The sequence below is a fragment of the Rhodopirellula islandica genome (genome assembly GCF_001027925.1).
GTDB lineage: Bacteria > Planctomycetota > Planctomycetia > Pirellulales > Pirellulaceae > Rhodopirellula > Rhodopirellula islandica.
Genome location: NZ_LECT01000046.1, coordinates 1 through 57671, shown reverse-complemented (window position 1 = coordinate 57671; position 57671 = coordinate 1). Strand labels below are relative to the sequence as shown.

At 56.6% G+C, this 57671-nt stretch carries 40 protein-coding genes; 15 read left to right on the top strand and 25 right to left on the bottom strand.

Annotation, left to right across the window (positions count from 1 at the left end):
- The first annotated feature begins 292 nt into the window (after window positions 1–292).
- A complete protein-coding gene (locus tag RISK_RS23875) occupies window positions 293–3436 on the top strand; it encodes a sulfatase-like hydrolase/transferase (RefSeq protein ID WP_083435146.1) in 3144 nt (1047 codons plus the stop codon).
- Window positions 3437–3458: 22 nt separating this feature from the next.
- On the opposite strand, the gene RISK_RS23870 is transcribed toward RISK_RS23875, so the two are convergent.
- The 4 genes from RISK_RS23870 to RISK_RS23855 form a co-directional block, all read right to left on the bottom strand.
- Window positions 3459–4181, bottom strand: coding sequence for a phytanoyl-CoA dioxygenase family protein (locus RISK_RS23870; protein WP_047816840.1), 723 nt, complete (start codon window positions 4179–4181; stop codon window positions 3459–3461).
- Window positions 4182–4228: 47 nt separating this feature from the next.
- Window positions 4229–7108, bottom strand: coding sequence for a hypothetical protein (locus RISK_RS23865; protein WP_236696639.1), 2880 nt, complete (start codon window positions 7106–7108; stop codon window positions 4229–4231).
- Window positions 7109–7357: 249 nt separating this feature from the next.
- Entirely contained in the window at window positions 7358–8164 is an 807-nt protein-coding gene (locus RISK_RS23860) for an SDR family NAD(P)-dependent oxidoreductase (RefSeq protein WP_047816839.1), read from the bottom strand.
- A 179-nt stretch (window positions 8165–8343) separates the two neighbouring features.
- Window positions 8344–8730 carry a winged helix-turn-helix transcriptional regulator gene (locus RISK_RS23855; protein ID WP_047816838.1) on the bottom strand — a complete coding sequence of 129 codons (387 nt, stop codon included), beginning with the start codon at window positions 8728–8730 and terminating at the stop codon, window positions 8344–8346.
- A gap of 153 nt (window positions 8731–8883) precedes the next feature.
- Between RISK_RS23855 and RISK_RS23850 the strand changes: the two genes are divergently transcribed.
- Together RISK_RS23850 and RISK_RS23845 are read left to right on the top strand one after the other, a co-directional pair.
- A complete protein-coding gene (locus RISK_RS23850; protein WP_047816837.1) occupies window positions 8884–9870 on the top strand; it encodes a zinc-dependent alcohol dehydrogenase family protein in 987 nt (328 codons plus the stop codon).
- A 177-nt stretch (window positions 9871–10047) separates the two neighbouring features.
- The gene (locus RISK_RS23845; protein WP_047816886.1) at window positions 10048–10854 is read left to right on the top strand and encodes an SDR family NAD(P)-dependent oxidoreductase; all 807 of its coding nucleotides are present in this window, start codon (window positions 10048–10050) and stop codon (window positions 10852–10854) included.
- A gap of 205 nt (window positions 10855–11059) precedes the next feature.
- Here the strand turns inward: RISK_RS23845 and RISK_RS23840 are convergent, their stop codons facing one another.
- From RISK_RS23840 to RISK_RS23830, 3 genes are all read right to left on the bottom strand, one after another.
- Entirely contained in the window at window positions 11060–12079 is a 1020-nt protein-coding gene (locus RISK_RS23840; RefSeq protein WP_047816836.1) for an SDR family oxidoreductase, read from the bottom strand.
- Window positions 12080–12362: 283 nt separating this feature from the next.
- On the bottom strand, window positions 12363–13736 hold the full coding sequence (locus RISK_RS23835; protein WP_047816835.1) for an alkyl/aryl-sulfatase: 1374 nt from the start codon (window positions 13734–13736) through the stop codon (window positions 12363–12365).
- Window positions 13737–13781: 45 nt separating this feature from the next.
- Complete coding sequence (locus tag RISK_RS23830) at window positions 13782–14213, bottom strand: MarR family winged helix-turn-helix transcriptional regulator (RefSeq protein WP_047816834.1); 432 nt, start codon at window positions 14211–14213, stop codon at window positions 13782–13784.
- 422 nt (window positions 14214–14635) lie between these two features.
- Between RISK_RS23830 and RISK_RS33250 the strand changes: the two genes are divergently transcribed.
- The 6 genes from RISK_RS33250 (at window position 14636) to RISK_RS23800 (ending at window position 24765) form a co-directional block, all read left to right on the top strand.
- Window positions 14636–14971, top strand: a complete 336-nt coding sequence (locus RISK_RS33250) for a nucleotidyltransferase domain-containing protein (protein WP_236696638.1) — start codon at window positions 14636–14638, stop codon at window positions 14969–14971.
- Window positions 14972–15070: 99 nt separating this feature from the next.
- Complete coding sequence (locus tag RISK_RS23820) at window positions 15071–17431, top strand: DUF1549 and DUF1553 domain-containing protein (RefSeq protein ID WP_047816832.1); 2361 nt, start codon at window positions 15071–15073, stop codon at window positions 17429–17431.
- 6 nt (window positions 17432–17437) lie between these two features.
- Window positions 17438–18778, top strand: a complete 1341-nt coding sequence (locus tag RISK_RS23815; RefSeq protein WP_047816831.1) for a DUF1501 domain-containing protein — start codon at window positions 17438–17440, stop codon at window positions 18776–18778.
- Window positions 18779–18921: 143 nt separating this feature from the next.
- Window positions 18922–20487, top strand: a complete 1566-nt coding sequence (locus RISK_RS23810; protein WP_236696637.1) for a PPC domain-containing protein — start codon at window positions 18922–18924, stop codon at window positions 20485–20487.
- Entirely contained in the window at window positions 20484–23090 is a 2607-nt protein-coding gene (locus RISK_RS23805; protein ID WP_047816829.1) for a WD40 domain-containing protein, read from the top strand. Before RISK_RS23810 ends, RISK_RS23805 begins: the two co-directional genes overlap by 4 nt.
- A 199-nt stretch (window positions 23091–23289) precedes the next feature.
- Complete coding sequence (locus RISK_RS23800; RefSeq protein ID WP_236696636.1) at window positions 23290–24765, top strand: SDR family oxidoreductase; 1476 nt, start codon at window positions 23290–23292, stop codon at window positions 24763–24765.
- A 57-nt stretch (window positions 24766–24822) separates the two neighbouring features.
- Here the strand turns inward: RISK_RS23800 and RISK_RS23795 are convergent, their stop codons facing one another.
- From RISK_RS23795 to RISK_RS23755, 9 genes are all read right to left on the bottom strand, one after another.
- Complete coding sequence (locus tag RISK_RS23795; RefSeq protein ID WP_047816827.1) at window positions 24823–26877, bottom strand: ABC transporter permease; 2055 nt, start codon at window positions 26875–26877, stop codon at window positions 24823–24825.
- Window positions 26874–28517: a cyclic peptide export ABC transporter gene (locus RISK_RS23790; RefSeq protein ID WP_047816826.1), complete on the bottom strand. Its 1644-nt coding sequence runs from the start codon at window positions 28515–28517 to the stop codon at window positions 26874–26876. Before RISK_RS23790 ends, RISK_RS23795 begins: the two co-directional genes overlap by 4 nt.
- Window positions 28518–28712: 195 nt before the next feature.
- Window positions 28713–29498: a glycosyltransferase family 32 protein gene (locus RISK_RS23785; protein ID WP_047816825.1), complete on the bottom strand. Its 786-nt coding sequence runs from the start codon at window positions 29496–29498 to the stop codon at window positions 28713–28715.
- 22 nt (window positions 29499–29520) lie between these two features.
- Window positions 29521–30717, bottom strand: a complete 1197-nt coding sequence (locus RISK_RS23780; RefSeq protein WP_047816885.1) for a glycosyltransferase family 4 protein — start codon at window positions 30715–30717, stop codon at window positions 29521–29523.
- Window positions 30718–30810: 93 nt separating this feature from the next.
- A complete protein-coding gene (locus tag RISK_RS23775) occupies window positions 30811–31890 on the bottom strand; it encodes a hypothetical protein (RefSeq protein ID WP_236696635.1) in 1080 nt (359 codons plus the stop codon).
- A gap of 82 nt (window positions 31891–31972) precedes the next feature.
- Window positions 31973–33553, bottom strand: coding sequence for a nucleotidyltransferase family protein (locus RISK_RS23770; protein ID WP_236696634.1), 1581 nt, complete (start codon window positions 33551–33553; stop codon window positions 31973–31975).
- A 17-nt stretch (window positions 33554–33570) separates the two neighbouring features.
- Complete coding sequence (locus tag RISK_RS23765) at window positions 33571–34242, bottom strand: glycosyltransferase family 2 protein (RefSeq protein WP_047816824.1); 672 nt, start codon at window positions 34240–34242, stop codon at window positions 33571–33573.
- Window positions 34239–35285 carry a serine kinase gene (locus tag RISK_RS23760; protein WP_236696633.1) on the bottom strand — a complete coding sequence of 349 codons (1047 nt, stop codon included), beginning with the start codon at window positions 35283–35285 and terminating at the stop codon, window positions 34239–34241. Before RISK_RS23760 ends, RISK_RS23765 begins: the two co-directional genes overlap by 4 nt.
- Window positions 35286–35306: 21 nt before the next feature.
- Entirely contained in the window at window positions 35307–35732 is a 426-nt protein-coding gene (locus RISK_RS23755) for a PqqD family protein (RefSeq protein WP_236696632.1), read from the bottom strand.
- 221 nt (window positions 35733–35953) lie between these two features.
- Here RISK_RS23755 and RISK_RS23750 point away from each other — a divergent pair, with 221 nt between their 5' ends.
- Entirely contained in the window at window positions 35954–37411 is a 1458-nt protein-coding gene (locus RISK_RS23750) for a glycosyltransferase family 4 protein (RefSeq protein WP_047816882.1), read from the top strand.
- Between the two features lie 18 nt (window positions 37412–37429).
- On the opposite strand, the gene RISK_RS23745 is transcribed toward RISK_RS23750, so the two are convergent.
- The 3 genes from RISK_RS23745 to RISK_RS23735 all read right to left on the bottom strand — a co-directional run bounded on the left by RISK_RS23745 (window position 37430) and on the right by RISK_RS23735 (window position 41013).
- The gene (locus RISK_RS23745) at window positions 37430–38440 is read right to left on the bottom strand and encodes an acyl-CoA desaturase (protein ID WP_047816881.1); all 1011 of its coding nucleotides are present in this window, start codon (window positions 38438–38440) and stop codon (window positions 37430–37432) included.
- Between the two features lie 217 nt (window positions 38441–38657).
- Window positions 38658–39989, bottom strand: coding sequence for a chromosome condensation protein (locus tag RISK_RS23740; protein ID WP_047816821.1), 1332 nt, complete (start codon window positions 39987–39989; stop codon window positions 38658–38660).
- 52 nt (window positions 39990–40041) lie between these two features.
- The gene (locus RISK_RS23735) at window positions 40042–41013 is read right to left on the bottom strand and encodes a hypothetical protein (RefSeq protein WP_236696631.1); all 972 of its coding nucleotides are present in this window, start codon (window positions 41011–41013) and stop codon (window positions 40042–40044) included.
- Between the two features lie 369 nt (window positions 41014–41382).
- Here RISK_RS23735 and RISK_RS23730 point away from each other — a divergent pair, with 369 nt between their 5' ends.
- Window positions 41383–42804, top strand: coding sequence for a glycosyltransferase family 2 protein (locus RISK_RS23730; RefSeq protein WP_047816819.1), 1422 nt, complete (start codon window positions 41383–41385; stop codon window positions 42802–42804).
- 8 nt (window positions 42805–42812) lie between these two features.
- Here the strand turns inward: RISK_RS23730 and RISK_RS23725 are convergent, their stop codons facing one another.
- A complete protein-coding gene (locus RISK_RS23725; RefSeq protein ID WP_047816818.1) occupies window positions 42813–44087 on the bottom strand; it encodes a glycosyltransferase in 1275 nt (424 codons plus the stop codon).
- 341 nt (window positions 44088–44428) lie between these two features.
- Here RISK_RS23725 and RISK_RS23720 point away from each other — a divergent pair, with 341 nt between their 5' ends.
- On the top strand, window positions 44429–45691 hold the full coding sequence (locus RISK_RS23720) for an efflux RND transporter periplasmic adaptor subunit (protein ID WP_236696630.1): 1263 nt from the start codon (window positions 44429–44431) through the stop codon (window positions 45689–45691).
- Between the two features lie 147 nt (window positions 45692–45838).
- Here RISK_RS23720 and RISK_RS23715 read toward each other — a convergent pair whose 3' ends face one another.
- The 4 genes from RISK_RS23715 to RISK_RS23700 form a co-directional block, all read right to left on the bottom strand.
- A complete protein-coding gene (locus tag RISK_RS23715; RefSeq protein WP_047816816.1) occupies window positions 45839–47752 on the bottom strand; it encodes a TolC family protein in 1914 nt (637 codons plus the stop codon).
- Window positions 47753–47952: 200 nt separating this feature from the next.
- A complete protein-coding gene (locus RISK_RS23710) occupies window positions 47953–49185 on the bottom strand; it encodes a glycosyltransferase (RefSeq protein WP_047816815.1) in 1233 nt (410 codons plus the stop codon).
- A gap of 154 nt (window positions 49186–49339) precedes the next feature.
- Window positions 49340–50707 (bottom strand): sulfatase, encoded by a 1368-nt coding sequence (locus RISK_RS23705; protein WP_047816814.1) that lies wholly within the window; start codon window positions 50705–50707, stop codon window positions 49340–49342.
- A gap of 17 nt (window positions 50708–50724) precedes the next feature.
- Window positions 50725–52224, bottom strand: coding sequence for a sialate O-acetylesterase (locus RISK_RS23700; protein WP_047816813.1), 1500 nt, complete (start codon window positions 52222–52224; stop codon window positions 50725–50727).
- 24 nt (window positions 52225–52248) lie between these two features.
- On the opposite strand from RISK_RS23700, the gene RISK_RS33245 reads away from it, so the two are divergent.
- The 3 genes from RISK_RS33245 to RISK_RS23685 all read left to right on the top strand — a co-directional run bounded on the left by RISK_RS33245 (window position 52249) and on the right by RISK_RS23685 (window position 56236).
- Window positions 52249–52437, top strand: a complete 189-nt coding sequence (locus tag RISK_RS33245) for a hypothetical protein (RefSeq protein ID WP_047816812.1) — start codon at window positions 52249–52251, stop codon at window positions 52435–52437.
- Window positions 52438–52489: 52 nt separating this feature from the next.
- Window positions 52490–53911, top strand: a complete 1422-nt coding sequence (locus RISK_RS23690) for a sulfatase-like hydrolase/transferase (protein WP_047816811.1) — start codon at window positions 52490–52492, stop codon at window positions 53909–53911.
- A 102-nt stretch (window positions 53912–54013) separates the two neighbouring features.
- Window positions 54014–56236 (top strand): sulfatase-like hydrolase/transferase, encoded by a 2223-nt coding sequence (locus tag RISK_RS23685; protein WP_236696629.1) that lies wholly within the window; start codon window positions 54014–54016, stop codon window positions 56234–56236.
- A 38-nt stretch (window positions 56237–56274) separates the two neighbouring features.
- Here RISK_RS23685 and RISK_RS23680 read toward each other — a convergent pair.
- A partial coding sequence (locus RISK_RS23680) for a dockerin type I domain-containing protein (protein ID WP_047816810.1) occupies window positions 56275–57671 on the bottom strand: 1397 nt, incomplete at its 5' end.

Sequence of the window (57671 nt, the reverse complement as noted above, 5' to 3'; positions counted from 1 at the left end):
CTATCAGGCGTTGCGGTGAAACATCGCTGCCAAGCGCATTGTATCATCGACGCTCAACAGGCAGGCCGGATCGAGCCGCTTTGGCACTGCTCCGGCAGATGAGCGCCCCCTTCAGGCAAGTCATTGCCAGATGTGCGTCGCAAAGCCTCCTTCCTTCGCCCGATGGAGGCTAGCACGCTCCAATGAGTCACTCATTCAATCGACGTCCTCCGGGATAGCGTTCCAATCAGAGGAACGAATCGGGACTTTTTTTCACGCTGCCCATTCTCACTCGCACCTAGAAAATTCCGCGATGATGTATCGACCACTGTCGACCTTGCTGCTTTGGATGCTGCTCGCCATTCCGCATGCTTTCGCAGAGTCCCCCCAATCGCCTACAAAACCGAACGTTCTGTTCATCGCGATGGACGATCTGAACGATTGGATTGGTTGCTTGGGAGGACACCCACAAACCATCACGCCCAACTTGGATCGACTGGCGGCCAGCGGCGTGCTGTTTTCCAACGCTCATTGCCCGGCACCGGCTTGCAACCCCTGTCGCTCGGCCGTCTTCACGGGCCGAGCTCCCAATCAAACCGGGTTGTATGACAATCGCCAACAGATGCGAGAGATCATGCCGGACGAAGTCATCTTGCCACAGTACTTCCGCAATCATGGCTATCACGCCTCGGGTTCTGGCAAACTGCTTCACTACTTCATCGACGCCGATTCTTGGGACGAGTACTTTCCCAAAGCCGAATCGGAAAATCCCTTGCCACAAACGTTCTACCCCACCCAACGTCCCGTCAGTTTGAAACGAGGCGGTCCGTGGCAATACGTTGAAACCGACTGGGCCGCGCTCGACGTGACGGATGAAGAATTCGGTGGCGACTGGGCGGTCAGCCAGTGGATTGGCGACAAACTTCTCGCCGAACATGACCAACCGTTCTTCCTTGGTTGTGGAATCTACCGACCGCACGAACCCTGGTTTGTTCCCAAGAAATACTTCGAGCCATTTCCGCTCGAGAGCATCCAGCTTCCACCGGGATACCTTGAGAATGATTTGGACGACGTGCCCGCCGCCGGCCAACGCGCCGCTCGCAATCGCTACTTCGCTCACATTCAAGAACAAGACCAATGGAAGCAAGGCATCCAAGGCTACCTCGCGTCGATTCACTTTGCCGATGCCATGCTGGGCCGCGTCCTGGACGCCTTGGAATCCGGCCCCAACGCGGACAACACAATCGTGGTTCTCTGGTCGGACCACGGGTGGCAACTGGGCGAAAAAGAACACTGGCAAAAGTACACCCCATGGCGAGCGGTGACCCGCGTGCCCTTGATGGTTCGCGTGCCTAAATCGCTCAGCCCATCGCTGCCCGAAGGCACACCCTCCGGCGTCGTCTGCGATGCCCCCGTGAACACACTCAGTCTGTTCCCGACGCTCCTCGATTTGTGTGAACTGCCTTCGCGGCCGCAAAACGACGGACCAAGTCTACTGCCGTTGCTTCACGATCCGGACTCAAAGGACTGGACGCGTGATTCCGTCACGTATCTCTCCCAACCCGGAGCTTACGCGATCAGCGGACGGACTCATCGTTACGTTCATTACCCCGACGGCAGCGAAGAACTGTATGACATCCAATCCGATCCCTACGAATGGGAGAATCTCGCGAGCAAGCCCACTGCCCTCTCACAACTCACCCACTTTCGATCCATCGCACCCACCAAGTTTGCAAAACGGATCGAACCATCGGTGAAGTCACTCGCGAAACTTTCTTTCCATCCGATCGATGACGATGCCGCTCCGGCATCCAAACCCGCCGGGAACAAGTTCCCTGTGCACTTCCTCAACCAGCAACGTGACCCGGTCGAACTCTGCTGGATGGATGAAGAAGCGAACCCCAAACCCTACGGCACCATCCGCCCGGGCGAAACCCAAACCCAATCCACTCGCCCCGGCGCGGTGTGGATGGTCCGAGAACCTGCCACCGGCAAACCTCTGGGCTACTTCCGTGTCGGTGACCGCACCGCCCAAGCCGTCATTCCCGCCACCAAACCCAACGTCGTCATCATCCTCACCGATGACCAGGGCTGGGCCGACCTGAGTTGCCAAGACGTCGTCGACGACATCCAAACGCCGCACATCGATGCCCTGGCCGCTCGCGGGGTTCGCTGCACGAATGCTTACGTGACCTCGCCACAGTGCAGCCCATCGCGTGCCGGGCTGATCACCGGGCGTTACCAACAACGTCTCGGCATCGACACGATCCCAGACATGCCGTTGCCAACCGAAGCCGTGACCATTGCCGAGCACTTGCAACCACTTGGTTACCGCACTGGAATGGTCGGCAAATGGCACTTGGAACCCAACGTCACCTGCGCCGACTGGATCCGCCGCGAACTACCGGCGATGGCGAACAAACCACGACGACAAGTCCGAATCCCATGGCCAAAGATCCAACCGTATTCTCCCGCTCAACAAGGTTTCGACGAATACTACTGGGGAGCAATGACGAACTATCGCACCAACTTTGACCTCGCCTCAGATGATCTGCTTCCAAAGATGAAGCAACTTCACGACGAACGATTTCGCATCGATGTGCAAACCGATGCCGCCGTCAGCTTCATCGACCGCAATCATGACCAACCGTTTTACTTGCAGTTGAACTACTACGGACCACACACGCCTCTCGAGGCCACGGAGGAGTACCTCGATCGGTTCCCAAAATCGATGCCCAAGCGACGGCGATATGCACTCGCGATGCTCGCCGCGATCGACGACGGCGTCGGACGGATCGTTGACCAATTGAAGACCCACGGTTTGCTGGACAACACCTTGGTGGTCATGACCAGCGACAACGGCGCACCACTGAAGATGACCAAGGTCGACGCCCCGATCGATGGCGACGCAGGCGGTTGGGACGGATCCCTCAATGACCCTTGGGTCGGCGAAAAAGGGATGCTTTCCGAAGGCGGCATTCGCGTCCCAATGATCTGGAGTCTACCCAGCCAACTGCCCAGCGCCATCACTTACAACTGGCCCATCAGCACCCTCGACATCGCCCCCAGCGTCTTGCAGCTCGCCGGTGGAAAACTCGATCCAAAAAGCGAACCCTTCGATGGCATCAACCTGATCCCGCGATTGAACGACATCCAAATCCCCTCCACACGCACGTTGTACTTTCGCTTCTGGGACCAAGCCGCGGTCCGGCAAGGCAAATGGAAGTACATCTTCGTTGGCGACGGCCGACGTTACCTCTTCGACTTGGAAAGTGACCAACACGAGCATCGCAACCTGATCGCAAGCTACCCAGAACTTGGGAACAAATTGCACGCCTCCTTGCGAACCTGGACCTTGGAATTGGATCCGCCCGGCTTGCCCCAAGGCAAGAAAATGCGAGAGCGAGACTGGTACGACTTCTACTTTGACGATCACCCCAGCTCGAAGTCCAAGTGAACGTCACGCCATCCACCGCGACTCAAACACCCGGCGTGACAAAGTCATGCCACTGAACTCCATCGGGTAGCGTCGTCGAATTCGCGAATTCCAGATGCAAGATTCGGCGGTGACGACGCGTGCCGGGCTGGGATGATCCGCTGCTGTGACTGATCAACGGACGCATCGCCAACACGTCACCACCCGCGGCATAGACGGGAACCGCCGACTCCACACCGTCTCCTTCACAATCGCTCGAGTGATGCGAACCGGGGATGACTTGCAATGGCCCGTTCTCTGAGGTGACTTCGTCCAGGTGAATGCGAAGCGTCAGCATTCGCTGCAAGACATCGTCGCTTGCAATCAAGTGCGGCACGCCAGCCTTCCTCGTCGGCCGAGAAAAACATGCCGACTCCACCGAGTTGTCACGCACGGCGATGGAAGTGTCCTTGTGCCATGGCAACGCCCACGTTCGATCCGGCGGCTTGTCAAAGAACAACGCTCGCACCAATCCCAGACCGTCACCCAACTCAGCTCGCAAGAAAGACAGCAACGGATCCGACTGCCAAACGGTGGTCACCTCCGGGATGCTGGCGATCAAATTGCGTGCGGCGTAGACATGCCCGCGACTCGACCGAGCCCGCACGGACTCGGATTCCGCGACCAAAGTTTGCGTGCACACCTGCAACAGATGCTCGACCACGGAAGACGTCACCGCCCCACGAAGCACACAGAATCCATCTCGATCCAACGCCTCGTTCGCCATTCCATTCCCCGCCATCAAACACCCTCGTCAAACAAGACGCCATCGGATCATTGGTAATCCAACTGCACGGTTGCGGTTGTGTCAGCATCGCTGATCGCCCGCACCCAGCACGCTGAAAAGCCCTCGGGAAACTTGTACCGGACCGGCGATCCACTCGGAACCACCAGGTGCTTGGCGGGAACCCAGCGTCCTTCTCCATCGAAGTCGACTTCCAAGGTGAAACCAACCGGTTGCGAATGCTCGTGCGACAACGTCACCGACTTTTGGTCATAACCTCGCATCAAGTAGGCGTCCGAAGGTTTCCCATCCTGAACGGGCGAGTCCTTCCACGGTCCGCCATGCCCCACCGGTTTCCCAAACTTCCACAAATCATCCACGCCGCCGAACCACAGCCCCATCCCGGACTCCGCATCACGAAAGACATGCCCGTCCTCTTTCGCGTCGGATTTCACACCCGCCAAAACCAACAAGCCGTTCCAAGAACAAAAATCGGTGATCTGTTTGCGATGGCTGGCGATCGGACGAATCAAATTCCAAGCCGGCGGGGCTCCATTGATCACCAACGGGACCTCATAAAACGTCCCATGAATATTCGCGATGGTGCGTTCCGATTCCACTTCTCGCAACGCTCGAGGCCAACCCGACTCAAAGGGTTTGTCATAGATCGCATCACCCTTGGGCAGTCGATAACGTTTCCCCTGATACCGAACAATGACGGAGGCGTCATCCACCGTGAACTCCGGTTCCACTTGCAGCTTCTCCGCCAACTCCGGATCCAATTCGTCCGCCACAAACTGAAAGTCGCTCTTTGTGAATTCAAATGCCTTTCCATCATCCGTCAGCAGTCGCAAGTCACGACTGTGTTTAGCGGGATAGACCAATGCATTGATGGCTTGTGAATCATCCACCTCAGCCAAGCCAGCGAACAGCTCCTCGTGACGCTTCTGATTTGAATAAGCGGATGTTTGATGCAAGAACGCCGTCGCCATGCAATCGCGATCCGTTTTGAACCGTACCCAAACGGCGTCCATCTGTTCGGGAAGCATCTCGACAACCGAGTTCTCACCAGCCACCGAAAACTGACGAAAGTCAATCCACTCGTTCGTTCCATTTGGATCAAGTTGCATCGTGAACTGAACGGAAGCATCCGCAGGCACCACGATGTTTTTGGATTGCTGCGAAGCCTGCGATTGATTCAGCGTCGCTCCCTCACCACGAATCATCTTCACGGCTGCGTTGCCAGCAACGAACGCGGTGTGCGGCATCCCAAATGATCCAGGCGTGTGCTCGGTTTCATTGGCTGGAATCGAGATTTCCCCTGCCGGGAAGGAACGCTTGTAAACTCGATCGTGGTGTCCATTGCCCCACCGAACTTCCATCTGCGTCAACTGCCAGTCCGACGACATGGGCGGGTCGCCTCGATGATCCACGGCCAAGTAAACCGTGACAGGCTGATCGACCTGGAAGGCGTAGCCCGGTGCCGGTCGAGTCCAGTTGCCACGTCGTACCGTCACGGTCGGAAGCGCACTCAATTCCTCCGGCATCGATGTGATTTCTTGTTGGTCAGTCGCTCGCAACGTGACCACTGGCTTCGATTTCAATTGGCCAACCGCCAAGTACAAGGTTCGCGATTGGAAACCATCGACGAGAAACGGATCGGACCATTCGTTGGCCTTCACTTCATCATCAATCCACGGCCCACCATAAGCTGACGCAGGACCCCAAGTCTGCAAGTCTTGGTAGTCACCAAACCACAAATTGCTCTGCGGTTGGCCCGCCAAAGGATTGCCTTGGATGCTGGTCTCATCCGTTGCCAGCACCAATTGACCGTTCCAGGCACAGAAGTCCGGAACGTAGCGGAGGTGACTGCCAATCGGCCGAATTCCCTTGGACTGCTTCACTGAAAACGTCTTGGGAAAATCAAAGAACATCCCATGCATGTCCATCATCCAGCGTCCATCCGTGATCTCACGAATTCGCGGCCATTCGGTGTACCAACCATGACTGGCGTCGTTGCAATAAGCTGCCTTGGGTAGCAAATAGGTGTGCCACTTGCCGTCTTCCAACACCTTCAGCCGAACGGTTCGTCGATCCCAACCCATCGCCCAAATCGGATCGTCCCCGTCGCTGCCTCCGGTGATCCCATTGGGGCCGGTGACTTCCGTGTACTGCCGACGCTCGACGATCTTCCACGTCTCACCATCCCACTCCGCCAGCACGCCGCGTTCTTCCTCCGTCTTGGCTTCGCCACCCACCAAGACATCCTTGTAACTTCCCACATGCAATTCCCCGTTGTTGGAAATCACCAAACGTCCTTGCGAGGTGTAGCCACCCTTCCCGTGCCAACCCGGAACCGGCTTTTTGAACAAGCGTTGGACCTCCAAGGAGTGCACGTTGGCTTCCCAAATCGCGCCTTCCATGTCGATGTAGTACACCATGTTCTCCGGGTCTTTCAGATGCCGTGTGATCGCCGTCACTCGCATTGGCATGTCGCTCGGCGAGATCGTTCGCACGTTGCCTTTGGCATCGATCAAGTGATGACCAATCAGCAACTGCCGTGACTCTTCATGGATCATCCGTCCCGCAGGTGTCCCGCCAACGCTTTCAGGATGCACATTCAAAGGCTTCGTCAAATCGGGATCGACGGAGAACAGTTTATGCTCGCTGCCGCCCGGCATATGCGGTGCATAGTTGACCATCCAAAGCTTGCCGGCCCACGGCACGATCGCGCCGATCCCACACTCGTTGTGGCCTGTTTTCAAATGAGCCCCGTTCTGGCTGTAAATGCCATACGTCGTCAGGTGCGGGTAAACCCCACTGATGAACAGATCCGTCCGAATCGGTGGTTGCTGGCCGCCTGCAAACTTTGCATCCGACACCATCAACAGAAGCAAGAAGCATGGCATCAGACGCCGCAGGGTTTTCATTTTCCAGCTCAAAGAATTCGGTGGGAGAATGGTTTCAAGTTGACTGAACGGCCATGGAATGGCGGAACGCAACAGAATTGGACATGAATCGTGGGCAAGATTGTGATTGGTCCCGCCATTTTGTGCAAAACGACGCTCCATCCACGGTTTGCTTGGCTGAAGCAAGCATGCAGGAGTCTTCGGGTAGGTGAGCCGTTCGGCGTTCGCCACAGGTCACCTGGTTGTCCACAATCATTCCTGCCCGCCTGACTAACAATGCATCACGCAACCGCCATCCACGTTGATGGTTTGTCCCGTCACTTCTTTGGCTCGTTCTGACGAGAGGAACACGATCATCGCGGCGATGTCTTCGCTGGTTTGCCAACGGGCGAGCGGGATCACGTCCTTGATCTTTTGATCCGTCCAGTCTTCGTAGGAAAGTCGATCTTGTGGTGGGGCGCCGTCATACCAAGCCTGCCAAACCGAACGGTTCAGGGCCGTCTTCACCATCCCGGGACAAACCGTGTTCACCCGAACATTGTGCGGTGCCAAGTCTTTGGCCATGCACTGGGCAAAGTTGATGTTGGCTGCCTTGCTGGCACTGTAGGGCGGATCGGTCTGCGATCCCATCTGTCCCGCGATGGATGCCAGAAACACAAACGTGCCCGATCGTTGAGCAACCATAGGAGGAGCCAAAGCCGCAGCAACATTGGCCATTCCGATGACGTTGACCTCCAGAGTTCGTTTCCATTCACTCGGGGCGACACGGGTGAACGGGAAGCCAAACTTCCCCGACCCGATCGCGGCGCAGTGCACCACATGATCCAGACGCCCGTGCTGATCGAGGCAGCAACCGACCGCCTGTTCAACTTGTCGTTCATCGACGATATCGACCACTTGCGTGCTGACGTTCACGCCCAGCTCTCGCAACTCGCTGGCCGCATCTTCGACTTTGGGCGAGACATCCCAAAGCTGAATCGAACAACCTTCTTCCACAAACAGCCTCGCGGTCGCCAACCCTATCCCGCTGGCGCCACCCGTGACCAAAGCGGTGTTGCCGCTCAATTTTAAATCCATCTCTGTTGTCCTGGGAATGGTCGGGAGAAGAGTGCGGTGTTCAGGAAAGCGGAAGGATTCGTTGCCTCATCCACTACGGTTGCAACCGAAAGCGTCGTCGAGATACGAACATCGCCCGCATTCAACCTGAGTTCATGCCGTGATAAAACTCATGGAGATGCATTCTAGGAAAACGTCGGTCACGACGCTTCCACAGGTTTGCGATTTTCGCGTTCCTGCAGCAGTTGCAACGCGTGACTTTCGCCCCATTTCTTCAGCAACAGCAAAACGGGTTTGAGCGACTCGCCTTCTTCCGTCAATTCGTACTCCACTCGCGGTGGTACTTCCGCGTAGACGATTCGATTGACCAAACCGGCGCTCTCCAATTCGCGAAGTTGCTTGGTCAGCATTCTCTGTGTGACGCAGCCAACCTTGCGTTTCAGCTCGCTGAAGCGAACTCGTCCATCGACCAACAAATAGTAAAGCACGATCCCTTTCCACTTGCCGCCGATCAGCTCCAAGGTCGCTTCGACGGGACACGCCGGCAGCTCGTAGTTCAAATGCCGAGCTTTTCCATTGGTATCCATTTTGTGCCTATGTGTCTCAAAAGTGCGTTCTTGCCGGTTTGGCATCTACTCCTATTATCACACTGTACTGACAAACAAACAGTCACGGGACCGCGAAAACAACGAAATCGTGCGATTGCGTCCGAGCCACTTTCAATTCAAAGGAAACCAATCATGAAAGCCATGCTGATCAAGAACTACGGTGAAAACGCAGCCTTCGAAGCATCCGAAGTCGATCAACCTGCCGTCAAACCGGGCCACGTGTTGGTCAAGATTGCCGCCTCGAGCGTGAACACGGTCGACACGATGATTCGCAAAATGGGTGAGGAACTGCCTCTCTCGCCATCCGCCCCTGCCCTTCTCGGCATGGACTTCGCCGGAACCGTCGAAGCCGTTGGCGAAGGTGTGCAGAACTATTCCGTTGGCGACGAAGTCTATGGCTGCGCCGGCGGGCTGGCAGATCTGCCGGGCACCTTGGCTGATTACATCGTGGCCGATGCGGACTTGATCGCGCACAAGGCCAAGAACCTGTCGATGAAAGAAGCCGCGGCGTTGCCACTCGTTGCGATCACCGCCTACGAAGGCTTGGTGCGGGCCGGCATCCAAGCGGGCCAGAAAGTCCTCGTGCACGGTGGCTCAGGCGGCGTTGGACACATCGCGTTGCAATTGGCTAAGCACTTCGGAACCGACGTTTACTCCACGGGTGGCGGCGAGCCACAACTCGCCCTCATTGAAAAGCTGGGTGCGACGGGCATCAACTACAAAACCGAGTCGGTCGAGCAATACGTTGCCAAACACACCGATGGAGCCGGATTCGATGTGGTGTTTGATTCCGTCGGAGGAGCCAACCTGACCAACTCGTTCGAAGCCGCTGCACTCAACGGGCAAATTGCGACGACCGTTTCGATGTGCGAACTGGATCTCACGCCAGCTCACTTCAAAGGCTTGTCTCTTCACGTCGTCTTCATGTTGATCCCGATGCTGCACCACCACAACAGGGAACAGCATGGCGAAATCCTCCGCAAACTGACGGAGATCGCCGAGTCCGGTGACCTGAAACCCGTTCTCGATGAAACCAACTTTTCGCTGGAAGAAGCTGGCCAAGCCTACGCGAGGCTCGAGAGCGGCAAAACCATGGGCAAAGTCGTCATCGAGAATTAGATCAACGCGAAAAGACTCGCCAGCGGACCTGGAACGGCTTTTCGCGTGAACCGCAACACCGCGATGGGTGTCAATCAAGTCACCGAGGACCTAGGATTGCTCCCAACCGAAGTTGAACAACGGTGCCGCCAATCGCTTAAAAAGCCCTTCCAAAATTCGACACGAAATGAGTCACTGATGAAACGCATTCTGATCACCGGAGCCACCGACGGCATTGGACTGGCGACCGCCAAAATGCTGGCCCCCCTCGGCCACCATCTTTTGCTGCATGGCCGCGATGCCCAGAAACTCGAGCAATTGGAACACTCCTTGCGGGAACTTTCCAATGAGGCCGTGGTCGAATGCTACGTGGCCGACCTGTCCCGCATGAACGAAGTGAAATCGCTGGCCGAGGCCGTGTCCGCCAAGCACGATCATCTGGACGTGCTGATCAACAACGCGGGCGTCTTCTCGACCTCCGATCCGCTCTCGCCGGAGGGCCTCGATGTTCGGTTCGTGGTCAACGCGATCGCACCGTACCTGTTGACGCAGCGATTGTTGCCGCGAATGGATTCAACCAGCCGAGTCATCAACCTCTCCTCGTCCGCTCAATCTCCCGTGGCAATGGACGCGTTTCGTGGTGAGCGCCTGCTGAGTGACCTGGATGCCTATTCGCAAAGCAAACTTGCGCTCACCATGTGGTCCCGCGGTCTGGCAGATTCCCTCGGCACCGACGGCCCGGCGATCATCGCAGTGAACCCGGGATCCTTGCTCGCCAGCAAAATGGTCCAGCAAGCTTTCGGTGTTCCAGGCCAAGACATCAACATCGGAGCGAAGATTCTCACCCGTGCCACATTGGACGACGAATTCGCCACCGCATCGGGCCAATACTTCAACAACGACACCGGAGAGTTTGGACCACCCCACGCCGATGCACTGGACGCCGAAAAGAACGCCCAAATCATCCAGGCCATCGAAGAGACACTCGCCAAGCAACTCAACTAAGCAGGTTGGCAGGAGTCTTTCGGCATTTGAAATGTCTTGGCAAGCGTGGTTGCTTCCACGTCCAACCGGGGCTAACGCCCAAACGGCTCACATGGTGATGCCCGATCATTCCTGCCGACCTGCTTAAAAACGGGAACGCTTCGCCAAGGAACGGATGCTTCCACGCTGCAATGCGCCGCCATGCCCAATCAACCGTCAGACCAGATCACTTGCCAAATCGCTCGCCCCAAAGCTCGTCTCGGCTAGGTGGCACAATCCCGGGGCGAATTGGGTTGCAGTACAGCAGTCGATGCACCGCCGATTCGCTGCCGCCAAACTGCTTGGCCATCCGGTAGTGCCATTCTGGATCGGTCGGCACCAGTGCATCGTCGGCTGGCCAGGGATCGAATGGCTCACACCCGATCGCGTCCGCTAGCTTGGACGAATCCATCGTCACGTCACCGGCACGCGGTGGCATCGGCCCAGCTTCCATCCGCGGGCATCCTTGCAGGCAATCGGGATCGTAACCACCCACGACGCTAACAATTTGTGCGATCTGATACAGGCTCAACCGCCGCGTCCCACCAGCGTGAAACGTCCCCTCGATGGGGCGTGCCAACAGCCGAGCAAACAACCGGTTCATGCAGTCGGTGTAGGTGGGGGTGCGGGCTTCGTCGATGTACAACGTGGCCGGCTTGCCTTGCTTGAATCGCGATGAGATCCAATCAATGGCTCCAGCGTGACCGCTGAAGCTGATCCCCATCGGCAGCGAAATTCGCAGCAGGCACGCATCCGGCCTCGAGCGGCGCACGACCTGTTCCGCCTCGACCATCTTCGCCCCGTACACCGTGACTGGGTCGGGCGGATCATGTTCGTGGTACCCCCGGTCCTCACGACCAGCGTAGACCAAGTCGATGGACAAATGAATGACCTGCGCGTGGTAGCAAACCGCCGCTCGGATCATGTTTTCCGTGCTGGTAACGTTGACGCGATGAGCCATTTCCGGATCCAGCTCGCACGACTTCAACCGACAACTTCCGCCACAGTTCAACAAGCTTGCAAACCGGTACTTCGCCCACAATGCATTGACTTGATCCGCGTCCTCGACATCGCAAGCGACAATCCCCTCACCGACCAACGGCCACATCGATGGCTGACGAATGCCGATGACCTGATCACCGTACAACGACCGAAAGTAGTGCAACGCGTTGTACCCTGGCACACCAGCAATGCCGGTGATCAACATGGGAAGCGGTGGCGGCGGACTCACAAGATGCGGGCTCTCAGTGTAAAAAACAGGTCAGCGTAGAAGCAGGTCGGACAATCAAACGGATCAAACCTCGACGCCGAGGAACGATCCTCACGAAGACCGATTGATTGCCCCAAATCTCAATTCCTCCAGACCGAGAATTGTCTTGTGTCTTGGAGGGCCGAAAGCATAGCAAATCAACCGCGGGATCAAAGCGAAACGCAGCTTCGGCAATTGCGAAGTTGCCGAAACCGCGTCGCGTCGTGAAAACCTGGACCCTCTATTTCGCCGCGGCTTCTTCACGAAGTTCGCGAGCAACGGTGAGGTAGTAGTTTCTCGCAGTGGCGTTGACCATTCCGCCAGCGAGTTTGCTCAACGCATCGGCTTTCAACACTTTCGCATCGGCCGAATCACCGTCGATCGCCAACAGATGATCGGCAAGCTGTGCTGCCCATTGGTTGTCATCGTCAGCCAACGCAGCCTTCGCGACAGCGAACAGTTTGTCAGGCCCTCCGGCCAATTGGGCAACTCGCTCCGCTTCCGCTCGCGGTGACAAACGAAACAAGTTCGATGGGTTGCCGTCGTACCAGCCAAAGTATCCGTTGAAGACACTGCGGACGCCCCATTCAGGATGCCCGTAGAAGGGCTGCAAGTAATCTTTGCTGGCTAGGTTTTCCGGCAACTGGACATAGCCGACCAATTCGTCTGGCGTCATTCCTTGGTTCATTCCTTCGACGGTTTTGTCGTGAATGAACTGAACGGCATCGCGGTAGTCTTCCAAGACTTGCTTGACTTTGCTGGCTCCGAGGATCGGTTTGGTGTGACCACCAACCAACACATCCGCATCGTTGGCCGCTAACTTGCCAAGACTCTCCGCCCACAAACGCACGCTGCGATTGGGAGTCCCACGGATGGCATACAAGTTCGGAAACGATCGGTAGAAATTATCGCCGGCAAACAACGCCTTTCCAGCGGGATACCAGACGAACAACTGATCGTTGGTCTCGCCAGGAGACGAAACCAGTTCAAGTTCGACACCTGCAATCTCGATCGTTTGACGGTCCTCTTCCAGAAAGTGAGTCGGCTTGGTTTCCGCTCGCGATGCGAAAGCTTGACCACCTCGTTTGGGATACCGAACGGGTGCGACGCCGTTGTTGATACGCTGCTCGGGTGGCAGCTTGAAACCAGCCTGACGTGCACCTCGAACGCTTTGAAATGTCACGCCACCGGCAACCAACGGTTGGGCTTCACTGCCGAAGTTTTTGTGAGCCCAGATCTGTGGTCGCTCTTCCCCAAAGAACGCTGCCGCTCCGTTCGTGTGATCGCCGTGGGAGTGCGTGAAAACAATTCCCTTGACCGGCTTGTCACTGAGTTTGCGAAACTCTGCCACGATCCGGTTGGCATCGTCCAGCGAAATGCCTGTGTCGATGATCACGACTCCATCGTCGCCCTCGATCATCGTGACGTTCGAAACACTGTATCCCACCGCGATGTAGACGTTGTCGGAAACATGAACGATCTCTTCTTCAAACTGTTTGGATTGCTGCCTCAGCTTTGCCGTCGCTGCGTTCTCCTGCGCGACCACGGGTGCGGCCCCAAGCAAGACCACCGCTAACAACTTCGCAGCAAACAGTGCGTTTCGTGTTCGATTCATTGGGCTTTTCTCCAAAGGGGGTGATGGGTTCATCGACTCGCAACTTCATTCGATCAAGTTCTCTTGCATCCGCTGCATCGTCCGGATGGTGGTGCTCCATTGCTGGACACTGATTCCAGATTTCAATCGCTGCCGGAGAGCTTCCGCCAGCGGCATCAACTTTTCCATTTGCTTCGTCCCTTTGGCGGTCGGGCAAATCAGAACCGCTCGACCATCATTGGGATCACGTTCTCGCGAGACCAATCGTTTTTTGACCAAGCCATCCACCTGCCGGGTCACGGTGGTGATGTCACGCATCACCAGTTTCGCAAAGTCTCCCGTGCGAAGCGGCTCACCGGCTTCATGAAGCACCATCAAGATCGAGGATTCTTCGACCGACAAATCCAACCCCGCCTCTTTCAAAACGTCGGTGATTCGAATTCGAAACAGGTACGCCAATCGACTGAGTAGAAACCCAGGTCGTTCCTCATGGTCCATGTTCGTCCTCCCGCAAACTCGATCAATCGTTTCGTTCCGATCTGCGAATCGGTCGATCCGCCTCAGCCATTTACCTGCATTCCACAGCTACTTACTTGCACTATACAACCAAGTGCCTCTCAGACAATACCCTTTCTTTCAAACCGTCCGTCAGCCACGCCCCAAGCCCACGAAATCCTCGCTCCTTCGGCAAGATTTTTCTCGCGTAAAGGGGACGTGGCAAAGCAAAAACGTTGATACCCAGAGCATTCGCCTCCCATCTCCAAGGGAACATCCACCGAACCTTGGGCCCTTCCAAACTATCCACTCTCTACAATCAAGCCCTCCCCCTTTCATCGTGCCAGTCAAATCCAATGGCCCATTCACCCAACCCTTCTTTGATCCATTCGCCTGGTACCCAGGTCGTCGCGCAGAAAGAAATCATGACGTCGAACGATCGAATCGCTCATCCTGCGGGAGCGGTCGGCGTGGTCGTGCGGTCACCGGTGGATCGCACGCACGCCTATCGCGTCAAATTCAGCGACGGGTTTGAAGCGGCCATTCATCACGACCAATTGATCGTTCGCAAGCAAACCGGGCCCGAAAAAGGGACGCTCGATGCCGCCGATCTCGAATTCCACGCGCATGAATTTGAGCGATTGGTCAGGCAACTCGAGGAGGCCCACGTGCAGTCAGAACTGCCGGAAACCCCCTCCGCCCGCCCGGCTCTGAACGATCTGCTGGTTCGAATTCGGTTGAACGGTTGCGGCGAGCAATAGAGAGGCGATCTGGCACGGGCGAAAATTAGTCCCCAACGGAGTTCCGCAATCGGCTATGCTGAGGGTCCCTCCCCAGACCCCACCCACCTCCCGCCCGCCATGTCAGATCGCCTTTCTCGAAGGTTGTCGCCCATTCACGTTGCCATCGCCGCGACGTTGTTGGGGATTGTCTATCAAAGCACTGTCGGCCCCGGCAAAGTGTTCGCGGATCCGACCCAGCCAGCGACTGCGTCCAATACGACGCTGCCGAACCGCTCAGAATTGCCCGCCAGCGTGGAAACGCCGGTCAGTTTTGAACTGGACGTGCAACCGATCCTAGCCGCTCAAGGCTGCAACGCAGGTGCCTGCCACGGCAAACAACGCGGACAGAATGGGTTCCAACTTTCGCTGCTGGGGTTTGATTCCAACTTCGATTATGACGCGATTGCCCGACAGGCTCGCGGACGGCGGCTCACCATCCGGGCTCCTGAATCCAGTTTGTTGGTTCAAAAAGCGACGGCAGAATTGCCTCATGGTGGCGGGCGAAAAATCGAAGTCGGCTCGCCGGCCTACCAGACACTGACCGCTTGGATTCGCCAAGGAGCACCGCGTCGACTGGAAGACGAACCCACGTTGACTTCCGTCGAAATTGCTGAGACCGAGTTTCTACTCAAGCCATCCGAAACAGCTCAGCTTGCTGTCTTGGCTCGCTACAGCGACGGCAGCCAGCGAGATGTCACCTCGATGACCGGCTACCTTTCCAACGACACCGCAATCACATCGGTCGATGCCACGGGAAAACTCGTTGCCGGACCGATTCCTGGCGAGACCGCCGTGATGGCCCGCTACATGAATCACATTTGTGTGGCCAACGTCAGCATCCCACGAACGACGGAGTTGCCCGAAGGATTCTACGACCAACAACCGCGTGCCAACTTCATCGATGATTTGGTCCACGACAAACTGAATCAACTTCAGATCCAGGTTTCCGATCCGGCCAGCGAATCAACGTTCTTGCGACGTGTGTACACCGACGTGATCGGACGAGCACCGACGGCGGACGAGGCTCGCGAATTCATTGAGTCTCAAGATCCCGACAAACGCAAGAAGCTTGTCGACCAACTTCTCGATCAACCGGAATACATCGATCACTGGGCCAACCAATGGGCCGACCTGCTGCGTCCCAATCCCTATCGTGTCGGGATCAAAGCGGTCCTGAACTATGACAACTGGATCCGTCAGCAGTTCCGAGAAAACGTTCCCTACGACGAGTTTGCACGACGTCTGATCACGGCCAAAGGCAGCACGTGGCACAACGGCGCCGTGACTCTGTTCCGAGATCGACGCAGTCCCGATGAAGTCGCCACGCTGGTCAGCCAACTGTTTCTCGGCGTTCGTTTGGAATGTGCCAAGTGCCACCATCATCCATTCGAAAAATGGAGCCAACACGACTTCTATTCCTTCGCCGCCTACTTCGGCAGAGTCGGCCGCAAAGGCAAAGGATTGTCGCCACCGATCTCGGGTGGTGAAGAGATCGTTTACGTTTCCACCAAGGGCAGCGTCAAGCATCCCGTGACCGACGAAGTGCTGCCTCCCTCACCTCTGTTTGGCACCGCCGACGTGGCCGAGGGCTCGGATCCACGAGAGGCTCTCGCGGAATGGATGACGTCCCCGGACAACGACTACTTCGCTCAGGTTCAAGTCAATCGCGTGTGGGCACAGTTGATGGGTCGAGGCATCGTCGATCCGGTCGACGATCTTCGCAGCACCAATCCGCCCAGCAACCCAGCGCTGCTCGATGCCTTGGCCGAACACTTTCAACAATCCGGTTTTGATCAAAAGGACCTGATCAAAACCATCGTCCTGTCCAACGTTTACTCGCTCAGTTCCGTTCCCAACGAAACCAACGCGGCCGACCGACTGAACTACTCCCGTCACTACCGCCATCGGTTGCGAGCCGAAGTGCTGGCCCAAGCGGTCGCGGACGTGACCGAAACATCCGAATCGTTTTCCGCGTTGGCCCCCGAATCGCGAGCCAACCAAGTCTGGACGCACCGGATCGATTCGACGTTCCTGGATACGTTTGGCAGACCGGATGAGAACAAGGATCCACCCTGCGAACGCATCCCTGATTCATCCGTCACTCAAACGTTGCACCTGATGAACGCAAGGGAACTCGACGCACGTGTCCGAAGTGATTCCGGTCGTGCCGCGAGACTGGCCAATAGTGACTCATCACCCGCGGACATCGTGACGGATTTGTACTTGGCCATCTTCTCGCGAATGCCAAACGACGAAGAACGAAGCTATGCCGAGACACTGATTCGCGACTCCAGCAAGAAAACTGCCAGCAAGGAAGACACGGCGAATCAAAGCGGCGACAAAGAACAGAAGGAAACCACCGATGAAGGTCGTCGGCGTGTGATTGAGGACTTGATGTGGGCGATGATGAATTCGCCTGAGTTTATTATTCAAAACTGATGAACCATGTCGAACACTTGGACAAACTGTGAAGGACTGACGCGCCGCGACGGTCTGAAATTGGGTCTTGGCGGACTGATTGGCGGAGGCCTATCAGGAGCCTTGAGTGCGCAAGCTCGCGCGTCGGAGAACTCCGGTTCCCGCCGTCGCAACGCTCAGGCGGATGCCTGCATCTTGGTTTGGATGGACGGTGGGCCCAGTCACTACGAAACGTTTGACCCCAAACCAGATGCGCCCGTCGAGATCCGTGGTGCCTACCAGCCCATCGCGACTCAAACGCCCGGCATCCAGTTCGCCCAACCGATGCAAAAGATGGCGGCGATCAGCGATGACCTGGCAATCGTCCGTTCGATTCGGCACGACCAGGGCAACCACGGTGCCGGCAATCACTACATGATGACCGGGGCCCCGCCTCGCATTCCGGTTGGTTGTGGTGCGTTCGTCAGTTTTCACCCCAGCCTCGGCAGCGTGGTCTCCAAAGAGATCGGCGCCCCCCACGGGATCCCCGCCTACTTTTCTCTGCCCCGCATGTCGCGTTCGGGCGGACCGAATTTCCTCGGCAGCAAGTACGCACCGTTCGTCGTTCCTGACAATCCGAACAGTTCCAGCTTTCGCGTGCGCGATGTCACGATCCCCACAGGACTCACCGACGGCCGTTTCAGTTCCCGACAACAGATCCGCCAACGCATCGACACGATGATGCGTTTCAATGACGCCAGCGTCGCCGATCCAACCTTGGCAGTCGATGAGTTCTATCAGCAGAGCCTGCAAATCATCAGCAGCAAAGAAGCCCAAGCCGCGTTCGACATTCACCAAGAATCCGACGAAGTCCGCGATGCCTATGGACGAAACCCGTTTGGCCAGCAAGCCTTGCTCGCTCGGCGATTGGTCGGTGCCGGCGTTCCTTTCGTGACGCTCTACAGCGGTGGCTGGGATCATCACGTCGACATTTTCAATGCACTCGATAAGAAACTGCCGCCTTTCGAAGCAACGGTTGCGGCGTTGATCTCCGACCTCAAACAACAGGGCATGCTCGAACGCACCTTGGTCGTTGTCCTGGGTGAGTTCGGACGGACACCCAAGATCAACGAACGCGGCGGACGCGACCATTGGTCCAATGCGATGAGCGTCGTGTTCGCAGGCGGGCAGACGCGGGGCGGACAAGTCATCGGGGCGACCGACCGACAAGGTTACGCGGCGGTCGAACGAGTCCTCTCGCCAGAAAATTTCGTGTCGACCATCTACGAGAAACTCGGCATCGATCCGGGCCAAATGATGTACACCGGCGAAGGACGCCCCACACACTTGGTCAGCGACGCGACTCCAATCACCGAGTTGATGAGCTAGTGCGTCACTCATTGAATTCAACCAACCACAGGTGCGTCTACGAAACCACCCTTCGTTCACGCAGTGCGTGTTGCTCCGTGATCGTTGCCGCACTTCATCGTCGCCTGATGTGGGCATGGGTTTTATGCTGCTTCACCCCGCACTTGGCTCACGCACAAATCAAGCTGGATCGAGTGTTCCCGCCGGCGGTTGCCGTTGGTGCTGAAACAGCGGTCACCGCAGAAGGCACTTTTCCTAACTGGCCGCCCAACATCGATTGCGATGTCGACCAGCTTTCCATCTCGGCTGGCAAGGACTCCGGCAAGCTGACCGTCAAAGTCGCTGGCGATGCAGCACCGGGAGTCGCATGGATCCGATTCCACGACGATCAGTCCATGACCGCGTTGGTTCCGCTGATCCTCTCCTCCGTCGACGTGTTCTCTGAGACGGAACCCAATGACAAACGATCGGAAGCCAACCCAATTGAACTTCCCATCGTCGTCGCCGGCCGTTTGTCCAAGGGCGGCGACAGTGATGCCTACCGCGTGTCATTGAAAGCGGGCCAGACATTGGTCGTTTCGGCGACCGCGAACCAAGTCTTGAAGTCACCCATGGACGCGGTGCTTCAGTTGACGGACCTTCGCGGCAACGTGCTCTTCCATTCCGACGATGCCCGTGGATTGGACCCGCAAATCGTTTTCACCGCTGACTCAGATCAAGAACTCCTGATCCGAACTTTCGCGTTCCCCGAAACGCCCAACAGCACGATCGGCTACGCGGGATCAGCCTCATTCATTTACACGTTGGACGTGACCACCGGCCCGTTTGTCGATCATGTTGCTGCCAACGAAGAGAAGGCCGTTGCGTTTGGCTACAACCTCGACGATTCCATCGCGACGGTCTCAAACATCACCGAAAGCCTCTCGCCTCCCGTCGCGACGATCCCCGATGCCTTGGGGTGGTCTTGGGTGTCACCCGTTGATGAATCGGTTCATCGAGTCTTACCCGGTGGCGAGTTCGATGGAACGCTGCCCGCTTTGCTGTTCGGTCACTTCCTGAAAGCAGATGAAACGCATCACTATCAATTCAAGGCCAACAAAGGAACCAAGTACCACGCCGAAGTCCGTTCCAAGGCCGACGGATTTCTGCTCGATTCCAAGCTCACGATCACGGACTCAAAGTCAGGCAAAACACTGGCCAGCAACGACGACATGTCGTCCGGTGGCTACGACGCAGGAGTCGACTTCACCGCGGCCGAGGATGGAACCATCGACGTCGCGATCTCCGAGATGCTGGGTGAATTTGGCCCTCGACACTTCTATCAATTGTCGATTCGCGAATTGAAACCGGAGTGCCAACTTTCGATGGCTGAAGATCACTTTGTGGTCACTCAAGCGAAACCGCTGCAACTCAGCGTGTCCGTCAATCGCAAGTCGGGTTTCAACTCAAAAGTCAAAATCGCCGCGACGGATTTGCCCGAAGGGATCCAATCGGACGCCGTGGTTTCCGAACCCAAAGGCGACACCGCCAAGACGGTCAAACTGAAACTGACCGCCGCGGACAATGCGATCGGTCACGGTCGCTTTCGAATCCAGGGAACCATTTTGGACGCGAATGACGAGCCGACGGAAGAAACCATCGAGGCCACCTACAGTCTGCGGCCATCCATCCCACTGACGGAGTTCTGGCTCACCGTTCCTCCTGCCCCCGCAAAAGAAGCCTCGCCATGATCCGTCCAGCCACCAAGTCTTTGCTCGTCGTGCTGGCACTGAGTTTTGAGTGGAGCGTCGGACTTGATTCGATCGTCGGCACGCCCAACCAAGTGAGCGCAGACACGCTCCCAATCGACGACTTGCCCGACGGACATGAAGTCCTCTTCAGCCGCGACGTGGCACCGGTCCTGAAAAAGAACTGCGTTGCCTGCCACAACACCAGCGACGACGAAGGCGGAGTGAACCTGGAATCCGGAGAACAGATTCGAACCTCCGAATTGGACGACCTTGTCGTTCCCGGAAACGCCGCGGGCAGTCGACTGTTCCTGCTCGCGTCCCACGCGGATGATCCCGTGATGCCACCAGAAGACAACGATGTCTCGGCATCCATTTTGAACCCGATGGAGCTCGCTTTGCTAAAGCGTTGGATCCAATCCGGCGCCATCGTCGACCAAACCACCGATGTTCCGGCAGAACAAAACTGGCAACCACTACCGACCGAATTGCAGACGGTTTACGGATCAGCCATGACCGCCGACGGAAGATTGTCCGCGGTCAGTTTTGGCAACCAGATTCGTGTGTTCGGCACCAAGTCCTCTGAACCGATTGAAACGCTTGCAATCGTCGAAGGCGAAGAAGCAAAGCCAGCTCACGATGACTTCGTCCAAGATTTGTTCTTCGATCCAACCGGCCACCAACTCATCTCGGCGGGTTATCGCAACGTCAAGATTTGGGAGAGAACACCGTTCGAACCAGCCACGATTCCCACGATCAATCAAGACGAGACCCTGGCGATTGCGATGAATGCCAACGGAACTCATCTGGCGGCGCTCTCACGTCGTGGAGAGTTGAGCGTGGCGGAAGTCGGCAGTGATCGATGGCTGTGGATGAAGAGTTTCGATCTGCCTGAAGATCTCAAAACAGACGATCCCACCCAAGTCCGAATCATGCTGGATAGCGATGGTCATCAAGCGGCGATGCAGTGGGGCAACACGATTCGCATCGTTCGTGTCGACAGCAAAGACGTCGAAACCCTCGATGCGGCAAGCGCGTTCACGTCGATGCAGTGGATCGAACCGGATCATCTGGCGACCGCGACCGGCAAATTGCCCGCTCCCGCCGTGTCCGCCTCGCTCTCGCCCAACGGCACCACACTGTGGATCAGCACCGACTCGGGAGCCATCGGGCAATACAACCTCGCCGATCAAAGCTATGTCGAGGTCGCGAAGACGGATCCTGTCGCCGCAGCTCAATTGGCAGACGACAACTGGCAAACGCTGGTCGCTGAAACACTCGTCGCGGCTCAAGAAAAGGACGTCAAGCAAGCCGAAGACGACGTCGCGGCAGAGAAGAAGAACTTGGAATCGATTGCCAAAGAGATCGAAACCAAGACCAAACTGCGTAACGAGAAACAGGTCAGCGTTGAGGAAGCCAAGCAGGCCGCCGAGTCAGCCGCCGAGAAACTGGCCGAAGCCAAGCAAGTCGTCGCGACCAAAGAGAACGAACTCGCCGCTGCCATGAAAGAACTCAACCAAGCCGAGAAGATCAAGGCCCGCGGTGAGGCTCGGCTAACGGACTTGGAGGCGGAACGCAAACGTCATCAGCAAGTCCTGGCGAAACTCAAACAAGATCACGAATCGAGTAAGGCCAAGGCCGCCGCTTCCCAATCACGGCATGATTCATCTCGCGCGACCGATGCCACACTCGCCGTCATGGACTCAGGATCGCGCATCCTCACCCACGCTGCCAACACCGACGACGCATCTCAAAACGCATGGAGTCTGTGGTCCGCAACCGGCGACTGGTTGGCCGAATTGCCCGAACTGCCGACCGACGGACAACTGATCGCCAGCGGTGATCGCTGCGTCCTGATTCGAGGAACCAACGGCGAGACCCAGGCGTTCGTTGCTCCGCCCCGTTCATGGAGTCTTCGTCAGACCATTGGTGCGTCGACCGGTCCGAGCCCGTTTGCGAATCGCGTGTTGAGCATCGACGTTCATCCTTCCGGCAAATTGCTGGCCACCGGTGGAGGAGATCCTTCGCGAGCGGGTGAATTGATGCTTTGGAAAGTCTCCGACGGTTCCCTGATTCGCGAGATCCCCAACCCGCATGGCGACACCGTTCTGTGTGTCCGCTTTTCGCCGGACGGCAAGATCTTGGCGACCGGCGGTGCCGATCAAATGATCAAGCTGTGGGACATTGAATCGGGCTCGCTGATCAAAACACTCGAAGGACACACGCACCATGTCACCTCGATCGCGTGGAACCTCAATGGTCGTCAACTCGCAACGGCTTCTGCTGACGCCTCGGTCAAAATCTGGAACATTGAAACCGGTCAGGCCACACGCACGATCACGGGATTCAAAACCGAAGTGACAAAACTGGTTTATGTCGGCCGCGAAAACCGCATTGGGGTGGCCAGCGGCGACAGTCACTTCCGCGTCTATCGCACCGACAACGGCTCTCGAGAAACCAATGCCAAGGTCTCTGGAGACTACCTGTACGCATTGGATTCCAATCGCGACGGAAGCCAGTTCATCGTCGGTGGTGCGAGCGGTGCAGCCACACGGATCGACAAATCGGGCAAACAAAGCATGGAATACGTTTCGGACGATGAATGAACAGGCTGCATCCGCAGCACCGACGCGAACGACAACCATTGGCCGATCGAGCATTTGCGAGACAGTGCCTTGCAGCTTGTTCGCTGCGGCTACTACAATCACCCGCGACCATCCCCGCCCCTCTCATTTCATCCGTGGCCCTCTTGGCACCTCGTGTCGTCTGTTCTCTATGGTTATTGGCAACCATCAATACACCTTGATGACCAGCGCGACTGGTCTGGTTGGACAGTACCTGCTTCGCAACGCGATGATGAGCGGCAAACGCGTCGCGGTGATCGCGAGAAGCAGCAAAAAGAAGACGGCTTACGAACGTGTTGAAGCGATCCTGCAACGATTCGAGACCGAACTGGGGCGTGAGCTGCCTCGCCCGGTTTGCTTGGAAGGCGACATTGTCCAACCCAACCTTGGTCTGAATGCGGGTGCGACCGAATGGGTCCGCCAAAACTGCGACCGGATGATCCACGGGGCCGCGGTGCTGAAATTTCAAGGATCCGATCGCTCCGGAGACCCGTGGAAAACGAATCTGGGCGGCACCCAGAATGTCTTGGCGTTCTGCCGCGAAACGAACATCCGAGACTTCCATTATCTCTCCACCGCATACGTCTGCGGCAACCGAACCGACTTGGTTCATGAATCAGACTTGGATGTCGGACAGAACTTTCGGAACGACTACGAGCAGAGCAAGTTTGAAGCGGAACAAGCTGTTCGGGCAGCGTCGTTTCTCGATCAACTGACCGTCTACCGCCCCGCTGTGATCTCCGGCGATTCGCAAACCGGGCACACGACCAGCTACCACGGGCTGCACACTTACCTGCGATTGATGGCGTTGCTGGTACCAATGGTGGAGCCTGATCAAGACGGTGTCCGGCACACGCCCATTCGGCTTCCCATGACCGGAGACGAACGCCGCAATGTCGTGCCGATTGATTGGGTGGCCGACGTGGTGTCGCGGCTTCTCGACACGCCGGAAGCTCACGGACAAACGTACCATTTGACTCCGCGGGTTCATCTGACGCCGCGAAAAATCATTGACTGCTGCTGCTCGTACTTCAACTCCACCGGGGTCCAGTACTGCGGTGACATCGACGTCCCGAGCAACGAGCTGAATGGCTTCGAACGGAACTACTTCTCTGGCGTTTCTCTGTACGAGTCTTACAACTCCACCGACCCAGCGTTCGACAACTCGAACCTGCTTGCGTTCACCGCAGATCTTCCGTGCCCAGAGATCGACGAAACGGTGGTCCATCGCTACCTCGCGTTTGGACTGGCAGATCGATGGGGCAAGCGTCGCGATCCCGGGGTCGCGTCCATCAACCACTTGGTCGATTACTTGCGGGATGCAACCGTCGCCTCCATGCAACAGGAAGAAGCGGAGCAAACAGAGACGCAGCCTCAGACATTGCTTGGCCTGAACATCCTGGGTCCTGGTGGTGGGCAATGGCGTGTGGTCAGTCGGCAAGGGTCGGCAAGATTGGAAGTTGCCCATGGACTCCCCTGCCCCAAAACCCTCACCATTCGCGCGAGCTCGCGTGCGTTATCGAAACTGATGACCAACCAAGATCTTTGCCCAACCGAATTAGGGCACTACCTCGACGGCAATTGGGCTGCCACGAAGATCCCTCGAGAAGCAATCGACACCTGTCGACTGCTGTTTTCCAAGGTCGCGTGTGCCTAGCCAGCGCATTGGCAGAGGCGTGACCGACCGTTTGCAAACCCCGGTCATCGTTCGCGATCACTCGTACCGCAACGCATCGATCGGATTCAACCGGGACGCCGTCCGGGCTGGGTAGTAACCAAACACGATGCCCACTGACGCGGCAACGGTCACGGCAACAATCGGCGCCCAGATCGACATCGCAGTCGGCCACCCGATCACCCGGCCGACCAACATGGACCACATGTGGCCCGCGAAAATACCGAGGAATCCGCCGACCACGCACAACACGGTCGCCTCGATCAGAAACTGACGAAGGATCGCACTGCGATTGGCTCCGACCGCCATCCGCAAACCAATCTCACGCGTCCGCTCGGTGACCGAGACCAGCATGATGTTCATGATTCCCACACCGCCCACCATCAGTGAGACGCCGGCGATCACCAGCCCCAAAGCGGACACACCACCCACGACTTGCCCGACCACTTTGGAAACTTCGGTGATGTCGTTGATGCGATAGGCACCCGCGGGTTCAACATTGTGTCGGCGGGAAAGCAACTGCGTGATCTGCTGACGAGCCAGTTCCACGTGATCCGGCGATTCAGCCTCCACATAGATTTGGTGAATCTCTTCTCGCTGCGTCGATCGCCGGGTTGATGCCAGTTGCATCGGTGGCATCTGATCCGCGAAGGTGCTGAACTGAGCAGTCGCGCCCGTGCTGCTGTTCACTCGGAGTTTGAACGTCGTCCACGGTCCGATGATGATGTCGTCTTGATCGTTCCCGATCACATCCCCGCCCTTTTCGGTGAGGACGCCAACCACGCGGAGCGGAACCCCGTTGACGCGAATCTCTTCGCCGATCGGGTACTCCGAATCAAACAATTCGTGAGCGACGGTTTTTCCCAAGATGCAAACCTTCGCCGCATCGAGAACTTGTTCCTGCGTGAATGGCGTTCCCATCTCCAACTGATCCCAGTTCCGCGCCGCCAAGTATTGCGGCGTTGTGCCAAGCGCCAGATTGGGGCTCCAACGGCGATTCTGACGAACCAATTGGACTTGGGAATACACAAGCGGGGCCGCAACTTTGACTGCGGAACATTGCTCAGCGACCGCAAGCACATCGTCGGGAACAATCTGGATCGGGCGCTGACGCCCGCCAGTACTCGACGCTTTGCCGGGACTGATCGTCAGCATGCTGGCTCCCATGCTTGCGACCGTTTCTTCAATCGCAGTGGAAGCACCGGCACTCAGTTCCATGGTCGAAATCACCGAGGCGACACCGATGATCACCCCCAACATCGTCAACACGGTCCGCAATGCATTGCGACGAAGCGCCAAGACAGCCACGATCACCGCATTCCAAGTCGCTGCCATTGGCCAAGCGGTCGCCGGTTCTCTCAGGGGCTCCGATCTGGAATTCGCGAGTCTCGAACGGTCGACGGTGGACGCTCGTTGCCGAACATCCTCCGCCACCAGCCCGTCTTTCATTCGCACGACTCGATCCGCTTCATGAGCGACCTCCGCATCGTGCGTGACCACCACCAACGTGATGCCGTGTTCTTGATTGAGCTGACGAAACAACGCCAGAATTTCTTGTTCCGTGACCGTGTCCAGGTTCCCGGTTGGCTCATCGGCCAACAACAGCTTGGGGCGGTTCATCAACGCTCGAGCGATCGCGATTCGTTGTCGTTCGCCGCCCGACAACTGATTGGGCATGTGGTCCAGTCGACCTCCCAAACCGACGGACTCCAACAACTTCGTCGCGTCTTCGATGCACTCGCGCCGTGACCTTCCATCCGACGCATAGATCGTCGGCAGCATCACGTTGTCCAACGCGGTCGCACGCGGCAGCAGGTTGAAGTTCTGAAAGACAAACCCGATATGCTGGCTTCGAAACGCGGCGAGTTCCAACGGTGTCAGACTCGACACATCGATCCCGGCCAGATGGTAGTCGCCATCGGTCGGATGATCCAAACTCCCCAGCAGGTTCATCAGGGTTGTCTTCCCAGAACCCGACGATCCCATCAACGCAACATATTCCCCCGCTTCGATGTTCAGCGTGATGCCCTTGAGCACCGGCAGATCGTGATCACCGACCCGATAGTCTTTGCGAAGGCCATGCAGTTGAATCACGCTGCGTCCCTGTGGATGACGTGCAACGAATCAGCCGCTTTCTCGGTCGCATGAGTCAAGCGACCATCCACAACCCTCAACACTCGCGTCGCAACAGAGAAATAGCGGTCGTCATGCGTGATCGCGACAACGGTTTTCCCGATCCGGCGAAGCTCCGGCAGGATCTGTTGGTAGAAGACGTCCTTGAATCCCGGATCTTGTTCGGCGGCCCATTCGTCGAAAACAAAGATGGGACGATCGTCGAGCGCCGCCACCAACAACGCCAAACGTTTGTGCTGGCCGCGTGAAAGTTCTTGGGTCAACAGTCGACCGGTCTGCACGTCGACCTTCTCTTCCATTCCCAACAGAGAAATCCAATGCTCCAACTTGCCGGGTGTGACATCGATCCCCAGCAACCGATCGAACAGGTGGCCTTCTACAAAGACAGTCGAAAAGAGCTGGCGATAATCGGCTCGAACTTTGTCCGTCACGTCCCGCCCGTTCCAGCACACTTCACCTGCGTCGGGAACATAAAGCCCGGTCAACAATTTCGCGAGCGTTGTTTTTCCGCTGCCGTTGCCACCCGCGATGAACAAAATCTCACCGGGCGAAAGCGTCAAATCGACGGGTCCCAGTGCAAAGCATTCGTCGCCGGAGGAATCGTACTGATAGGTCACGCTTCGCATCTCAAGCGATTCGAACTGAGTCGGTGCGACATGCGAGGTTTGTTGTTCAGGCTGATCGATCATCAAACCCAACTTCTCAATCTTGGCAACTGCGATCGAGGCACCATTCATTGCTGGCAACCAACCCAAAATCCCATCCAGCGGATAAGTCAGATACAAAATCGTCAGAACGTATCCGGTCAAAGTCGCGGTCGACACGGTCGCGATCTGCGGCCAAGCAAACAGCAACAATCCAATGCCGATGAACAGAAACAGTCGTCCCCAACTGTGGGCAAACCCCTGAATGTTCGACCCGATGATCAGGCTGTGACGCATCTTTGTGTCGGCTGGTAACAACACGTCGTAGACAAAGTCCAGGCACCGCATGTTGTTGCCTTTGAGTTCTTTGATGCCATCGATCATGGCTCGCAGTTGCTTGACCACTTCATCTTGGTCTTCCCGAGCCTGGCGCAGATGCCGGTTGGCAAACCGCAGACCGGTCATGAACGTGAACACGCCAATTCCCGCCATCACAATCGTCCCACCCGCCAATGGCACGGACAGTGTCGCCAAGTAAACCAGTCCACAAACCAACACCATCGCGTTGGCGCAGGCAGCGGGGAACGCGGACAAGGCTGACGTGATCGCGTTGACATCGTTGATCAGAGCGGCCAACAACCGATGCGATCCGACGGATTCCAACGTCGGCAAAGGAGCCGAAATGATTTTGGTGCACAGCTCGTATCGCAATCGAGCCGCTGTTGCCTGGGACAACTGAACAAGCAAGCACTTGGCCGCCACTTGAGTGACCAGGACCAAGACACACGCACCAGCGAATAAGTACGGCAACGAGCCCGCTTCGGACGGGTCACCCGTCAAAGCGTGGTGGATCAGCATGATCAAGCCGAGATTCGCCACACCGCTGAACGCTCCCAAAAGTCCGGAAACCAGACCAGAAATCCAGGACGATCGAAGCAGGATCAGAAGCAGTTTCATCGACGTAGCATGTTGGGTAACTCAGGCTGGATGCGGGAAACACAAGTTTCCGGCCGCGTGGGCAGAGACGCTGCGGCTCGATATAGCAGGGAACCAGCCTCAGTCGCAATTGAGATCCGATTGGCTCTCCCCCCACAAAAGTCGACCAATCTCACTCCGCAGGCATCGTCTCTCTGCCCAATCCGTTCCCAAAAGTTAGGAGCGTGGACCGCCCCGCACTGCAGAAACGCGAGCCCAAAGTCCGCTGACACGCCGCTGAATCAAAGACTTCAGCTTGTAGTAGCCTCGCCAATTTCGACCCCATCGATCGGTCTTCCACCAAGTGCCATAGAAAAGGTGAATCGCGAACGCATCCGAAAGGTCGACGCCCACGTGCCCGGCCAACCGGTACTGGGCCGCTTGGTGCATCGTCAACGGATACAAGAATCGAGAGGGAAGCACCGTGACAGATTCGGGCGTCTCAAAATCGTTCAAGACACGCGACATCATGATCGGGCCGGTGCTGCTGAGAATCGGTTCGTTGTTCTCGACATGATCAACGAAATCCGGCAATCGCTGGATCACGCGTTCAAAGAAAGGATGTCCGGGTGCCGACGCCATCAGTGCGTTGCACAACAGATTGGGAACTCGGTGATGCCGACAGTGCTGAGGTGGTTCCATCCCGACGACGCAGCCTTGATCGGCCAACAACGGATCGAGAGGCTTCCGACAAATGAAATCCAGATCCACATACATGCCTCCAAACCGATGAAGAATGAAGTACCGAATGGCATCGGCGCGTTGGATGGCCGCTGGATAGCCATCGTACGTCTCCAAGAACCACGCGTATTCTTCCGCGATCAATTCGCGGTTGTTTTGGTCAGTCCACAATCGAAACTGCCAATCCGGATGGTGAGTCCTCCAGGACTGGACACATTCCGAAAAGTCATCCGGAACGCGTTCATCTTTCCACGTTTGGTGCAGGATTTTCGGAACGCTCATCGGCTTGCGATCGTGACTCGCATCAACCTGCCAACCGAGAGGCAGGGCTTTCCGCGACGAGCATGTATTGCTCCCACATCGCTTCGGCCACGCGTTGCCAATCAAACAACTCCGCCCGTGCAATCGCCTTGCGAGACCGTTCTTCGCGAAGATCAGGTTGAGTGACCAGTTCAACGAAACAGTCACAGATCTGTTCGACGTCATTGGGATCAGCCGCCCAACCAGCGTCCGCCACAACCTCGGCGACCGCGGTCCCTGCCCCGTAAATCACTGGCACGCCACAGTTCATCGACTCCAGTGGTGGCAAGCCAAATCCTTCGTAGTGCGAGACATACGACAGGGCCTCCGCTTGAGAATAAATCAAAGGCAAATCCTCATCCGGAACACTGCCCAGCCAGTGGATTCGATCGCAATCTTTCGCGGCGGCGTACACCTCATCGAGATCGCCCCAACCGTATTTCCCAACGATCACCAGTTCGAGCGGAGTTTGTGGGTTCGTTTCCAACAACCGGCGGTAGGCTCGCACCGTCCCCAACAAATTCTTTCGCGGTTCCAACGTCCCAACCGAAAGCAAAAACGGGGCGTCCGGCAACGAATACTTCGGTCGCACGGCATCTTTCGCCTCTTGCGAATACTGCGAATGGAAAAGCGATCGATCGCAACCGGCACCGGTGACAGCGCTGTTCGAAAGACCGCAACGGGAGATCATTTCTTGACGGATAAAATCCGTGTCCGTGCTGAACCAAGCGTTTCGCTCAATGGCGTCACGCAGGCCCCGTTCCAGGCTTTCGCTGTTGACCGCAGCCTGCCACTGAGGGCATGCCAAATGGGAAAGATCATGAACCGTGACCAAGCGAGCGCCTCGAAAACGACGAAACGTGTCAAAGGTGTTCGGCATCGTCTGGTGAACGACGTCGTAATGCGTCGTCCGCATCTGGTGCCGCAATCGAATCAGGTTCAGTGCCCCTCGAAGAAACTGCGCTGCACCAGTCGGTTGCGGTTCCGGCAGCGTCAGCCACGAATCGATCTCAGCGAGTGGGATGATTCGTGAACCGACATGAACATCCACCGCCCACTCAGGATGCTGAACTGCGACGGATCGCATCGCCCCCAGGAGGCCAGAGACAAACCGACGAATTCCATCGGACGCAGAATCGGCCAACTTCGTGCCGTCGATCAAGATTCGTCGTTGGGTGCGGTCGTTTACTTGTGCAGTCACGATGTAAATGATTGGAAGGTGGCTGGGATCCGTTAAAAACTTGACGAGATGCTTTCTCAAACAGTCTGTTCATCCATCGTCGGCAATGATCGATCAAGCTTGTAAATTTTGGTAAACATCGCTGCCGCGAAGATCGTCCAGAAAAGTCGACGGTGAAAGCTTCTTCCGCATCGGGCACTGCATCAGATACTCGTGAGTCGTTGCGACCAGGTCCAAGTCCTGAGCCTTTCGAGCGGCCTCGTCCAGCGACTCAAAGTAGAACGGGTAGTCCACGCCCAAGTATTCTTCGACCGGTGCAATGCGATTGATCAGCAGAGGTGTCGCTCGCGCGATGCATTCCACCACGGCATTGTTGGCGGATGCATCGTAAAGGTCGAGAAACACGATGCTCGTCGAAAGCAACTCGTCGTATTCAGAATCATTCTGCCGCGGCAAAGCAGACGTGTTGTCGCGATAGGCGGGCAAGAGTGGTTGCCGAAGTGCCATCGACTGTCGCACGAACTCTTGCTTGAGCAGGTTCGTCTGCTCCAACTCCGTGCAAGGGTTGCTGATCAGTCGGTGCTTTCGAAATCCGCTGGCATGATCCAAGGGAAGAAAATAGATTGCCGCCAGCCTTCGCAACCACCACCCGACCATCACAACCTTCTTTTCCGCTTCGTTTGCAAAGTCATCCATGCGAAACAGTCGGTCAGGAATTTCCGTCGGCAACCTCAGTGTCGATGTGAGCAGACCGGTTTCCTTCGCAAAAAAATCGGACAAGTAGTCCGACAGGGTGAAGAGTCCTCGACATGCCGGCATGCTGTCGCGAAACGCATCGGAGACAATCAGACGTTGGGGAGCCCCGGAGGAACTGTGCCAACCTTCCGCACCAGGTGGATTGTGAAAGACACCTGTCCAAGGTTCCGTCAACGGCAACATCGGTCCCATCTCGTGCGGCCAATGAGGATCGAAAAGGCGATCCAAAAAGCCTTCAAAGATCACCCCGTTTTCGTTGTGCTCTGGAATCAAAGCATCCATCGCGCCGGCCCATCCGCTGCGATGCAGGGCGAACGTTGTTTGCGGCGCAAGTCGAATTCGCCCCAGCGGATTGGAAGGGATTTCGTAGTGATCGGTCTGAATCCCTGTTGAATCCGTCGATCCCGGCACGACGCCAACAGAACGCTGGTTGGACATCAATTTTCTTTCCATGAAAGGGTCGGCCGGATCGACCAAGGGAAGATGCGGCGAGTCGAGCGTTGACACTGCTGTGGTTTTCTCACGACTCAGTGCCCCCGCATGAGCGTGGCCGAAAGCAAACCGTTTGCAGCGGAAGCCCAAGATGTCGCGTTTCGCCTTCCGGAACACCTCGAAAACGGCCACATCGAAATGTCAGGCGTTGCTGCGACGCGGGGCCAAACATATCACGCTGGATTGAAAACCGCAAAACACGATTGCGATTTCCTTCCGCAGTGACCAAGACAACATTTCGATCGAAATCGACTCGCAACTCAGACGCCAAATCGGTCTCCCAATCACGCCACGGAAACACGCGAACATCCACGTCGTAATCACCACGTGGGAGCGTCACGACCAATGTGGATTCACCACTGGTCCAACGAAACGTTCGATGCCCCGATCGTTCGACTTCATGACAACCAACGATCTCATCGTCCGCCAATGTGCTGACGACGAAACGCTGTCTCTTTCGAATCGACGGAACCACCGCTTTCACCCTCGACACCGTTTGCAACAACCCAAGCTTGGTGAACTCCGTGAATCGAGTCCGGTGATTCTGGCTGATGTTGTGTTGCAAGCAGTGGTATTTGGCAAGCGAACCAGGGCGTCCTTGACGCTGCCAAGCGAAAACGTGCTCGGGGAACGTCTGCCAAAAAGTATGTTGCCCGGCGAGTCCTCTTTGCCCCGTCACTCGGTACTCCAAGCGGTTGGCAAGCGACACTTTTGTGTCATCCAAGTTTGCCAATGCCTCGTCTGGAATCGGCACATCCAAGTGATCGTTCAACCACTGCAGACTTCGACGAACTTGCAACACGGCATTCCATTCCCTTGCCTGCTCGGCGAGCCGTTGCCAATCCATCTCGGCACCCGCTGTTCGAATGATCTGAAAGGAGTCCGCAAGCCAACGAAACGGCGGGGTTTCGTTGTATCGAACACCATGCTCACACGTGTGCAACAGTTGATCGGCGGGACACAAAACACGACTGTTCGCAGGTCCGATTTTCACTGGCAAACTGGCATCCCACAGCGATTGCTGCTGAGTGGGCGATAGCGAACGACTGTGAAAAAAGTCCCAGTGAAGATCCACCTCGGTGCCTTCAGCCAGGCTGAAGTTGGTGCCATGCCCCACACGAAACGAATCCTCCGTCACATTCAGCGGTGGTGCGGCCTCCGCTTGATTCAAAAGTTGAACGGCCTGCGGAGCATCTTCCCGGCGAACCGCCACATCCAGGTCGTTCATGGCCCGAAACCCAGTCCGGTACACCGTCGCGTTCAGCGCGGCTCCTTTGAGCAGCAGCGTTGGAATCTGGGCCTTCTCAAACAGCTGAAGAATCGCAACCGCTTGTCGCTGACGCAGTTCCGTCTGCACCCAGTAATATCGGGCCACGCCAGCCAATCGGCCCTGGTTCCGAGATGCCAGTCCGAGGCGTCGCAAACGATCGTGCAGCAACAACAACAATCGATGGGAGCCAAAGTCAATGAAATCCCAGGGGACCAAGTCTTCCCATTTCTGCCAAGCACGAATCGCGGCGGCATCGTCCTCCAGCAAACAGGCTTGCAGCAACAATCGCTGTGCCTGATTCGGCCAACAACCGCGAGGCCAGGCCTGGTCCTGGTCCATCCACCGCATCAGAAACGTCACTGAGCGCGTCTCCGGTCCAAAACCGCTTTCAACATATGAACGTACTTCAAGCGGTTTTGTTCCTGAGTGGACCAGTTGTTTGCATGGTGGCGTCGATAAAGAACGACCTCCTCGACGCTGACCTTGAGAATGCCTTGGTCTTCGGCGCGAGCAAACCAATCAAGCACTTCGATCGTCTCCCGATCATTCGAAAAAGGTCCGACGTCGTCGAAGACGCATCGACGGCACATCACCGCACCAGTGACACACGGCGCCAGCACACGTCCCGTGCCCTTTTCGTGATGCTCTGCCGGGTCTTCCCCATCTTGGAAGATCAGTTGATGACCAAAGGCCATGCCAACCTCAGGACGGGCATCGAACAAATCCATTTGCAACTGAAGTCGGTTCGGCGTCATCCGATCATCGGCATCCAACAGGGCGATGTAGTCACCTGTCGCAGCAGCGATCCCCGCGTTGCGAGCAACACCGGGCCCGCTTCGCTCCAGAGGAATCAGCGTGACGAAGTCTGCAAATGAGAGTGCAACCTCTGCCGTGCGATCGGTTGACCCGTCATCGATCACGATGACCTGATCGGGTTGCCGCGTTTGTGCAAGACAGCTCTCAATCGCCTCCGCCAGAAACAACTCCGCGTTGTACGCCGGGATCACCACACTGATCGTTTGCGTCACGGCGAGACTCCGCCTTCAAGCTCAATTCCTTTCAGCACCCGACGAATGACGGGAGCAATGCCGGTGCGATCCGATCCCAGATTCAAACGATAAACCGGGACACGTTTGATGATTTCCGTAATCGACTGAATGTTCTCGGGCCGAGTGCCCCCCAACAGCGTCAACGTGACGGGCACGATCGCGTGCCACGCTTCGACTTGGGAAGCTGGGACCAGATTTGTCTGAGTTTCGCCACTGACTCGCGGCAACAGAATCGCTTTCAACGGTCGCTGCATCGCCAACTTTTCCGCGAATTGCGGGAACAAAAAGTAGGTTTCCTTTTCTGGGTTGCGTGGCAGAGTCGGGTTCACCGAGAGCGACAGATCGCTGAAACGGCGAAGGTTGTCCGGCAGCAATTTCGCGGAGTTGTACAGGCTGTTCACCAAGGGCTGCGAATCATTGGTGAGCATGACCAAGTCATCCCCCAAGTGACAAAGATCCGGCTCGGCAAGACACGTCAACGCGGTGCTGGACTTCCCAGATCCACCCACTCCGGCCAAAAGAACCGCTGCCTGATCATCTCCCACCGCGGCGCCATGGACCACGCTGCCGTGCGGTGCGGACCAGGCATTCAATAAAGAACGCAGCGGAACGGCGGATTCCCAAACCGGCAGTTCATCGCCGTTTCGACAACAAACAAACGCATTCCCATCCTGGGTCAGCCGACTGAACAAACCGATCCCCGGTTCAATCAGGGTCCAGCACGAATCGCTGTCGGCGCGAATGACGGATTGCAAACCGGTCCATTCCGCCAACGAGTGTTCCACCGGTGGCCTGACGCTCTCCCAAAAATGGATGTTGAGTTCAGCCTGTCCAGTGCCCTCTGGGTGATGGGCCAAAGCCGGCATCAATCGACACAGCAGCGACTGGCCAGCAAACTTCAAACAAACCTGACGTCCACCAATCGACAATCGCTTCTCGACCAAGCCATCGTTTTCGGCGGCACGATCAAACTGCTGCCTCAAAGCAGCCCGTGAATCGTCGCAAGTGGTGATTGTCGTCATGCCATCTTTCCCGCTCATTGACTAGCGAGGGCCGGGCGCAGCTTGGTCGTCTTGGGCCATTTGAGGCCAACCTTCCTTGTCGGTGTCGTGAATCACATCGCCGAGCAACATGTTTTTCATGTCGTCAAACACTTCCATCGCTGGCGTTCGCCAAGCCCCGAGGCTTGCCACCGATTCAGGGCTGGCATGATCCTGCAGTTCACAGACAAGATCATTCTTCACCAGTTGCTTCAAAAAGTCCTCGACTTCAGAAGCAGCTTCCGGAGGGGCGTCCTCCGACGCGTCGACAATTGCGGAGACCGTCAAGGGTTGGTTCTCCAGACGTTGCCAAATCCTTTCTGCCATCTCTCGTAAACTGAAGTAGTTTCCAGTCGCGAAATGGATAACGATGGTCTCATCGTCAAACGCATTGTGCGAGAGCGCTGGCGAATTGATCGCGTAGTACATGACTCCGTCCATTGTCAGTCAAAAAGATTTGCGAAATTTTGTCATCGCCCAATGCGTTTGCCGAGTCTACCGGAGCGACGTTTGTCTGAGAAGCATCTCATGCGGGCAGTTGCTATTCGCGACGGCGTTCAACCGTTAGAACGGATCGCAAAGCGTTTGAGCGAGTCCGCAGAGTTTCAGCAGCGGGCACGAACGCTCCGCAAGCAAGATTGGCAGGGCCGGTGTTCAGCAAGATTCTCGAAAAGATCGGCTCTTTGATTGGAAGAGATCACCAATCTCACGATCGCAAATTCAGCCTGCACGAAGTTCAACAGGTGCTCGATCAACATCACGCTGCGTTGCTGGAACTGTACGGCATCCCACTGGATGAACTCCGGAATCAACGGCTCCGGGCAAGAATCCTCGAAAACGCGTCTCTGAGAATCAACTCCTCCTCCAATCCCCCCGCCAAGAGCGATGCATTCGGTGGTGACTGGGCAATCTTCACCCCGCTTCCACCAACTGCCTCTGGCATCGCAGATTACGCCGCCGAGCTTGCTCCATCATTGGCCCCCCGGCTGAACGCCACCTACGTCGTTGCCGATGACGCACCCGATCCTGATCCAGACCACTTTGGCTTCGCCGTCCAACGACTCCACGAATGGAAGTCGAACCAGGAACGCGACCTCGCGACTCCCCGGCTCTACCATCTCGGAAACAGTCGCATCCATGATTACGTCCTGGAGGAGGCCATGCGGCGGCCAGGCGTCGTCGTGCTGCACGACAGAGTGCTGCACCATCTCTTCGAACAAACCTTCCTCCGGCGAGGCGATTCTCAAACGTTCAAAACGCTTGCGGCCGAACAACACGGACGATTGGGAGAGATGATCGCTGATCTAGCCGAACGCGACTTGTCAGGCGCTGCCTTTCGGTTTGGCTTGCCGTTGACTGCCCCCGCTCTGCAGAACGCGAAGGCTGTGATCGTGCATTCCTTCGAATCGATGTACCGAGTCCGAGACCTGCTGCCCCACATTCCCGTTCAAAGAATCCCACTTCAATATTCGCGTGCAACACTTTTCACGGCAACGAATGCGGGCGAAATCCGGAAGCGACTTGGAATGCATCCCGATCGACTGATCTTCGTGGCTCTCGGGTTCGCAACAATCCCAAAGCGAGTCGATCAGCTCATCACCGCTCTGGGTTCGATCAAAGACCAAATCCCAGCGTTTGAATTGTGGGTGGTGGGCGAGATGCCCGATTCACTGCGTCTGCAGGAACTTGCGAACAACTCTGGAATGACAAACCACTTGCAAGTGACCGGCCGAGTTGACATGGACACCTTCCAGGCATTCATCGACCACGGCGACGTTGTGGTGAACCTGCGTTTCCCTTCCGCTGGAGAATCGTCGGCAACGTTGATCAGAGCAATGGGCGCCGGCAAGCCCTGTGTTGTCTTTGATTCTGGAACCGCCCTGGACTACCCCGATGACGCTCTGGTGAAGATCCCCCTGGAGATCTCCTCCCACACCGGTTTGGCGAACGCCCTCCGCGAGTTGGCCTGCGATGCGAACGAGCGGCAGCAAAAAGGGTCGGCAGCGGCGGAGCACATCGCCAAATGGCACGATGTGAACCAATGCGCTGATGCCTACGTGAATTTCATGTTGTCCGCCTCAAACGAACGCGATGAGCCACTTCGTTAGCACTGGGCTGGGAATTTTCTAACCAGCCTGTTTGTTGAGGCTGCTGGAGTCTTCACGTTCGACAACCGTTTTTCTGACTTGCCGCGGCTCGATCACATGCGTTGCCAGTCCCAATCGCTTGAGAACTCGGATCTGAAGGTAGGTTGGATCAAACTCCCACCATTTGTGCTGCACCGATGCACTCGCGGGATCATGGTGGTGGTTGTTGTGCCAACCTTCCCCGTTGCTCACGATCGCAACCAACCAATTGTTTCGACTTTGGTCCGATGTTTTGTAGTTCTGATAACCAAAGCAATGAGTCAGCGAATTGACCGACCACGAGAAGTGCCAAATCATGACGGTTCGTAAAACGACACACCAAAGCACAACGCCCACACCCTGCCAAATCGCCGATCCGAAACTGTTTTCCATCAAAAACAGGGCCGACGCGACGAACCAAATCGCACCTGCGTGAAGGATGTAGATTCCCGCCGGCAGATCAGGGTGCTTTTCCATCAAAGCATAAAATGGATCGGCGATGATATCGGCGCAGTAGCGATCATCCGTCCGAAATTCGTGCTGCCCTTTTCGCTTCCAAAGCAGCCAACCGACGTGCGACCACCCAAAGCTTGCGGTCGGTGAATGTGGGTCGTCTGGCTCATCCGAATGGCTGTGATGGCGTCGATGCGTTGAAACCCATTTGGCAGGCGACTCTTGCAGACAGCACAACGCAAGGCCGACGTAACCGTATTCCAACCACTTGGGGACTCGTAGACTTTTGTGGGTCAGCAAGCGATGGTAACCAAGCGTGATTCCGTTGCTGAAGACGACCAAGGCAATCGCCAACAACAACACGTTGGTTCCCGTGATGAATGCCGGAATGAATGCAAACAAAGCCAGCACGTGCATGGCGATGATCGGAATCGCGATTTCGGTGAACTCGTAAGGCTCCACCACACCGACCGGGTCCGCCACACCAGCCGCGTCCTCCATCAGAGCCTCGGCTTCCTGCGATGCCGCAGGTGCGACCGATTGATCGGCGTGGGTCATCTGACAAGCCCAATGGGGAGATGCTTCAAGACGTTCGCTCCGCGTGAACGAATGGACCAGCAGCGGGGAGGACCCAACGTGAATCCATTCAACAGAATGGGAATTGTAGGGCCATCCGACGAGAGAAGACAGAGTGATGAAATCGTCAAGGTAGGCTTGCAGCGGATGGCCTCTCGCTCGATCAGCGGAGCAGGACGTCATCCTCGTTGCGGAAACGTCACTTCTCCTTCGTGGATTCCCGCATTCGCCGAACCAACCCATTGAGCAACTCGCCAGCAGCTTCGTTGGAAACCGCGCGTGGATCGTGGTGCAGCGTGATCGTCATTTGATTGGCGTACCAACTGACTCCCAACGCCGCATTCAAGTGCCTCGCGATCGGCGGAATCGCCTCAACCCGAAGCAACACCACGTTCCCGCACTGCAGCCGACCTTCTTGACGCGGCAAGGGTGATCTCGCGAAAACGCGACTGAGGTTGGTGAAGACGACGGTCGTTTGGCAGCGTTTCGGTCTCGCGGTCCGCTGCAACCCACGCGGCACCAATCGCTGTGCCCACAACGAATACAGGAACAAATGGTTCAGATGGCGACGCTTGATCAGACTCATTTCCTCACTGAGGTCTTGAAGCAGGTGCGCTGGGTCCTCCATGTCGGTCGCTCGTCGGTCCAAGAACACGGAGCTGACAATGTTGGCAGCCGGTGCTTGGTACTGATGCTTTTGCCTCAAACTGACCGGGATCATCAATCGCATCCAGCTCGTTGGATCATGAACGCCCTGCGATCGTCGAAACTCCTCCAACGCCAGAAACAGGTCCCGGATCAACAAGTCATTCTGGGTCACTTTCGCTCGTTTCGCGGCTCGTCGCACACCCGCCGAAACATCCGGTTCAAAGTGATGGGCGATCACAGACGGAAAGCTCAAGGGTGCGGGTTCATCGCGTTGAGGCACATGATGCGGCAACAGATGCGATGGCTTTCGCGTCAAAAACTGCCAAACCCCTCGAAGGCCAACTGCTTGGCGAGAGAGGTTTCGAAGAAAGCTCCCCGTCGTCAATCCAAGCGATCCGCGGCGTTCTAGCAAACTCAGGTCGATCTCCGGAAGCGAAACGTTTGCGTTCCGGTCGGTCTCCATCGTGTAGGCCAACAGCAATTCATGAATCATCTGAAAGATCGCCAGTCCGTCACAGCAAGCATGATGAAACTGGACCATCAACTCGGATTCGTGCTCGTGCAAACAAACCACAAATTTCAGTCCATGCTCTCGTTCGAGGTTCAACCGGCGAAAGGACGGGCGCTCTTCGGCTGCTCCATCGCACCAAGAGATGTCGGGTGCCGGATCGTCGACTTGCCAGTGATATCGTCCACGCTGTTGCTGAACTCTGGCGTGCAGCAACGGATGCCGCGCCACCACAACGAGTGCCGCCGCACGGAACCCACTTTTATCCAGGCGTCCGCGGAACCGCATGCGAACAAAGCAGTTCGTCGGAAAAGCAGTGCTGTCCTGATGCAGCATCAACTCTTCAAAATGGGTCAGCGGATAGGTGAGCGGCATCAGCGAAGCGTCGGTGAATGAAATAGAGAGACGACCAAGTCGTGGTTTAGGTCTACCGTTTGTCTTCGGAACAACACCCGGGAATCCATCGCGCCATTCGCTTTGATAGTTTCTCTCGCAGCGACAATTCCCCACGGAGAAACCTCGTCATTTTGCGTTGCCCTGGCTTGCCCCAATACGGCGTGATGTTGAGATCGATGATGTAGAAGTTCCCTGCATTGTCCTCGACCACATCGAGCGCACCAAAGTCGATTTGGATCCCAACCAAGAACGAAGCCACCACGGATTTCAAACGAGCAGGCAGGGCATCGCCTGAATCAGATGCACCGACAAGTTGGGTGTAATCCCTGTACAAGAAATTGCGTCTCGCTTTCGCATCTTCAATTCGCTGAATCCGATTGTCGGAATTCGGTGGCACAAAGCGAGAAATCACCAATCGCCTGTCAATCGCGTAGGCTCGATAGTAGATACCCTGTGGGTTTTCGATCAACCGTTCCACAACGAGACCCGGATCGTCCCATTGGTCGGTCAATTCCAAACGCTTCATGACCGGGTAATCCAAGCTGCCATCAATCAACGTCGATTCGGGAGGCAGTCCCAAACGACGACGGGTTTCGGGGTCGAACCGGCGTTCATTTCGGCCGCCGTGGTTGCAGTCGGACTTCAGAATCAACTTCTCGTCCGGGTCGCCGTCCCGAGTCGCCACGGTTGTCGGAAGCCCCAGTCGCTGGCACTCACTTTGGACAAACCGTTTCGTGATGTCGCTGATGGTCGCATTCCAAATGCGAATGCCCTTGGCTTGAAGAGCTTCAAAAAGTTCGCTGCGTTGCCTTGGAAACAGAGCTTGGCGACTGAGGTTGAGGTGCGGCAAGAAATCGGAGGTATCGGGTGGCAACCGATCGAGCACGTCCTCCACTTCGTCATCCGGATGAGCCTTGATTCGGTACGCATCAGGACGCCATTCGCAGATCGAGAACAGCTCCCACGCATGCCATTCGTAAACCGCGAGGCGGCCTTTGTTCATCTCGGTGCTTTCGAAAACTCGGTCGCTGGTCGTTGCGTTCGCCGTCAATGTATCGGCAAAGGTGCCAACTGCCGACGCCACGAGATCGCAACCGGTGCCCAGCGCAGTTCTCCTCCTAGTGGTCTGTCAGGACTTGCTTTTAGGGTAGTGGACGAGGCCACGAGTCCTGAACTGGCGTCAAAACCAAGGACTCGTGGCCTCGTCCACTACGATCAACCCTAACTTTTAGCTGTGACAGACCACTAGCACATCCATTTTCACCCCGGATGAAACTCAACTGGGCCTTCGAATGTGGAATTGGTATCGTGAGCCGTCCGCAGCCTCCCCTTTCACGCCACCTTTGACAACCACTTCGCGGCCTTCTGCAACATGGCGAACGAAAGCGAAGGCGGTTTGAATTCACCCCGCACATCACGGCCGCGAATCAGCGTTGTGATCCCGGTCTTCAACAATGCCGCCTTCATTGAGCAGGCATTGCAAAGCGTGTTTGACCAGGACGCCCCCAACACCGAGATCATCGTGGTCGATGATGGGTCGACCGATGCAACCGGCGAAGTGCTCGCAGAATTTTCGGATCGCATTGAAATCGTTCGGCAATCCAATGCAGGATCGGCCATCGCTCGAAATGTCGGCTTGCGTGAGACCACCGGTGAGTACGTGGCCTTCTTGGACGCAGACGATTGGTTTCTGCCGGGAAAGTTTGCCCGACAAACCGAGATCCTCGATGCAGATCCGGAACTGGGCGCCGTGCACAGCGGGTGGAAGATCACGGACGCAGAGGGCGCCGTGACCAAGGTGATTGAGCCTTGGGTCGATGCTCCTGAACTCGATCTGAACACTTGGTTGGTTTTCAAACCTGCCAAGCTCGGGGCGATGCTGTTTCGCCGCGAGTGGCTACAAAAGGTGGGCGGCTTTGATCCCGAACTGCTGCAGTCTCAAGATGTCGATTTGATGCTACGACTGTCTCTGGCTGGCTGCACCTTCCAATGGCAAAAGGCCGCCACCCTCTGCTACCGCCGGCACCCTTTCAGCACCATTCGCCGCAACGGTTTGGGCCAGGTCAAATACGCCACGATGGTGCTGAACAAGTTCTATGCGAATCCCTTGGTCCCTTCCGCGATCAAACGCAACGAACGTTCAGTGCGATACTACTCCAGCATGTGGCTGGCCTGGCACCTGTTCCACATTGGAAACGCAGAGGCTGCCGCGCAGCAACTTCAACAGACTCGTTCCTATTCAAAGGACGATCTTCGACGCACCGCTCACGATTGCTTGTATCACTTCACAAGCTGGACGGAAGCGGCAGGTTCAGATCCGGAAGACGTCCGAACAATGATTGGTGCCTTTGAGACGCTTGGTGACGGAGATCTGTCTGCCTCAAACCACCTGACCACTTCGCTGCACTGGTGGCTTTCCGTTTGGCGGCACTACCTTTCTGAAAAAAGTCCAAACGCCGCGTCACAACTCAAACACTCTCCGCCCCTCGATCCCGATCAACTCCTCGAGCAAGTCGGCTTCTACCTGCGAACCGGCATGGTGCCTACACCAGTCCAAACGGTCGATCGATTTTGGAACGACGCGATGTCGACCGGGCACTTCCAATCAACCGAACAGCATCGAACCGCTGAACTTTACGTGACACTGTACGGTCGTGCGTTGTATTCCGGCGACTGGCGAATTGCTTTGCGAGCGTTGTTGCGAACGATGCGTTTCGGTTGGCATCCCAAGGCTTGGCCGGGCATCGTCCGCACGATCAAGTCGCTCTGGATGGAGCTCAAAAACTCAAAGTGACACGAGTTTCAAAGTGACACGTTGGCTGATTCCAGAGATGTCTCCATCGCCTCTTCATTCAACAAAGAGACTTCTTTGGGCCCGAGCACCTCGTAGGTCACACCCCGCCAGATCACCCGTCGAAGGACCGTCGCACGAACCATGGCGGAAACATGAATGACAACCGCCAGTAGCATCGCAATGGGAAGCTTCAACAATTGGACGCCAATGAATCCTGGAACCGGCTCGCCCTGTGCTCGGATGATTCGGCGGGCAGCGACGTCCAACAAAAACCAGAGCGTCATGACCGTCCCGCTGTAGATGGCGGAGCCGACCACAAACCCAAATGCCTCCTCGTGGTATCCCACGAGCGTACAAACAATGGCCAACACCAAGGTGACCATATAAATGCCAAGCACACCCAACGTGTAAACCAACATGATCGGCCATTGGCTGCTCATGTAAGTCTGCGTCCACTTCAATTGGCGAGTGAGAAAGTTGTGAGCAAATCGCAAATCGCAGTCTTCTCGATTGGCCATCAACAACGAGGGGACAAATTGAAGCTTGAGTCCCTGTTCTCTCAACGCCACTCGGACAGGTCCATCGTCGACGATGGATCGGGTCAGTGTCTCTCGCAAGCCGCTCTCTTTCACCACCGACGCCCGGATCGCCAAAGATCCGCCCCACGGAATTTGCCCGAGATGCATCGTGACGACGCCGATCGCGTTGCAAACCTGACGCACGAGCGATCCCATCCAGCCAACGGTTGGAAGAAACCATCGATTTCCAAAAGCCGCACCCACGCGAGGGTCATCCAGCGGAGCCACCAACTCACGCAGCCAAGTGGGATGGCTTTCCAGATCAGAATCGGCAAGCACAACCACCTCAAACGAATCATCGATCTGATCCAGAAGCTGGACCAACGAACTGCATTTCAAACTGCACGTCTCCAGTCGCTGGCGAAGCGTCGAAATGTGAACCCGGCACGCGGCGGACTTGCCTCCCGTGTCATCAACGCCCTGTTTCACCACTCCCCAAGCGGGATCGGCCTCAGAATCAATGACGATAAAAATTTCGTAGTCAGGGTACTGCTGATTCATCAACCGCTGCAGGCCACCCGCCAATTGAGGATCGGCACCCCGCAAGCACAACAAAATGGCAACCCGTGGCAGTTCCCTGTCATCGGACCTCTCACGGCGGTGCCGAAACAGTGCCACCAGCGTGAACGTTGTGCACAGTGCATTGACCACAGCAAATCCGATGAGTGCCCAAAACGCAAATGTCGCTAGGTGAAGGAGAGTCATGCGAACATTTGGAAGTGAGGCCACAATCGGCGAATCATTTTAAGAACGACCGGCAGCAAGCTACGCAAACACCGTGGCGAGGTCAACTTTGGCGGCGAACGCAACCGCGACTCGACCAAGCCTTTTTCACGCTCATTCGTTCGTTTTTTGCATGCCGAGAGCCATTCAGGCCCCCGAATGCTATTGGTTCACTGGACCGACTTTGCTAAACGGAGGGATGCCAATGGAATAGGTCCATGCATTGGTGATCGATCCAAGACTTCAATGGCACTGGCGTCAACGGTGCGACAAACATCATTGACGGACGAAACAAAAGTCCTGTCGAGGCAAGGAACGACCGCTTGAGTCACCCCGCTAGAAAACACTCGCTGTCGTCCCGTCTGTTGATCGGCACGCTTGCCACTGGCTGCCTGCTTGTGGCAGCGATCGGATGGCGTCTGTTCAGTCAACGCAACGAATTGCCGGAACTACGCACCGTCAATGTCGAGCGACGAGACCTGGTCATCACGGTCGGCACCACCGGGACCATCGAACCCGACGAAGTCGTCCAAGTGGGCCCCGATGTGGCCGGGAAGATTGTTCGCTTTGGCATGGACTCGCGCGATCCCAACAAACCCATCGGTGTTGGCTCACGTGTTGCCGAAGGCACCGTGCTCTTCCAACTGGACACGCAGCAATACGAGATTGCTTTGGAAAAGGCCAATGCCGCTTACCGATTGGCCACGGCCGACTTGGTTCGGCTGGAGGCACAGTTTCAACAATCGCAACGAAACCTTGATCGAGCCAACCGCCTTCGATCGACCAACGCGCAAAGCGTCTACGACGAGATCGTGACCGCCAATGAAATGGCGACGGCAATGCTTGCGGTTGGCAAAGCCAAAGTGGAGGAAGCCGAAGCCGAAGTTCATCAAGCCAAGGTGAGCCTGGAGAACACCAACGTCCGATCCCCCATCGACGGCATCGTGATCGACCGACGCGCCAACCTGGGCCAATACGTCAGCGTTGGTCATCCGGGACTCTTTCTATTGGCGAAGGACCTGGACCAAATGCAAATCCGGGCATCCGTGAGCGAAAGCGACATCGGCAAAGTCCAACGAGGCCAACCTGTTACCTTCACCGTTGACGCCCATCGCGACCAAGTGATGACGGGCCACGTGAAAGAGATCTTGCTCAACGCCAGGATGCACGGCAACTTCGTGACCTACGACGTGATCGTGGCGATTGATCAAACCGATTTGAATCTTTTGCCACACATGACCACGGACGTCGAATTTGAAATCACCAAGCGTGAACAAGCTTGGCTGGTGCCCACGGGCGCTCTTCAGTGGTGGCCAGAATCGGAACAGATGGAACGAACCATTGCCTCCGATTTGATCGCTCCGAGTGACGAATCCAACGGCCCCAACAAAGGCGACACCGCCTACATATGGGTCCCCGCGCAAGACGGCAAAGTTCGAGCGATCTCGGTTCTCGTCGGTATCGACGACGGCGTGCAGACCGAAGTGATTGGAACCGGATTGGACAACCATTCACCCGTGGTCGTTGGCGAAGTCAAACGCACCACGCTGGCCAGAATCATTCCGAAAGTGAAAACACTTCGGTAAGCGCCATTGAGTATGTGAGCCGCTTGGCGTTAGCCCCGGTTCCCTCACGCAACCGGGGCGAACGCCCAAACGGCCCACGTGGTTGTTCCCTACCCTCCCCGCACCTGCTTAGACGGATCGCTTGATCACAAACGTCCGCGACAAGTGTCAACGAAACGTTCCCGTTTGCGGCATTGCTCTTCGCTGCGTCGCGGATGGACTGGCGATCCGAGTGCCAGTCATGTTGTTGTCGAGTTTCTCAGGCCGGGCGAACACAGACGCTGAGTTCAACGCGAATCGACATTCGTCGTAGGTTGGCTGACCAAAACCCACTCCCATCGCTTGCAACAAGGTGCCCCGAGCGTGGTGGACCTTGATGAATGCGAGGTTGTAGTCGACCACACTGCGTTGAAACTCGGTCTCCGCTTTGGTGGCACGGATCTGGGCTTCCAACACGTCTTCCACTTGAATTTCGCCTTCGGCATGCCGTTGCGACTGAGCAGCCAACCGGATCTGTGACGCTTCGCGACTCTTTGCCATCGAGTTCATGGTGCCATAGGCGCGATCCAGGTCAATGAATGTGGTGCGAAGCTGTGCCGAGATTTGTCGGCGTTGTTCCTCTGCAATCGCTCGCTCTCGCTGCAATTGAAGTTGGGCATGCCGAACCGCCGCGTTCTCTCGTCGGTTCGCCACCGGCCGACTGTAATCGACTCCCACCTGCCAACCTTGCAACGCACTGCCGAACAGTTCGGTGTCATTGGTCGGGTCGTCAGCCAGTCGTCGATACTGCCCGATGAAATCCAACTGGGGCCGTTGCAAATTCTTCGCCGCTTTGATTTCGAGCACACGCTTGGCGATGATCGCCTGTTGTTTTCGAAGCTCGATTCGGCTGCCTTGCGCCAACGCATCACTTTCATGCCAATCAAACCGGATCGGTGCCTGCAGCGGAGGTCCGATGGGTTGGATCAGCCGGTCGTCGCAAGCTGGAAGCGCCAGCAACGTTCGCAGTTTGAGCTCAACGTTGTAGACCCCGGTTTGCCCCGGGACCGTGCCACAGATTGCATTTCGAACCGCGGCCTCAGCAGAATAGAACTGCTGCCTCGCCAACGCTTCGACATCGGGCGGGCTGACTCGTTGTTCGACGCGTTGCTGCTCCAATTGCCACGCTTGCCGCGTGTTCTGCATGGCAACCCGCTTGGCCTCGAGATCTTGATAGGCGAAGAACAACTCCCAATACACGATCGACACATCTCGCACCAATTCAGAGACGGCCTGTTCGACTCCGAGGCTGACCTGCTGGTGATCAATCTGGGCGATGCGAATGCCTCGGTACACACCGGGTTTGGCCAAAGGGCCCGCGATCTCGTTGATCTCGGTTCCCGACCCTCGCATCAGCGGGTGCCGAACTTCTGCTCCGTAAGCCGCATACAGCCCACCGGCCAGATCCTCGTCATAGCCACCGATGCTGCCGATCGACACCTGCGTTCCCGAATGCAGAATGCGGCCGACACCCAATCTCGCCAGCGTCTCGGGCTGGGAAAAGACGCCAAATTGGCCGTTTGAGAACGCGGAATTGACTGAGTTGCCGTCGCCGTTCCAAACAAAACTGGATTGGAACTGGGTGTCAAAAGCAGACAAGCTTGCGTCGAGCCCCAGATTCGGATCGTTGCGAAGCACCGCCGGATCCAACGTGGTTCGCACCATGTCCGGGTACGACAAAACTCGACCGCCTTGGTCGCGAATGACCTGGCTGTTTCCGAGCGCCAACTGAATCGCTTCGTCCAACGACAAATGCCAAGGCGTCAGTTGATTAAACTCGTCGGCGGTTGGTGGCGATCGCTGCACGACTGATTCGAGATGCGAAACCGTCGCGATCTCAGGCGGTTGGTTGGACTGCCCAGTGGCGGGTTGCCCAACGGGCTTCTCTAGCGAAATCGCGGACCAATCCGAAGGCGTCATCCCCGGTTGCTGTGGCGCACGCATGTCCGCCGTCCGGCACCCCGGGAAACTGCTGGTCACCAACGCGATCAGCAGCGATGCGATCGCTTGGTGAGTCAATTCGAATGATCGCGAAGTACGCATTCGTGGTTCGCTGAGTCCTCGGATGCATGCTTTGAGATTGTCGGACCTGAACGTTTATCGGAGTTGTAGGCCGACCCTGACAGCAATACCGGCACGTCCCAAACGAAACACCTAACCCGCAAAGTCACCCGGCTGACACGCATTGCCCAGAATGGAGCAGGCAAAAGGCGATCGCCAACGCACCCAATTTTCCTGGTCGATCAAAGAGATCGGGACTGCGGTGCCGGCTCGGAATACGAGGTGTGCGGCCCGCGTTGAATCTTGTCGCCACGCACGTGATAGACGATTCCGCGCCAAGTCACCTTGGTCGTGAAGAAGCACTTGCAAAACCAGAACGGCGAGACGATCTGGCTGATGACGATCCAAAACGGCAGTTTCACGAGCGATGCTGTGGACAAACCACTTGTTGGTGCACCGCAGTGGGATCCACTTCGATGAAAGCTGGTTTCACACATCAAAACCAACACCACATTCGAAATCTCGAAGGCGATGAACGCGAACAAAGCGGCCCGCATCGATTCCCAGTCGGATTGCATCCATCCCACCACGGCAACGACTGCAGCGAGGAACGGAATGGCCGACGAGATGATCCCGTAGCCGACCGTCGCTGGCCAACTCGAATGATAAAGCTTCGCGGTCAACAACTGTCGAGGCACCCAGTTCATCAAGTCAGCAAAGGTGCACGTTTCCTGATTCACGACCATCACGTTGGGCACGAAGATCTGTCGATCCCCCTGACGACGCGCAACTCGATCGAGCATCGTGTCCTCGCAAAATGCATGCGACCATTTCTTCAGCAAACCGGCTTCATCAATCAGCTGCCGTCGAATCAGCAGGCTCCCACCCCAAGCGATCCGAAAGACGATCATGTTGATGGCGGCGGGAATGTTCCAAAGGTATCGAACCAAGGATGCACCCGTTGGATCCTGAGGTTGGTACCAACGATTGCCCGTTGTGACCGCCACCGTTGGGTCTTGCAGCGGTGCAGCCAGTTCAGCCAACCACGTCCGGTGGGGAACCGTGTCCGCGTCACACAACGCGATGACCTCAAACGATGGATCGAGCCCTCGGATCACCTGAACAATCGCGGCGCACTTCAGGCTGCATGTTTCCGGTGGATCCTGCAAGACACTGACCCGCACTCGTTCGTCGGATTCGAATTCGCGAAGAACGGCTCGTGAAGGATCTTCTTGACTGTCCACGACCACCTGCAACTGAAACTCAGGGTAATCCTGGTCGAGCAAGCTTCGCAGGCACTCCTTCAAAAACGGGTCCGCCCCGCGAAGACACAGGATGACCGCTGCCTTGGGTGTGAAAGCCTGTTCGGGCAAACGCGCCCGTCGCGACATCCACACGACAAAGATCAGCGAAAACGCAGCCTGAATCGCCACGATGACGAAGACACCCCAACAAAAAGCGATGGCGATCGTCACGCGGGAGCATTCCTGAAAAATCGTTGCAGTTGAAAAACAGAGGGAGACACACCCAACATCGTCGCCCACCGTCTTTCACGGAAGGTCAGGCGATCGATCGCGCGCCCTGATTGCCCACCGCTTTCGCCAGGATGCGAAACAAGAGGGAGCTTGCCTATCGCTTGGTTGGGATTCCAGCACCGGTTTCCTGGAGCCATTCGGTCAAACGCCCCGTCAACTTCTGAGCGATCTCCGGGTGAACAGCGGCCAGATCCTTCGTCTCGCTCAGGTCAGCTTCCAAGTCGTACAGTTCAACGGAATCGTCGTCATGACGAAGAATGAGCTTGTATTGGCCGCTGCGAATCACCGAACCAGGACGATTGTCTTTGTGAAACGCGAAGTGTGGGTAGTGAAAGTACAATGCATCACGCTGGAGTTTGCCACCGCTGAACAACGGTTGCAATGTTTCGCCATCAAGTGATTCATCGCCCGCAAGCCCGACCCCTGCAGCATCCAAAACGGTTGCTGTCAGATCCATGCTGATCACAGGAGTTTCATTCACCGTCGCCGCTTCCGTCACGCCGGGCCAGCGAACGATCAGTGGCACTCGCAAACCACCCTCGAACAGATACCCCTTCCCTTTCCGCAGCGGTCGGTTGTCAGTCGCGCCCGACCAACCGCCGTTGTCACTGGTGAACACCACCAAGGTCTCGTCCGAGATGCCGAGCGAATCCAACTCACGCAGCACGCGTCCGACAGCGCGGTCGGTGGCTTCAATCTGGCCACCGTAGATGGGATTCTTCAGACCAGGACCTTCTTTGCCTTTGTAATGTTCGATCAAGTCCTCCGGTGCCTCAAATGGATAATGTGGATTGTAAGTCCACAAGCACACGAACATCGGCTGGTCCTTCTCACGCCGCAAGAATTCAATCGTTTCGTCGGCCAAACGATCGCTCAGGTACTCGCCTTCTTTGCGAGGCGGCAACGCGGGAATTCGATAGGGATCAAAGTACGTCGGAGGTCCCCCGAGGCCGCAACCACCCACGTTGACATCAAAACCGTGCTCAGTTGGCCAGTACTTTTTGTCGCCGCCCAGATGCCACTTGCCGAAGAAGCCGGTCGTGTATCCGGCTGCTTTCAATCGCTCCGCCATCGTCGTGGTTTCGTGAGGCAATTCATGTTTGGTTGCGGGTGGTTGAATCAATCGATCTTCGGGCCAAAAAGACTTGCTATCCGCCCCATGCTGGGTGATGTGCAGTCTCGCGGGAGCAAGCCCGGTCATCAGAGCGGCACGTGTTGGAGAACAGACCGTGGAAGCCGCGTACGCGTTGTCGAAACGCACCCCTGATTCTGCCAATGCATCGATATTGGGCGTCCGCAACACCTCGTTGCCCTGGCAGTGCAAATCCTTCCATCCCATGTCATCCGCCATGATGAACAGGATGTGCGGTTGATCCGCTGTCGTGGTTGGAATCAAGCAGGCGTTCAAGCAAGACGCCAACAGCAACCCCACCCACAAACGCATCGTTCGAGTCTCATTCATGTTCGTAGTTCTCATGATCACGGTTTTTCTGGAACGATTGGCCAATCATCGGTTCGAAACGAGGATGCAGGCAGGCCATCTTGGTTAGACAAATTGGGCGTGTCGCCACTGCCCCAGGCGTATCGCACGGCAACGGGTTCAGTGACCGCGTCGCTGTGCCCGACGATCGTGTCCCCGTCGATCTTAGCGTCGGCGGCGACGAACGTTTGATCGGCTCCAGCAATGATAAAATGACTCAGTGACTTGCCATCGGATGTGGTCAGCCCACCGCCAACATGCTGGAAGTGCAGACGAATGGATGCCCCTTCGACCTCGTGACTTTGAAAGAGCGGTCCTGAATCCACGATGTCTTGACGACCGTAGTCACGGGAAAGAGCCAGCCCAGCCAATCGTTCGCCCACAGGTTTCTTGTTCTTTGGGTGGATATTGGTTGGATCACCAATGTCCATCGTGACCACCATCCCCGTGTTGGGTTCCGACAACGCCATCGTTTGTGCCTCCCGTAGAAAGGCCGCACTGATCGGTTCCTGCTTGTACGCAAAGGGAGCGATTTGCACAAAGTAAAACGGAAAATCGCCAGTCCCCCAACGACTTCGCCAGTCGCGAATCAGGGCTGGGAACAGAGTTCGGTATTGCTCGGGTTGCTTGACGTTGGATTCGCCCTGGTACCAGATCACACCGCGAAAAGAAAATGGGATCAGCGGCTGGACCATGCTGTTGTACAGCACGCTTGGGTTCAGTTGATTCAACCCTCGCGGAGCCTTTTGACCGCGTGGGAATGTGATGCCAACCTCATCCGCCAATTTCGCATGGATCGCGAACGGTTGGTTGAACTCAGGGAAGTCTTCTTTCAAAACTTCGGGGCTCACCCAAGCCTCAGCGGAGGAACCACCCCAGTTGCTCGAGATCAACCCGATCGGCACGTCCAATTCCTGGTGCAGTCGCGAGCCAAAGAAGTAACCTACCGCACTGAAGTTGAGAACGGTTTGTGGGCTGCAGGTGGTCCACTTCGCTCGGACGTCGTCTTGTCCTTCCAGTGCCAAGATCTGAGGCACATCGCAAAAGCGAATTTGCGGGTACTTGGCTTGGACCACGTCCTCTTTGAAATGATCCACACCGAAGCCACGCATCTTCCACTGCATGTTCGACTGACCGGAACAGATCCAAACCTCCCCCACCAAAACATCGGTCAACTGGATCGTCGTCTCGCCACTGCTCACGTGAACCTGGAATGGCCCTCCCGCCTTGGGAGTCTTGATCCTGACCTGCCATTTCCCATCGGAGTCTGCTTGGCATTGAACGGTTTGATCGGACCACGATGGGGTCACCGCAACAATCGCGTTCGGATCAACCGTTCCCCAAACCGGTGCGTTGGTTTCTTGCTGAAACACCATGCGGTCACCAAACATGCCGGACAGCCGCAAAGCCGTTCGCTGGGAGGTTTCCACTTCGGCGACCACCGCTGTGGAAGCGAGGATCAGCCAGCACGGCAAAACAGCGGACAGCACACGAAACATAGCGACTCAGCAAGCAATCATTCGATGGTCAACGAAACGCAAGACCCGAGGATTATCCTTCAACCGACATTGAAAGCAAAGCACGGCGGCGACCAGGGCGATGAGTTCCTGGATGCGTTCACTGAAGTCCCGACCCGATGGCGAGTGATTCCCCACCGCTATTCCGCCGCAACGTCCTTCGCCACCCCTGCGTGGACACGGGCGGGGGACTAACATACGGCCTACCTTTTTTTCATTTCCTCCTCTGCATCCCCCGAAGTCGGCAATGAAATCCCCATCGCTCATCCGCGCCCTCGTTGCGTTTCTTCTCGCAGTTCCGCTGTCGACCTCGCTTGCGTTTTCCGATGACAGCACGTCGCCCAACATCATTTTGTTGATGAGCGACGATCAAGGCTGGGGCGATGTCGGCTTCAACGGCAACGAGGTTGTGCAGACGCCCCACCTCGATGCGATGGCCGCGGCGGGAGTTCGATTCGACCGTTTTTACGCTGCCGCCCCCCTTTGTTCACCGACACGCGGCAGCTGCCTCACCGGTCGCTACCCATTTCGCTTTGGCATTCTGGCGGCTCACACCGGCGGCATGCGAGTGGGCGAAATCACGATTGCTGAGATGCTCAAGAAAAGAGAGTACGCAACTGGCATGTTCGGCAAGTGGCACATCGGCTGGGTGAAGCCCGATGAAGTCGGCACAAGAGGTTTCTACTCCCCTCCCTCCCATCATGGTTTCGATGAGTACTTCGCCACCACGAGTGCGGTGCCGACGTGGAACCCAACCGTCACACCCGACGACTGGGACAGTTGGGGCAACAAGCCGGGTGAACCGTGGAAAGGTGGCTTTCCCTACGTTCACAACGGCGTCGAAGCCAAGGAGAATTTGTCGGGTGACGACAGTCGCGTCATCATGGATCGTGTGATCCCGTTCATTGAAGCCAACCAATCCCAACCCTTTCTAGCAACGGTCTGGTTCCACGCACCTCACGAACCGGTGGTCGCTGGCGACGAGTTTCAAAAGCTGTACCCCCAAGCCGGCAGCAAACGAAAGAACTACTACGGCTGCATCACAGCGATGGACCAGCAAATCGGACGCTTGCGAACCAAACTCCGTGAGCTTGGCATCGAGAAGAACACGGTGGTCTTCTTCTGCAGTGACAATGGCCCCTCCGATGGTTTGACGAAGAGGAAGGTCGCCTCAGCGGGACCCTTCAAAGGTCACAAGCACACCATGTACGAAGGCGGCCTGCTGGTTCCCGCCTGTGTCGAGTGGCCCGGGACGATTCCGGCGGGCACTTCCACCGACGTCCGATGCAGCACGGTGGATTTCCTACCGACGGTGGCGTCGATCGTCGGTGATTCGATGGCAACCAAAGCCAACCGCCCCATCGATGGCATCGACTTGATGCCGGTGATTCGCGGCGAAACCAAGGCTCGAGACCGGAGCCTGTTCTTTGGCTATCGCAGATTGCACCAAGGCATCGATGGCCAAGCGATCATCTCAGACGACTGGAAACTGCTTCGAGAAGCGAAGAAAAACGGTCGCGTGCGTTTGTACGATCTCGCCAAAGACCCGTTTGAGAAAAAGGATTTGTCCGCCGAACAGCCAGAACAAGCCGAACGACTTCGCAAAGAGCTTGAGCTCCTGGATGCGAGCTGCCAGCGGAGTCGCGATGGGGCGGACTATCGATACTGAATCGCGGCCATCCGGCACCTGGCCTGTGGATTGACTCCTGCTCCCAACCACCACCCAACTTTGCTCTCTCGACCCGACCTCTGTCTGCGGACGGAGGTTCGCGTGAAATCCAAACTGAAAGAATCCGAGATGACCCAAACTCTTGCACCCGCGATCCGTGGCGTCATGTTGGCTTGCACCCTGATCGCATTTCACGCCGTCAGTGCAGCGGAGGAATACGACGTCTATCTTCTCGCCGGCCAGTCCAACATGGATGGGCGGGGACTTGCGAGCAAGCTGACTGAAGAACAGCAACAGCCATTCGAAGACGCCATCCTTTTCTACCGCAATGTGCCTCACTCCAGCGAAGGTTGGCAACCGCTCGCTCCCGGTTTCAGCATGCCACCGGGGTACAAAGGCGAGCTTCCTTCACCAAAGTTTGGACCTGAAATCGGGTTCGCACGATCCATGCTGCAGGCCAACCCGGATCGCAAACTGGCGTTGATCAAAGGTTCCAAGGGCGGCAGCAGTTTGCGAGTTGATTGGAAACCCGGTGTGCAGGGGGATCCCAGCAGCCAGGGACAACGGTATCGCGATTTCATCGAAACCATCCGCATGGCGACCAAAGAACTGGTCCAACGAGGCGATTCGTTCGCCATTCGCGGAATGCTTTGGCACCAAGGCGAGTCGGACTCCAAGTCCAGCACCGAGGTCTATCAACGCCGGCTGGAAGAACTGATCGTTCGCATTCGAGAAGACGTAGGCGTTCCCGAACTGCCGGTCGTTGTCGGTGAGGTCTTTGACAACGGCAAACGTGACAGCGTCCGCGCCGCGATTCAAGCGGTCGCCGCCGGCGACTCCACCGTCGGGCTGGTTTCGTCCGAAGGCACCCAGACGTGGGATCCTGGCACTCACTTCGATGCCCCCAGTCAATTGCTACTGGGAGAACGTTACTCGGCCGCGATGCGTGAGCTTCCCATTCCAGAACCGGGCGAGATGCCCGCGATCTCGGAGCAAAGCAACCTGACCAAACCCAACGTGTTGTTCATCACCGTCGATGATTTGAACGACTGGGTCGGCTGCTTGGGTGGCAACCCGGATGCCCAGACACCGAACCTGGATCGGTTGGCACAACAAAGCGTCTTGTTCAACAACGCCCATTGCCAGGTGGCTCTGTGTTATGCGTCACGAGCCTCGTTCATGACCGGCATGTATGCCTCCAAAACTGGCATCTACAACAACTCATCCAAGTCAGCCAATGAAGCGTATCGCCAAGCGAAACACATGCCCGTTTGGTTTGGCGAGCATGGGTATCGAACGATGTGCATGGGCAAGATCTATCACAACGATCACGGCAAGAAGGCCTACTGGGATGAGATCGGCCCCAAGACTCTTCGCTGGGGACCGGAACCACCAAACGGTCGACAATTTGCCGAACGATTCGGCAAAGACGCCCAAGACTCCTTGGCCTGGGCCGCGCTGGACATTGAAGAAGGCGGCATGCCGGACGAGCAAATCGCGGCTTGGGGAATTGAGAAACTCAACGAACAACACGACCAACCGTTTTTTCTATCGCTGGGTTTCTACAAACCTCACACACCGATGACGGCCCCGAAGCGATACTTCGATCAGTTCGATCGAGACAGCCTGACCTTGCCGGAGATACTTGAAAACGACCTGGATGATGTCCCAGAAATCGGTCGTCGGTGGGTGCTCGATCGCAGCAAACTGATCGCGGAAGAAGCCGTCCGCCAGTACAGCCCAACCTACCGACGAGAGTTGGTTCACGCCTACCATGCCTGCGTTGCCTTGGTGGACGACTGCATCGGACAAGTGCTGACGCATCTGGACAACAGCCCTCACGCCGACAACACAATCGTGGTCCTGTGCTCCGATCACGGTTGGCATCTGGGAGAAAAACATCACTGGCGCAAATGGATGCCCTGGGAAGAATCCACCCGCAGTTTGTTGATCGTGCGAACTCCCAACGCGGCCGGCAACGGCAGCGTCAGTGAACGAACCGTGGGACTGATCGACATTTACCCGACCCTGGCTGACCTCTGCAACCTGTCCCCGCCAAGCGATCTGCAAGGCTTGAGTTTCCAGCACCTGCTAGATAATCCAAAAGCCGCCTGGGACCGCCCCGCACTCACCTCCACCAAAGCCGGCAACCACACGGTTCGCTCACAACGTTGGCGTTACATTCGCTACATCGATGGATCGGAAGAGCTTTACGATCACGACAACGATCCCAATGAATGGCACAACCTCGCGGGCGATCCAGCCATGGAAGCGATCAAAAAGCAGCACGCTGCATGGATCGACCAACTCAACCAGGCGGACTAATCAACAGACCGCCGATGGTTCCCAGGTGCCGCCACCAATCATAGCCAACTCAGATCGAACCCGTCGTCGGTCAAGAGTTGCAGATCGGTGTGCGAATCGTCGGAATCGTCATCCACTCCATCGATGAACGCATCGCAAAACGCTTGATCCACCAAATCTTGATGCAAGAGACCACCATTCAATGAAGTGTTGGAGGAGGCGACTTCCGACACTGAAGCATCGATCCCCAACTCTTCTGATTCAGTCCTGTCCTCATTAGCACTTGGCAATGAGAAGACTTGCACCGGAGCAGCCAAATCCCATGCCTCGAGCGACTCGCCGGCGGGTGTGGAGTCCGATCCAGGATCCTGACTTCGATTCAACTGGTTGATCACGATCAACGCATCCAAAGCCGTGACCGCACCGTCTGCGTTGACGTCCACCCAAGATGGATCCGACACAGGCTCTCCCGCTGCATCCGACATTTCATTCAGTCGATTGACGACCACCAATGCATCCAAGGCCGTGGTCTGGCTATCACCGTTGGTGTCGGTGGGTTGCAAGAAGTTGTTTGTTGCGGTCAACGAGAAAGCGTCTGTTCCGGCAGTCGAACCAACGGAGTACATCCGGTCGCTGGAATGGGCTTCAAAGATGATCGCATACAGCCCACCCGCGTTCACCGTGGCTTGAGCGGCACCGTTCACAAACTGACTGACCTGCTGAACGTCGCCATCGAGAATGCGGATGCTTTCTCCCACCGACGCGGTGCCGATGGGCACAACTGTCATCGTTCCCGTGGCATGGGCGACAAACAGAATCGCGGTCTGCACACTGCCCGCGGAGATCAGATGCGGACGAACAACAAAGTCCGGCGTGATGATCTGAGCTGGGATGTCCGGTGTGGTGTCCGTGTCCTGATTGGTTGCAACAATTTCAGAATCTGAAATCGCAGCGTAATCTGCATCTTGACTGGACACCGTGAGCGTCACGTCGACCGTTTGATCACCATCAACGATCCCGTCGGCCACTCCCGTGACGACGAACGTCTGATCAACATTCCAATTGTCAGGGGTGAAAGTCAGTGCAGCGGTGCCCACTGAAATTTCGCCCGTGTCACCACTGGAAATGGTCACGGTGACATCGTCCGTTGGCTGGCTGGCCAAAGAAACGGTCACACTGTCACTGGTTCCATTTTCATTGACCACCGTCGATCCGGCGGATTGGTTGACGACCAAACCGGGGGTGGCCGGGACCACTGAAACGGTCACGGTCGTGGTATCAACTCCCGTCGCCCCTTCATCGTCCGTGACTTGCACGCCGACGGTGAATGTTCCTGCGGCGGTCGCTGCAAATGCCGTGGTCACGCCCGTGGCATCGTCATACTCGCCGTCGCCGTCGAGATCCCAGGCGTAGCTGGCAATCGTTCCGTCACTGTCAGTCGAACCGGCCGCGGTCA

Excerpts from the sequence above, each read along its gene's own strand:
- RISK_RS23860 (WP_047816839.1), bottom strand. The coding sequence starts at position 8,164 with ATGGATTTAAAATTGAGCGGCAACACCGCTTTGGTCACGGGTGGCGCC.
- RISK_RS23820 (WP_047816832.1), top strand. The coding sequence starts at position 15,071 with ATGTCAGATCGCCTTTCTCGAAGGTTGTCGCCCATTCACGTTGCCATC.
- RISK_RS23865 (WP_236696639.1), bottom strand. The coding sequence starts at position 7,108 with ATGAAAACCCTGCGGCGTCTGATGCCATGCTTCTTGCTTCTGTTGATG.
- RISK_RS23740 (WP_047816821.1), bottom strand. The coding sequence starts at position 39,989 with ATGCCGCTCACCTATCCGCTGACCCATTTTGAAGAGTTGATGCTGCAT.
- RISK_RS23855 (WP_047816838.1), bottom strand. The coding sequence starts at position 8,730 with ATGGATACCAATGGAAAAGCTCGGCATTTGAACTACGAGCTGCCGGCG.
- RISK_RS33250 (WP_236696638.1), top strand. The coding sequence starts at position 14,636 with ATGACGTCGAACGATCGAATCGCTCATCCTGCGGGAGCGGTCGGCGTG.
- RISK_RS23870 (WP_047816840.1), bottom strand. The coding sequence starts at position 4,181 with ATGGCGAACGAGGCGTTGGATCGAGATGGATTCTGTGTGCTTCGTGGG.
- RISK_RS23690 (WP_047816811.1), top strand. The coding sequence starts at position 52,490 with ATGAAATCCCCATCGCTCATCCGCGCCCTCGTTGCGTTTCTTCTCGCA.
- RISK_RS23800 (WP_236696636.1), top strand. The coding sequence starts at position 23,290 with ATGACCAGCGCGACTGGTCTGGTTGGACAGTACCTGCTTCGCAACGCG.
- RISK_RS23775 (WP_236696635.1), bottom strand. The coding sequence starts at position 31,890 with ATGTCCAACCAGCGTTCTGTTGGCGTCGTGCCGGGATCGACGGATTCA.
- RISK_RS23785 (WP_047816825.1), bottom strand. The coding sequence starts at position 29,498 with ATGAGCGTTCCGAAAATCCTGCACCAAACGTGGAAAGATGAACGCGTT.
- RISK_RS23715 (WP_047816816.1), bottom strand. The coding sequence starts at position 47,752 with ATGCGTACTTCGCGATCATTCGAATTGACTCACCAAGCGATCGCATCG.
- RISK_RS23770 (WP_236696634.1), bottom strand. The coding sequence starts at position 33,553 with ATGGACCAGGACCAGGCCTGGCCTCGCGGTTGTTGGCCGAATCAGGCA.
- RISK_RS23735 (WP_236696631.1), bottom strand. The coding sequence starts at position 41,013 with ATGAACAAAGGCCGCCTCGCGGTTTACGAATGGCATGCGTGGGAGCTG.
- RISK_RS33245 (WP_047816812.1), top strand. The coding sequence starts at position 52,249 with ATGGTCAACGAAACGCAAGACCCGAGGATTATCCTTCAACCGACATTG.
- RISK_RS23835 (WP_047816835.1), bottom strand. The coding sequence starts at position 13,736 with ATGAATCGAACACGAAACGCACTGTTTGCTGCGAAGTTGTTAGCGGTG.
- RISK_RS23875 (WP_083435146.1), top strand. The coding sequence starts at position 293 with ATGATGTATCGACCACTGTCGACCTTGCTGCTTTGGATGCTGCTCGCC.
- RISK_RS23845 (WP_047816886.1), top strand. The coding sequence starts at position 10,048 with ATGAAACGCATTCTGATCACCGGAGCCACCGACGGCATTGGACTGGCG.
- RISK_RS23790 (WP_047816826.1), bottom strand. The coding sequence starts at position 28,517 with ATGAAACTGCTTCTGATCCTGCTTCGATCGTCCTGGATTTCTGGTCTG.
- RISK_RS23755 (WP_236696632.1), bottom strand. The coding sequence starts at position 35,732 with ATGTACTACGCGATCAATTCGCCAGCGCTCTCGCACAATGCGTTTGAC.
- RISK_RS23700 (WP_047816813.1), bottom strand. The coding sequence starts at position 52,224 with ATGTTTCGTGTGCTGTCCGCTGTTTTGCCGTGCTGGCTGATCCTCGCT.
- RISK_RS23805 (WP_047816829.1), top strand. The coding sequence starts at position 20,484 with ATGATCCGTCCAGCCACCAAGTCTTTGCTCGTCGTGCTGGCACTGAGT.
- RISK_RS23745 (WP_047816881.1), bottom strand. The coding sequence starts at position 38,440 with ATGACCCACGCCGATCAATCGGTCGCACCTGCGGCATCGCAGGAAGCC.
- RISK_RS23830 (WP_047816834.1), bottom strand. The coding sequence starts at position 14,213 with ATGGACCATGAGGAACGACCTGGGTTTCTACTCAGTCGATTGGCGTAC.
- RISK_RS23730 (WP_047816819.1), top strand. The coding sequence starts at position 41,383 with ATGGCGAACGAAAGCGAAGGCGGTTTGAATTCACCCCGCACATCACGG.
- RISK_RS23705 (WP_047816814.1), bottom strand. The coding sequence starts at position 50,707 with ATGAATGAGACTCGAACGATGCGTTTGTGGGTGGGGTTGCTGTTGGCG.
- RISK_RS23850 (WP_047816837.1), top strand. The coding sequence starts at position 8,884 with ATGAAAGCCATGCTGATCAAGAACTACGGTGAAAACGCAGCCTTCGAA.
- RISK_RS23760 (WP_236696633.1), bottom strand. The coding sequence starts at position 35,285 with ATGACGACAATCACCACTTGCGACGATTCACGGGCTGCTTTGAGGCAG.
- RISK_RS23815 (WP_047816831.1), top strand. The coding sequence starts at position 17,438 with ATGTCGAACACTTGGACAAACTGTGAAGGACTGACGCGCCGCGACGGT.
- RISK_RS23725 (WP_047816818.1), bottom strand. The coding sequence starts at position 44,087 with ATGACTCTCCTTCACCTAGCGACATTTGCGTTTTGGGCACTCATCGGA.
- RISK_RS23840 (WP_047816836.1), bottom strand. The coding sequence starts at position 12,079 with ATGTTGATCACCGGCATTGCTGGTGTGCCAGGGTACAACGCGTTGCAC.